Raw genomic sequence first — 57,671 nt, 5'->3', positions numbered from 1 at the left:
ACCGCGCGCTGGGCCTCAACGCCGGGGCGATGCCGCCTCCCGCTCGGCCTTGATCCGCAGCATCGCGGCGTGACAGCTGGGTGAGGTCTGGTCGATCTTCTGGATCATGCAGGCCTCGACCTTCTTGCGGCTCATCGACTTCATTTCCATCGGGCAAAGCCGCCTCGCCTCTGCGACGCAGGCTTTCTTGCCCGGATCGGATTGGGCTTGGGCCGCGGCGCCGGTCAGGGGTGACAGGAGCGCGGCTATGGTAAGAATTGCGTAGTTCATCCTGATTGCACCTCATGGGGATCGTGCGAGAAACGCCGGTGCAGATACGCATGATGGGCCGAAAAAGTCCGCTGCAACCCATCTTTTGGTCCGTTGCGAGCGGGAAGATTGGTTGCGGCGGCAAGTGCGCATATCCTCTCGGAACGACTCGTGCGTAGCCACGGGACAGGAGAGCCGCACGATGCCCAAGATGATTTTCGTCAACCTGCCGGTCGCAGACGTCGCGGCCTCGACCGCCTTTTACGAAGCCATCGGCTTTCGGAAGAACGCGCAGTTCAGCAACGAGCAGGGCGCGGCGATGATCTGGTCGGACGCGATCTATGTCATGCTGCTCGCCAAGCCGTTCTTCGCGACCTTCACCGACAAGACGATCGTCGATGCCGCGACCAGCACCACCGGCCATTATGCGCTATCGTTCGACAGCCGCGAGGAGGTCGATGCGATCACGCAGGCGGCAGTCGAGGCGGGCGGAAGCGAATTGCACGAACCGCAGGATATGGGCTTCATGTACAGCCGCGCCTTTCAGGACCTCGACGGTCACGGCTTCGGGCCGTTCTGGATGGCCCCCGCCGCCGTCGATGGCGGGCCGCCCGACGGAGCCTGACACCGCATTATACCTGCAATCGATTTCGCATCGAAGTGTCACATACCGGTTCTAGAGGACCGCCAGCCGCAAGATAGCTGGCACCGAGGAACCCATGAGATCGTCAAAAATCGTCGCGTGGCATCGTGCCTCGCTGTGCATCGCCGCGTCCCTTTCCGCTTTCGCCTGGTCGTCGCAGGCCATGGCGCAGCAGGTCGCCACACCTCCGGATGACGGCACGACCGAGGCGGCGTCGAATGACGGGATCGTCGTAACCGGCAAGCGGACCACCCGGTCCGCCGTGGTGCTGGAGGCCGCCGAAATCCAGAAGGTCCTGCCGGGCGTCAATCCCGTGAAGGCCATTCAGACGCTGCCCGGCGTGCAGTTCGAAACCGCCGATCCCTGGGGCAATAACGAACAGAATATCGCGCTGTTCGTCCATGGCTTCAATCAGAACCAGCTGGGCTTCACGCTCGACGGCGTTCCGCTGGGCGACCAGTCCTATGGCAATTTCAACAGCTTGTCGCCGCAGCGCGCGGTCATCAGCGAGAATGTCTCGCGGGTGCGTCTGACGGCGGGCGCGGCCGACCTCGCCACCGCATCGGCCAGCAATCTGGGCGGCGGCCTGGAAACCTATACCAGCGATCCGGCTGCAACGGCGGGCGTCCGGTTCGGCCAGACATTCGGCAGCTATGACGCAAGCCGAAGCTATCTGCGGCTCGACAGCGGCACCTTCTCGGGTCTCGGTGGCGACAACAGCCTCTATGTCTCCGGCGTGCGCCAGAATGCCCGCGCTTGGGAGTTCGATGCCCGCCAAAAGGGGTGGCAGGCGAATGCGAAGTTCGTGCACGCCTCCCCCACCACGCGGTTGACCGCCTATTTCGCCTATAGCCAGAAGGACGAGCCGAACCAGGATTCGGTCGCGCGCAACGCGGGCGGGCTGGAGCCTTATTACCGGACGGTGCTGTTTCCCGACTGGAACGCGGCGTTGAACTATGTCGACGCGAACGGTGCTCCGCCGTCGAACAACCCGAACAATTACACGAACTATTATGGCGATGCGCAGCGCACCGACTATCTGGCCTATCTGAAGATCGAACAGAAGCTGGCGAGCAATGTCACCCTGTCGATTCAGCCCTATTACCATCATGACGATGGCCAGGGTCAGATCGTCGGACCGATCGCGGCGGCGGGGTTGCCCAACCTGTTCCGCACCTATTATCCGGGCCAGAACCTCAAGCAGGTCTTCGGCAATTCGGGCTATGCCCTGCGCACGACCGAATATGGCATTTCCCGCGCCGGTGCCCTCGCTTCGCTCGCGATCGAGGCGGGCGCGCATGAGATCGGCCTGGGCGGATGGTATGAGCATAATCGCAACACTATCTTCCGCCGCTGGTACGCCGTGCCGCGCGACCAGCCGCCCTCGCCCTATGAAAATGCCGACCCCAGTCTTTTGCGCCTGACGCAATATGCCGCGGTCACGACCTATGACCTGATCCAGTTCCATGTTCAGGATCGCTGGCACCTGACCGACACGCTGACCCTGGAGGGCGGCTTCAAGTCGAGCCTGCAATTCGCCGACGGCCGCATTCCCGTCCAGCCGCTGCCCGGTGCCCTGCCCGGCTCGTCCACCGGCTTCCCGGAAGGGCGGCTGAATACGCGCAAATGGTTCCTGCCGGCGATCGGCGCGGTCTGGGACGTGACGCCCAACGACCAGCTGTTCGGCCATATCCAGAAGAATGTGCGGCAGTTCCAGGCATCTGTCGCCGCTGGCCTCTCGCCCTACAATGTCGGCAGCCAGCAGGCCTTCGACCAGATCAAGGCGAACACGCAGCCCGAAAGCTCATGGACCTATGAGGCGGGCGTCCGCTCGCGTCATAATGTGAATGCCGGTCCGCTGACCGCGATCGAAGGCCAGATCAGCGCCTATCATGTCGATTTCAGCAACCGACTGCTTCAGATCAGCGCGACGCCGGTCATCGCATCGGTCATCGGCGGCGTCTCGATCCTGCAGAATGTCGGCGGGGTGAAGACCAACGGCGTCGACGGCGCGGTCACGTTCCGCTTCGGGAGCGGCCTGTCCGTCTATAACGCGCTGTCCTACAACCGCTCGCGCTATGACGACAATTATACCAGTGGGACGACCGTCATCGCGACGGCCGGGAAAGACGTGCCGAACGTCGCCCGCTGGCTGAACAAGACGGTCGTCACGGCGAACTCCGGACCGTTCGAGGTTCAGGCGATCGGCGACTATGTCGGGCGGCGGTTCGCCACCTATACCAACGACCAGTCGGTGCCGGGCCGCTTCCTGCTGGGCCTGCAGGCCAGCTATGCGCTGCCGGAGGGTCTGGGGCTTGGGCTGCGCAACACGCGGCTGTCGGTCAACATCACCAACCTAACCAATCGTCGCGGCATCTATGAGCTGGTCGTCGGGGCGGCCGCCCGCACCTATAACAGCTATGCGCAGCCTCCCCGCATGGCATTCTTCACCCTGTCGGGCGGGTTCTGATCCCAGGGTGCCGGGACGTCGAACGGCGTCCCGGCATTCCCGCCCTCAGTGCCGGGCCGCGCCGGGCGCCAGGACCGGGGTCTGGGGCGGGTTTTCGTCCAGCAGGTTGCGGGTGAAATAGTCGCGGAACTTGCGCCAGAAAAAGGGCTGATAGACCGAATGGCGCGTGTTGGGCAGGATCACCAGATCCACGTCACGGCCCGCATCGATGATCGCCTTGGCCAGCCTCAGGCTTTCGGTCACCGGCACATTGTCATCGATATCGCCGTGAACCAGCAGCAGCTTGCCCCGCAACTGCCCCGCCACCGCCATGTTGGAATTGCGTTCCCAGGTTGCCGCGTCGGCATTGCCCATCGACGCCTCCGGCCACCATGCCTTGTCCAGCCGCAGGTCGTGATTGCCCGACCAGGCCAGCCCGACCTTGAAGAATTCCGGCCGCCGCAACATGAAGCGCGCCGCGTCATAGCCACCCGCCGACCCGCCATAAACGCCGACCCGGCTGGCATCGATCGAGTGGTAGCGCGCCGCCATCTGGCGGATCATCGCGATATGATCGTCCAGGCCGACCTCGCCCAGATTCTGGTAGGATGGCGCACGAAACGCCTTGCCCCGGCGGGAGGTGCCGCGCCCGTCGATCATGACGACCACCGCCCCGATCTGCGCCACGCTGGACGAACTGGCGGAGATCGTGTCGCGCCAGCCGACCGGGACCTGGGTCGTCGTCGGGCCGGTATAGACATTGTCGATCACCGGATAGCGCCGGGTTGGGTCGAAGCCGATCGGGCGGTAGATCATGGCGCGTAGCGGCGTGACGCCATCGGCCGCGACGCCGTAGAAAGGTTCGGGGGCCTGATAGCCGATCGCCCGCAGCGCGCCGTCGTCCGCCTTGCCCAGTTCCGCGACGATCCGGCCATCGGCGGCATCGCGCAGGACGGTGCGGGTCGGTTGGGTCGGGCTGGACATCGCATCGACGAACCAGCGGCCATCGTCGGACACCGTGACCTCATGATCGAGAGGCTCGGGCGTCAGCAGCCGGGGGGCCGCGCCGTCCATCGTCACGCGGTAGAGCGCACGGTAATAACGGTCCCGGTCCGCCTCTCGCCCGACACCGGTCAGCAGGATCGTCCGCGAGGGAGCATCGACATGCTCGACGCTCGTCACTTCCCACGCGCCACGGGTGAGCGGATAGCCCTGATCCGGCGCGTCGGGGCGGACGAGGTAAAGCTGCGCCCAGCCGCTGCGCTCGGACACGTCCAGTTCGCCGCCGAGCGCGGGCGCCGCCCGGAAGAAGCTGGAGGTCACGAAGACCAGCGGATCGCCCTTCTCCCGCGCGACCACTTTCGCCGCACCCGTGACCGGATCGGCATTGTAGACGCGCAGTTCGCCATAGCCGCGCTGGGTCCAGACCGACCGGACATGATCCCCCTCCCAATAGAAATCGGGGTCCTGCGGATAGAGGATCGCCTCTGACGGGATATCGAGCATCACCGGCTTGGCACGGCGATGGCGCACCGCCTGCTCGACATCGATCACCAGTTGCTGCGCCTGGGGCAGCTTCGCCCCGCCCGCCAGCGGATAGATATATTGGAAGGAACGCGGATAGAGGCTGCCCGGCGGATTGGCCTGGGTGATCGACAGGCGCGGCACGTCACGCGTGTCCAGCCGCCATGTTGCGATCCGGCGGCTGTCGGGCGACCATTTGACGGAGACGGGCATGGGCGGCTCCTCGGTGCCCGCCTTCAATATATCAGGCAGCAGCGCGATACCGCGTCCATAGGGCTGGTCGCGGGTGCCGTCGCTGGTCAACCGCACCTCGCGCCCCGACTTTCGCTCCCGCGCATAAAGGTCATAGCCATGGGCGACGACCTCGAACCGGCCATCGGGCGAGACGACGCCCTCCCCGTCCGGCGGCCCCTTGGCGGCTTCGGTCAGCGTTCCATCCGCCGCCAGCGTCCAGCGGCGATCCATTTCGGTGAAGCTGAAGACGCCCGTAGCCGGATCGAAGGCGGGTTGCTCGACCGCCAGCGATAGCGGGTCGACGGGCTTGCCGATCTTCGCGGCCAGCAACGTCGCCAGCCGCGCCTCGTCCACGATCTCGCGCCCGGCCTGGCTTCCCAGGTCGAGATAGCGCAGCATCCGGTGGCCCTGGATACCGGTCCGGTAGAGCAGCCCCTTGTCCCACTCCGTGAACACGGCGCGCAGCGAGGCATTGGCGAGCAGGGTCGACAATTGCGGCCAGAGCAGCCGGTCCGCACGGGCATAGCGCTCGGCTATGGGGACGGCCGGAGAGGTCGCGGCGGCACCGCCCGTTGGCCTGCCGTGCGACCATGCAGGCCCGACCGGCAAGGTGAGCGACAGCGCCAGGGAGAGGCGGAGCGCGTACGAACCCAGTCCGGCTTTCCACTGTGGCATAAACGTAACACAGCCCCTTTTTGAACAGTACGTCACTTGACACCCCGTCGACGACTATATTCTGTATACGAAATACATCAGCAGGGGGCAAGCGACATGATCGATCGGAAAAAGGCGATTCGCACGGCGTTGATGCTGGGTTGCGCGTGTTTCGCACAGCAATTGTGCGCACAGACGACGACGCGTTCGACGGACGATGCACAGACGCAGAGCGATAATGGCGATGGCAGTGGCGACGTGCTGGTCACGGGTTCGCGCATTCGTCGCGACGCCAAGGACAGCCCCGCTCCCGTCGCGGTGGTCACGGCCGCCGAAATCCGGTCGGTGGGATCGCAGCAGATCACCGATGTCGTGAACCAGCTCCCGGCGCTGGCCATCACCCAGACCAACCAGACCAGCAATCTGGCGGGCAATGCCGGCATCAACGCGCTCGATCTGCGGGGCATGGGAACGCAGCGGACGCTGGTGCTGGTCGACGGCCATCGCCAGGTGCCCGCCATCCCCGGCACCTCGGCGGTCGATCTCAGCAACATCCCCTCCAGCCTGGTCGAGCGGGTCGAGGTCGTGACCGGCGGCGCCTCGGCGCTGTACGGCGCGGATGCGGTGGCGGGCGTCGCCAACTTCATCCTGAAGAAGAATTATCAGGGGCTGGAATCGAACGTCCGCTACAATGCGTCGACCCGCAACGATATGAACCAGTACGGGTTCGATCTGCTGGCGGGCACCAATTTCGCCGACAATCGTGGTAACGTCACCTTCTACACCTTCTACGACAATCAGCCCGAGGGGATCAGCGGCGCGGACCGACCCTGGACGGCACAGGGCTATCCCTATTACGGCAAGACCAAGACCGCGTCGAAGAACACCATCTATGACGGCAACTTCAACATCTACTCTTCCAACTCGGCGCAGCTGATCCTGAACAAGCAGCTCTATGCCGTCGCCGCAAACGGTACGTTGCGCGCGCCAAATCTGGGACCACAAGGGTTCCTCAATCCGCAACCGGTCAACATGGCCAATACCAGCGAAGCGCTGGGCACGTTGCTGGCCGGGGACGGCAGCGAATATCATGGCCGCTATGACGGCTGGCTGCTCTCGGTCCCGTCCGAGCGTTTCTCCACCCGCCTCGCCAGCCATTACGACTTCAGCGAGGCGTTCAAGCTGTTCGGCAATGTCAGCTTCTCGCGCAACTTCTCGACCGCCGCCTATGCCCCGCTGACCGCCTTCGGTTATGACGCGGTTCCCGCCGACAGCCCCTATATCACCTCGCAGATGGTCGCGGCGGCCGGCGGCACGATCCCCGCGGGCGGCGTCAACTTCGCGCGCCGCGTCATGGAGGTCGGCACGCCCGAAACCCAGTATCGCCGCAAGATGGTGCAGGCCGTCGCCGGAGCCGAGGGCGATTTCCGCCTGCTGGCGCACAACTGGAACTACACCGCCTATTACTCTTACGGCCGGTCCGAACAGCAGGTGCGCGACTTCAACGCGACCTCCTATGCCCGCTGGTATCAGGGGCTCGACTCGACGACCGACGCGGCCGGCAACCCGGTCTGCCGCAGCACGCTGACCAGCCCCGGCGACGGCTGCGTGCCGATCAATCCGTTCGTCACGCTGACCCAGCCGATGATCAACTATATCCAGTACACGTCGAGCTGGGCGAAGTCGGTCATGACCCAGCAGGTCGCCTCCGGCTATATCTCGGGCGGGTTGTTCGACCTGCCGGGTGGCCCGGTGCAGGCGGTGATCGGCGCCGAATATCGCAAGGAGCGCAACGATATCGGCGTCGCGGCGGAGTATAACGCCGACAGCCCGCGCTACGACCCGACGCTGGGCGTGACGCAGATGCCGCTGGTCGGCAATTACAGCGTCAAGGAAGCCTATGGCGAACTCCATGCGCCGATCCTGCGCGCCACCCCGTTCTTCGACAGCCTGTCGGTCGACGGCGCGGTACGCCTGTCGGACTATAGCACGGCGGGCCGCACCACGACCTGGAAGCTGGGCGGCGAATGGGCGCCGATCCGCGACATCCGCTTCCGCGCCACCTATGGCCAGGCGGTGCGCGCCCCCAATATAGGCGAGCTGTTCACCGCGAGCAGCGTCGGCGGCATGTGGGTCACGGACCCTTGCAACGCCTATAACCTGGCCAACCGCATCACCCGGACGCAATATACCGCGGCCAATTGCGCAGCGATCAAGCCGACCGACCTGAGCAACTACTGGATCTACCGCGACATCATCTCGAAGGGCAATCTGGCGCTGAAGCCGGAAACCGCGCGGACGCTGACGGTGGGTGCGGTGCTCCAGCCGCGCTTCATCCACGGCCTGTCGCTGACGGTCGATTATTACGATATCGATCTGCGCAACGCGATCGACGCCTTCGGTGCGCAGACCCTCATCGACAAATGCGTCGACCAGCCGAGCCTGAGCAACGTCTTCTGCTCGCTGGTCACGCGCGATGCGGGCAACAACATCAAGTCGGTCGTCACCCAGAAGCTGAATCTGGCGCAGTATCTGACGCGCGGCCTGGACTTCGGGCTGAACTACGCCACCGATCTGGAACGGCTGGGCTTCGGCGCGGGGGCTGGCAACCTGTCGATCAACGCCAACTACACCCGGTTGCTCAACCGCCGCTATACGCTGGACCCGAGCGACCCGAACACCGTCACCGAATATCGCGGCGTGTTCGGTAGCCCGACCTGGAAGGGCGTGATCCGCACCACCTATACGCAGGAGAACTGGGGCACGACCTGGACGCTGCGCCACTTCTCGCCGATGAAGGCCGCGAGCACGATCACCTCGGCCAAATATGATCCGGTCTTCACGCCGAACGTCTTCTACAACGACTTCTTCGGCTGGGTGCGCCTGAACAAGAATATCGAGCTGTCGGGCGGCCTCAACAACGCCTTCGACCGCAAGCCTCCGCGCATTCCAGGTGCCGAAGCGGGCGGTGCCAATTTCGAGCTGAGCTATCAGGCGGGCGTCTACGACGTGATCGGCCGGACCTTCTTCGTCGGGCTGCGCTTCACGCGCTGAGTTTGTCCGACTGACGGGGGCGTCGATGATCGATGCCCCCGTCCCTATCGTCCTCAACCCGCAAGCGGCGTCGCGCTGGCCTCCGGATCGAAGAATGCCGCGCGCAGGGGCAAGGTCGCCGCGCCGATGGCGGCGGCATCGCCCTCCATCGAGGACGACACGATCGCGGCGGCGGGGCGATGATGGCCGCGACGTTCGGGATTGGTGATTACGATCCGCTCGGCGATCCGCTGCGCCAGTGACGCGGGCAGGCGCCCGCCCAGCACGATCATCCCCGGATCGACCGTGGCCGAGATGGCGGACGCGACCAGATTGAGCGACGGCAGGCTGCGCTCCAGCCAGGCGTTCACGGCGGGATGGTTCACGTCGAACGCGCCGAGCATCGTATGCAGGTCGGGGAAGGCGGTGCCCATGTCCTGAAAGGTCAACCGCAGCACTTCCAGATTGGGCTGGGGCCAGTCCAGCGGCAGGATGGATGCGAACTCCCCCGCATTGCCATGCCGCCCGCGCAAGGGCAGCCCGCGCGAGATGACGCCGCCGCCGAAACCGGCGGAGAAATAGAGATAGGCGAAGTCGCGCATGGTCCGGCCATGGCCCAGCATCGCCTCGCCGATCGCGGCGACATTGCCGTCATTGTCGATCCACACCTTTTGCCCCAGCGCGTCGGCCAGAATGGTGTCGAGCGGCACCAGCGCCCATGGGTCGAGCAGGCGCGGCGGGTTCAACCGCGCGCCGTCGCCGATGAAATAGCCGGTCACGCCGATCCCGATCCCGACCAGCCTGGACCGGTCCAGCCCGGCTTGGCGGATCGTCCGGTCGATCATGCCGCGTATCTGACGGCAGGCACCACGAATTTCGATGTCAGCCAGCTTTTCGCTCGATGCCGCGCGCACCTCACCGGCGAGGTCGAGCAGTATCAGCGAGACCGCGTCGGTCATCACCGATAGCCCGACCGCAAAGGCCGATGCACCATCGAGCGTCAGCTTGGCGGCAGGCTTGCCGACGCCAACGGCGACCGGCTGCGCTTCGTTCAGCAGGCCGCGCGCGATCAGCGGCTCGACCAGCCGGGTGATCGAATGCGGCGCCAGCCCCGTCAACCGGGCCAGATCGGCCCGGCTGGCCGAACCCTGGCGCGACAACAGCTCCATCACGACCCGCTCGTTCGCGGTCGCGGTGCGCCGTCCATCCTCACGCAGGAACTGGGGCGGAAACCCGCCAGCGGTGATCGCGCTCATGATGGGGAAAGACCGTGTGGCCGCGCCGATGTCAACCGACCAGCGGCGCGGCCCCGTGCCGTTTCACGGAAGCCAGCGGACCTTGTAGAGCTTCAACCCCGGCGTCTCGAACCGGCGCGGTGCGCTGGCATCCCGGTCGGCGACGGTGAAGCCATGCGCCCACCAGCTTTCCTCCGCCTGCACCCATGCCATGGCATCCCGCGCGACGCTGACCGCCTTGACCCGCAGCTTGGGGTTGAGGGCGGGGATCGGCGTGAAGCGACTGCTGCCCGGATCGAACGTCCAGGCACCGTCATCGGTGGTCACGACATAATCGCCCTCCGGCGTCGGCGACAGGTCGTGGCCGTCCCGCCGCCCCGGCAACGTCCAGCGTGCGGTCTCGGTCAGGCGCGGCCCGGCAGCGCCCGTATGGAAGGAAAATGCCTGGATCAGGTCGTGAGACATGGCGAACAAGCGATGCCGCTTCGCATCCCACACCGCGCCATGCCCCGAGGGGAGTGGCAGGCTGAACAGCGGCTGTTCGCTGCGGGACAGCTTGTAGAGTTGCAGGCGATCGCCGTCCTTGTTGATCGACAGCGCAACCGCGACATAGCCGCCGGGCAGCAGATCGGCCGAATGCGCCATGGGCGCGGTCGCCCGGAACCGGACCCTGCCGCTCGCCCGATCGATCAGCACGACCCCGCCGGTCGAGGCCGTCACCAGTATCGCCCTGCCCCCCTCCACCGGCTTGCAGTCGTCGATATGGGCAAGCATCGTCGTGCGATAGGCGGTGGGCAGGTCGACTGCGTCCGATGCGGTCCACTGCCATATCTGGCGAGCCTGATCTCCTGACGGCGCATATTCGCGAATCCGGTCGTCACCACAGGCATAAAGCCGGTCGGCAGCGGCCACGCCGGTACTCGCCGCCAGTCCGACCACCGCGATCAACATACGGAATTTCAGCATCTTTCCCGACCTCATGGATGACGATGGCACGTCTTCATACCCCTCGTCATAGATATGTCACTCATAGTGCTTAATAGGCCTTCGACCTGTTCGGGGAAAGAGGGGAAAGATGATGAAAGCGGTATTTGCGGTAAGGACCCTGGCGTTGCTGTCGTCGGCGCTCGCCGTGCCTGGTTACGCGCAGATGGTGCAGGCGACCGCGTCGTCGGACAAGGGGACGGACGCCGACATCGTCGTCACCGGCGCCCGGCTTCAGGCGATCAAGGACATTGCCGCCAAGCGCAGCATCGACGTCATTTCCGACAGCATCAGCGCGGACGAGATCGGCACATTGCCCGACTTTGGGCTGGGCGAGGCGCTGACCCGCGTACCCGGCATTTCGACGATCCAGAATAACGGGCGGGGCGAAGCGCAATTCCTGTCGATCCGTGGCCTCAACGCGGATTACAATCTGGTCGAGATCGACGGCGTGCCGCTGCCCGCCAACGAGATCAGCCGCCGCAACGTCTCGCTCGACGTCATACCCTCCTCGCTCGCCGCTCGGGTCGAGGTCTATAAGTCGATGACCGCCGCGATGAACGGCAATGCGATCGGCGGCATCGCCAATCTGCGCACCCGCAGCGCCTTCGACAATGGCGGCAAGCCGTTCCTGGGCGGCCGCTTCGACATCGGCCGCTGGGATTTCCAGCGGGTGCGCGGCGGCAACCTGCCCTCGGGCCAGGCGGAGCTGGTCGGCGCGACGACCTTCGGCCCGGACAAAAAATTCGGCATCGTCGTCGCGGGCAGCTATTTCCGCCGGGTCAGCGCATCGCTGGACCCGGCCAGCACGAACCCGCTCTATGTCGATCCCACGACGGGCCAGAAGCTCAACCCAGCGACCACCGATGCGGCCGATGCCTTTGTCGTGCCCTCGGTCCGCCGCTGGCTGCAATATGACAATCTGCGCCAGCGCTATGGCGGCTTCGCCAAGCTGGAGTTCGACGATCATGCGATGTTCAAGGGCGCGCTGACCGTCGCCAAATTCTATCACACAAATGACGAGGACCGGCAGGCGAACAGCGTCACGCCGCAGACCTCGGTAACGGCCGCGACCGGCAAGTTCGCCAACATCACCGGCGTCACCGCGACCAGCGGCACGGTGGCGAGCGGCAATTACGCACAGGTCGACGACGCCCGCTTCTTCCAGAAGCGCGGCATCCAATATGCCGATTTCCACGGCGAACTGACTCCGGCCAGCCATATGCTGGCCGATTTCGGGGTTAACTATGCCATCGCCACCTATCATCAGGATGCGACGACGTCGGTCTTCCGCGCGCCATCGGGTGCGAACCTGGCCTATGGCTATACGCTGACGCCAGGCGGCTTTCCGCAGTTCAACTTCGCCAAGCCGGACTATGTCTTCAATCCGGCCAATTACGCTATCTACGACTATCAGGTCGCACCCGACGATCAGAAGGAAAAGGCGTTGACCGGACGCGCCAATCTTCAGGTCAACACCGGTGCCGACGATCGCGGTTTCGGATTTGCAACGGGCCTGTATGCGCGCTTCCTCGACCGCCGCTACGATCGCGACGTGATGGGCTATACGCCCGCTTCGGGCGCCACCAGCCTGACGCCGTTCGTCGTACCGCAAAGCTACACGCCCTATAACGGCAACGGCCAGCGCATGATCTTCCTCGATCCCGCCGCGGTCACCCGCTTCGTCAACGCCAATCCGGGCAAGTTCACCGCCGATCCGACCGACAGCCAGACCGGGCTGCAATCCGACTTCACCCTGACCGAGGATATCAAGGCCGCCTATGTGATGGGCCGCTATGCACTCGACACGCTACGACTGACCGGCGGCGTGCGTTACGAGGCCACCGACCTGTCGACCGGCTCCTACGCTCTCACCACGAGAGGCAAGGCGACCCAGCTGACCTATGGACAGCAGGGCCAGCATTATCATGACTGGCTACCCTCGGCACAGCTCGACTGGAATGCGACCGATGCCCTGCGCGTCCGCGCCGCCTATAGCCGCACCCTGGCGCGTCCCAATTACAGCGATCTGGCCGGGCGGCAGACCATCTCGATCAATTCGACGACCAGCTTCGTGACGATCAGGACCGGCAATGCCCAACTCCGCCCGCGCCGCAGCGACAATTACGACGTCAGCCTGGAATATTACGTCAATCGCGACGTAATGTTCTCGGCGGCAGGCTTCATCAAGCGCGTCCAGGACGAGATCCTGACCGTCAGCAACACCGCGCTCCAGCCCTTCAACGGCGTCACCACCCAGGTGACGACGATCCAGCCGATCAATGCCAGCGGCACCGTCATCCGGGGCGTGGAACTGAACGCCGTCGTCACTCGCATGCGCTTCCTGCCCCACCCGCTCGACGGCCTGGGCTTTTCCGCCAACATCACACTGCTCGATCCCACCCCGCCATCGATCGTGATGGCCAACGGCACGCGCCGCCAGCTGTCCAGCCTGAGCGAGAGCGCCGATGTGGTCGGCAATGTCCGCGCATTCTACACGCTCGGCCCGATCACGGTGCAGGGCGCGTGGAACCACCTATCGCCGCTGCTCATCACGACTTCGACCACCGATCCGACGCAGGACGTGCGCTACAAGGCCAGCGACATCTTCGACGCCCAGATCCGGGTGAAGCTGTCCCGCGCGCTGACCATCGTCGCGCAGGGCAAGAACCTGTCCGACAACCGCCCGACCCGCGTCACCGGCCCCGCTTTCGGCCTGCTCAGCGAGGAGCTCGTCAACGGCCGCGCTTACTATATCGGGGCGCTGGTGCGGTTCTAACCCGATCGGGGGGAGCCGCAAACGGCGCAGGAAGAGGCAGTGCGTGATGCTGGCCACGCTTGGCTGACTCCGGCGCCGGGTGGCGTGAGCGGCCAGCATCCGCTATAAGGGTGGCGATAACGAAGGAGCCACGCCCGTGAATGACCGGAAGAACAGCGCCAACCGCCCTGCCCTCCGCGTCCGTCACGGTGTCCATGTCCAGCTTCCTCACACTTTCCGATCTCTCCGCCGCCACGCCTGACGGCCGACTGCTTTTCCAAGACCTGACCCTGTCGGTCGGTGCGGAGCGCATCGGCCTGGTCGGGCGCAATGGTTCGGGCAAGTCGACGCTGCTGCGTATCGCCGCTGGCGACGCCCCCTTGTCGGGCACCGTCCATCGGGCGGGTACGGTCGACCGGCTCGTCCAGCATTGGCGCGAGAGCGATAGCATCGCCGAAGCGCTCGGCGTTCAGGAACCGCTCGCGGTTCTGGCACGGATCGAGGCCGGTGACGGTGATGCGGCGGACTTCGATGCCGCCGACTGGTCCCTTCCGGCCACGATCGATGTCGCGCTTGCCGAGGTCGGCCTGGACGGCGTCGTTCTCGACCGCGCGATGGGCAGTATGTCCGGCGGCGAGCGCACGCGGATCGGGATGGCGCGGCTGGCGATCGCCAAGCCCGACCTGTTGCTGCTCGACGAGCCGACCAACAATCTCGATGCCGACGGGCGAGCCGCTATCGGGCGCTGGATCGCGGGTTGGCGTGGCGGCCTGCTGGTCGCCAGCCACGACCGCGCGCTGCTCGAAGCCATGGACCGTATCGTCGAGCTTAGCCCGATCGGGACCCGGATCGTCGGCGGCGGCTGGTCGGCCTTTGCCGCCGCGCGCGACGCGGAGCGCGCGCTTGCCGAGGCCGAACGCACCCGCACCGACGCCGCGCTTCGCACCACCCGCCTGGCGGCCCAGTCGGCGCGCGAGGCGAAGGACCGCCGCGACAAGGCCGGACGCGCCTTCGCCGCCAAGGGATCGGAACCGAAGATCCTGCTCGGCGCCCAGGCGGAGCGGGCGGAAAACAGCGGCGGTCAGGGCCGCCGCCTCGCCGAACGACAGATGGAGGAGGCGGTAAAGGCGCGCAACGATGCCCAGGCGCGGGTCGAGGTGTTGACGCCGCTGACCATCGACCTGCCCGCCACGGGCCTGCCGTCGCAGGCCGAGTTGCTCATGATCGAGCAAGTGACCGTCATGCGCGGCGAGCGACGCCTGGGTCCTTGGTCGCTGACGATCCGGGGTCCGGAGCGGATCGCGCTGACCGGACGTAACGGCGCGGGCAAATCGACGCTGCTGCGCCTGGCCTCGGGAGACCTCACGCCCGATACCGGCACTGTAAGGCGGCGCGGAGATCGGATCGCCATGCTCGACCAGCATGTCGGTCTGCTGGACGCCGGTGATACGATCGTCGGCAATATGCGTCGCCTTCATCCCGCATGGGACGAGGAAGCGGCCCATGCCGTCTGTGCGCGCTTCGCCTTTCGCAACCGCGATGCCCAGCGGATCGTCGGCACGCTATCGGGCGGCGAGCGGCTGCGGGCGGGGCTGGCAGCAGCGCTTTCGGGACCAAGGCCGCCCTGGCTGCTGATCCTCGACGAGCCGACCAACCATCTCGACATCGAATCGATCGAGGTTCTGGAGTGCGCGCTTCAGGGGTTCGATGGGGCCTTGCTGGTGGTCAGTCACGACACCCGCTTTCTCGACGCGATCGGCATCCACCGGTTCGTTTCTGTCAAAGATGATGCCGACGCGGCCAATCGCGGTTAGGCTGGCGTGATGCAGCGTCTTCACATCGCCATTGCGGGCTGTGGTCCGGCGGGTCTCGCCACAGCGTTGCTGCTGCATCGCGACGGCCACCATGTCACGCTGTTCGAGCGGTTCGATGCGCCCCGCCCGGTCGGATCGGGGCTGATGATCCAACCGACCGGCTTTGCCGTTCTGCGCGAACTGGGGCTGGCCGAGGCACTGCTCGACCATGGCGCGCGGGTCGACCGTCTTCACGGCGAGGCGGGAAGCAGCGGCCGGGTCGTCCTCGACGTGCGCTATGCCGCACTCGGCAAACGGGCGGGCTTCGGGGTCGGCGTCCATCGCGCAGCCCTGTTCACCCTGCTGCATCGGGCGATCGCGGCCGAGGGGATCGCGATCGAAACGAGCTGCGCCATCGAGGCCAGCGAACTGGCGGCAGGCGGACGCCGGCTCCTGCGGCTGGCGGGAGGACGCCGCATCGGGCCGTTCGACCTGATCGTCGACGCGCTCGGCACGCGGACGCCGCTCGCGCCGCCCTTTGGTCGCAAGCTGGCCTATGGAGCGCTTTGGGGGACGTTCGACTGGCCCGCCGATGCCGGGTTCGATCCCGGCGTACTGGAACAGCGGTATCGGCGGGCGAGCGTAATGGTCGGCGTGCTGCCAGTCGGGCGATTTCCCGGCGAGCAGCAGCGACAAGCGGCGCTCTTCTGGTCATTGCGCGCGGACCGTCTCGCCGCATGGCGGGAGGCCGGGCTGGAGGCCTGGAAGGCCGAGGTGTCCGCGCTATGGCCGGCAACGCAGGGATTGCTCGATCAGATCGGATCGGCGGATCAACTGACTTTCGCCCATTATGCGCATCGCACGCTCTCGGCGCCTGCCGAGACGGGGATAATCCATATCGGCGACGCCTGGCATTCGGCCAGCCCGCAACTGGGACAGGGCGCGAACATGGCATTGCTCGATGCCTATGCGCTGGCGCTGGCGTTGCGGAGGTCGCCGGACCTCGCATCGGCGCTCGACCGGGCGATCGCGATGCGACGGCGGCATGTCCGCCTCTATCAGGCGCTGACCGCGCTGTTCACCCCCGTCTACCAGTCCGACAGCCGGGTCATCCCCTTCGTGCGCGACCGTATCGTTGGGCCGTTGTCGAAGCTCTGGCCCGCGACGCGCATCCAGGCGGCGATGGTCAGCGGACTGATCGGCGACCCGCTGACGCCCTTGTTCGGCCAGCGGACCGCACCCGAAGCTGCAATCGGTCGATAATCATGCGGCCCGGTTGGCGAGGACCGCGTCGAGCAGACCGGGAAAGCGCCGGTCGAATTCGGCGCGTCGCAGCGTGTTGATCATCTCGCGCCCGGCCTGCGTCGTCTCGATCAAGCCCGCCGCGCGCAGCAATTTCAAGTGGTTGGACAGCGTGCTTTTCGGGATGGACTCGCACGGGGCGGCGTCGGTGCAGCTCAACCGCTCGGTCGCGGCGAGACGCGCCACCATGGCCAGCCGATTGGGATCGGCCAGCGCATGCAGCGCCAGATCGAGCGGAACGTCCTCCAGCCGGGGATGGGTGAAGCGGGGCATGACGTCGATATAGGGTATCCCCGCAAATTTAATAGTTCGGCATTATTGAACTGTTGAACCATCACCCCATCTCCCATCCTGCCGACAGCGCACGATGCCGTGATCGCGGGCCAGAATTTTGGAGAATTCACATGTCAGTTCAGGGCAAAACAGCGCTCGTCACCGGCGGATCGCGCGGCATCGGCTCGGCCATCGCCAAGCGGTTGGCGGCCGAAGGCGCGGCGGTTGCGATCACCTATGCTGGTAACAAGGCGGCAGCCGACGCCACGGTGGCGGCGATCGAGAGCGCGGGCAGCACCGCCTTCGCCTTTCAGGCCGACGCCGCCGATCCGGCCTCGCAGCGTGCGGGCGTCGAACAGGCCGCCGCGGCATTGGGGGGGATCGACATCCTCGTCCACAATGCCGGGGTGGCCGAATTCTCCTCCATCGCCGAGGACACCGACGAAACCTATGACCGCCAGTTCGGGGTCAATGTGAAGGGCCTGCACGTCGGCACCCGCGCGGCCCTGCCACATCTGCGCGACGGCGGCCGGATCATCCTGATCGGCAGCATCTCGGGCGAGATGGCCTTCCCCGCGACCACGGTCTACAGCGCGACCAAGGCGGCGGTCGCGGCACTGGCGCGCGGCTGGGCGAAGGACCTCGCGTCGCGCAACATCCTGGTCAACACCGTGCAGCCGGGACCGATCGACACCGACATGAACCCCGCCGACAGCGATTTCGCCGGGCAGGTGCTGGGGGCCATCCCGCTCGGCCGCTACGGCAAGGTCGAGGAGATTGCGGGTGCCGTCGCGTTCCTTGCCGGGCCGGATGCAAGCTATATCACCGGCACGACCCTAAACATCGATGGCGGCGCGACCGCATAAATTGGATGGCTGCCCTTCCCCATCATGGGAGAGGCAAATGCGCTACGATCCGACACGGGAAGCAGAAACAAAAAAGGGGCGTGGCGGCCGGACCTGTGTCCGGGCACGCCACGCCCCCTGATTGCACCGACCGGCTTAACTGGCTTGGTTGGCCGATACCGGCTTCGAGGTCACGTCGAAGCGATCGGCGTTCATCACCTTCACCCATGCCCGCACGAAGTCGCGCACGAACTTTTCCTCATGCCCGTTCTCGGCATAGACTTCGGCGGTCGCGCGCAGCTGCGAGTTCGAGCCGAAGATCAGGTCGGTGCGGGTCGCGCGCCACTTTTCCTGACGGCCGCCACGGTCATAGCCGATGAACTTCTCGTCGCTCGACGCATCGACCAGATCCCAGAAGGTATCATTGTCGAGCAGGTTGACGAAGAAGTCGTTGGTCAGCTGCCCCGGACGATCGGTCAGGACGCCTTCGGGAGCGTCGCCGACATTCGCGCCCAGCACGCGCAGGCCGCCGATCAGCACGGTCATTTCCGGCGCGGACAATCCCAGCAGCGCCGCCCGGTCGAGCAGCAGTTCCTCGGTCTTCACCGGGTTGCGAGTCTTCAGATAGTTGCGGAAACCATCGGCCTGCGGCTCCATCCACTTGAAGCTTTCGACATCGGTCCATTCCTGAGTCGCGTCACCGCGACCGCCCAGGAACGGGACCGACACGTCGAACCCGGCATCGCGCGCCGCCTTCTCGACCGCCGCCGAACCGGCCAGCACGATCGCATCGGCCAGCGACAGGTCGCCGCGCAGCTCGTTCAGCTTGGCGAGCACCTTCTGAAGCTGTTCCGGCTCGTTGACCGCCCAGTCCTTTTGCGGCGCCAGCGCGATGCGGGCGCCGTTCGCGCCGCCGCGATGGTCCGACCGGCGATAGGTCGATGCCGAAGCCCAGGCGGTCTTGACCAGTTGCGCAACCGTCAGTCCGCTCGCGAGCACCGCGTCCTTGAACGCGGCCACGGCGGCGTCGGACGGCGCGGTGCCTTCCGGTACCGGATCCTGCCAGAGCAGCGTCTCTTCGGGCGCCTCCGGTCCGAGATAGCGGATCTTCGGCCCCATATCGCGATGGGTCAGCTTGAACCAGGCGCGGGCGAAGGCATCGTCCAGCGCCGCCTGATCGTCACGGAAGCGCAGTGCGATCTCGCGGAACTCGGGGTCCATCTTCAGCGCCATGTCGGCGGTGGTCATCATGGTCGGCACGCGCTTGTTCGGATCGCGCGCGTCGGGTGCCATGTCCTCGGGGTCCGGGTTGACCGGGGTCCACTGCTTGGCGCCCGCCGGGCTCTGCGTCAGCTCATAGTCATACTTGAACAACAGCCGCAGATAGTCGCCAGTCCACTTGGTCGGGTTGTTCGACCAGGCACCCTCGATGCCCGACGTCGTGATATGCCCCTGGCCGATCTCATCACTGTCGGTCAGCCAGCCCAGACCCTGCTGGTGGATCGCTTCCGCGGCAGGGTTCTTGAAGCCCGTGGGGGGCTTGGCGCCATGCGCCTTGCCGAAGGCGTGGCCACCGGCGGTCAGCGCGACTGTCTCTTCCGAGTTCATCGCCATCCGCTGGAACGTCGCCTTCATGTCGCGCGCCGAGGTCAGCGGGTCGGGATTGCCGCCGGGACCTTCGGGGTTGACGTAGATGAGGCCCATCTGGATCGCGGCGAGCGGCCCCTCCAGCTCGGGCAGTTCCTCGGTGATGCGGGTCTGCGCGCCTTCATCGACCCACAGCTCCTCGGCTCCCCAGAAGGTGTCACCCTCCGACGCATAGACATCCTTGCGGCCGCCCGCGAAGCCGAAGGTCGGCCCGCCCATGCTCTCGATGGCGACGTTGCCCGCCAGGATGAACAGATCGGCCCAGCTGATATGCTTGCCGTATTTCTGCTTGATCGGCCACAACAGGCGACGCGCCTTGTCGAGGTTGCCGTTGTCCGGCCACGAGTTGAGCGGCTCGAAACGCTGCTGGCCCGACGAAGACCCGCCGCGCCCATCGGTCACGCGATACGTACCGGCGGCATGCCAGGCCATGCGGATCATGAACGGACCATAATGACCATAGTCAGCCGGCCACCACGCCTTGCTGTCGGTCATCAGCGCAAGCAGGTCGGCCTTGAGCGCGGCATAGTCGAGCGTGTTGAACGCCTCGGCATAGTCGAAATCCTCGCCCATCGGATCGGGCGAGATGCCGTGCTGGTGCAGCATGTCGATCGGCAGCGCATCGGGCCACCAGTCCTTGTTGGTCCGCCCCAGCAGCGACCGCGCCTTCACCTCGCCGCCGCCCTTGCCGCCCATCGGGCAGCCGCCGCTCTTGGGCTGTTCATAATCGGCCATCTCGGTGTCCTCTTTCCACCATGTTACGTTGGATACGAAGGTGCCGCATTCGACTAAAATCTGTCCAATCGATTATTCATGCCGGTAAGATCATATTAATCGATCAGCATAGGCTCAGACTTATCGACTGAACTCCGGTTGTCGAGAGCAGTTGCGACACGGCACGCAGGGGCATTTGCAAAGCGCTCGGCCGTGCAGCTCGCGTGGCAAATGGACGGTTCCCGATACCAGCGGCGTCGGCGAAATCGTGCGGTCCGCCCCCTATTGAACTCCGGGCTTTGCTGCGTTAGCCAGTTAATACACTCAAACATATGGGCAGGCAGGCTTGGAATATCAGCGGATGGGGACATCGCGGTCGAAACCGGAGACGACAGCGCTCGCCGCTGCGGCCCTGGTTGCGATTTTCCATCTTGCGCTGGGTGGACGATACGACCTGTTCCGCGACGAGCTGTACTTCATCGTCTGCGGCCAGCATCCCGCCTTCGGTTATGTCGATCAGCCTCCGGGCGTGCCGATCATGGCCGCCTTGCTTTACAAGCTCGGTCTTGGGGCCTGGGGCCTGCGCATTCCAGCGGCGCTTGCGGCAGGCGCACTGGTCTGGCTCGCGATGCGCTTTGCCCGACAGCTGGGGGGCGGGCGATCCGGCGAAGCGCTGACCGGTCTCGCCTGCGCCATCGCGCCCATGTTCATGGGGATGGCGGCGACACTGAATACATCCGCGTTCGAGCCGCTGGCCTGGAGCGCCATCGCCTGTCTGTTCGTGCGCGCCGATCGGCAGGGAAACGACCGCGCCCTGATCGTGGCCGGAATTGTCGCGGGGCTCGCCCTGCAGATCAAATATGCGATGGTCTTCTGGATCGTGGGACTGGGCGTCGGCCTGCTCTGCACGCCGCAGCGGCGTCTCTTCCTCCGGCCCGCCTTATGGATGGGCGTGGCCCTGGCGGCGGCGATCGCGCTGCCGTCGTTTCTCTGGCAATATGTCCATGGCTTTCCGTTTCTGGAACTGGGCGCCGCCGCGAAGGGAAAGAATGCGGACATTCCGGCGCTGCCCTTCCTGATCAACCAGCTCATGGTCATGAACCCCGTCCTCGCGCCCTTGTGGATCACGGGGCTGATCGCGCCGTTTTTCGTTCGCCGCCTGCACGACCTGCGCTTTCTGGTCATCGCCGCGATCGTGGTCGTCGTCATCGTACGGCTGGGTCACGGCAAGGATTATTACCTCGCTCCGCTCTACCCGACATTCTTCACGATCGGCGCGATCACGATAGCATCGGGCCTGAACGGCGCGATCGGCAGAATCGCCATCGGGATCGCAGGCACGGCGGCTTTGGCCTTTTCCGCCTTGGTCGCCCCGCTGGCCTTGCCGATCCTGTCGCCACCCGCCCTCATCGACTATATGCGTCATCTGGGCGTCGCGCCGCAGCAGCAGGAACGCAGCTTCAAGGGCACCGCCCTGCCCCAGGTCATGGCGGACCAGCTGGGCTGGCGCGATTTCGTGCGACAGGTGGAGGCCGCATGGAACCGCATCCCGGCCGCGCAACGTGCCTCAACCGTCATCAAGGTCGAGAATTACGGGGAAGCCGCGGCGCTCGATCTGTATGGCCAAGGCCGTCTTCCCGTGGTTAGCGGCCACAATCAATATTATCTCTGGGGCCTGCGGGGACACCGGCCGACTAACATCCTGTCGGTGCAGGGCGACATGGCCGGACTGCGCCCCTATTGCCGCTCGGCGACGCTGCTCGACACCACCTGGTCGCGCTATGCGATGGCGAATGAGAACGGCAAGGTGATCGCGTTTTGCGAAGGGCTGACGCCCAGGCTGGAAATGCTGTGGCCCGAGTTGAAGAACTTTTCGTGATCGAGGCCGAACCCCAACGGTACGTCAGGAAATCGACAGGAGCATGAGCATGATGACCGCCATCGCCCTCACCGCATCGCTTGTCGCGTCATCGGTAGCAACGCCGACCGACGGCTTGGCCCAGGAGATCGGTGCGCTCGATGCAAAGGTGTTCGACGCCTATAATCGCTGCGATCTGCCGACCTTCTCCGACTATTTCGACCCAGGGCTTTCCTTCTATCACGACACCGGCGGAGCGACGTTCGGGCGGGATGCCATGGTGGACGGCGTTCGCAAATATATCTGCGGCAAGGTCAGGCGAGAACTGATCCCGGCCACGCTCCGCGTCTATCCGATCAAGGACTATGGAGCGATAGAGGAAGGCGAGCACCGGTTCTGCGAGCTGGCGACCGGACGTTGCGAGGGTATCGCGAAATTCGTGATGGTCTGGGCGAAGCGGAACGGTGCGTGGCGGATCACCAGCGTACTCAGCTACGGCCATCGCAGCGCAACCCCCGAAGAACAGGAAGCCAGCGACAGATAGCTGGCACGGCGAGGGCAAAGTCCAGCGCGACCGGTCCAGGGGGGAACGCAACATTGCGCTCCGATCCGCAACCATGGCATGGCCGCGCCGTGGAAAACCGGCCCTATATCCTCGTCGACGCCGACGCCTGTCCGGTGAAGGACGAAATCTATCGCGTCGCCTACCGCCTGGACGTTCCGGTGACGGTGGTCAGCAACGCGCCGCTCCGCGTTCCACAGCATCCGTTGATTACGCGCATGGTAGTCGGCGACGGCTTCGATGCGGCGGATGACTGGATCGTCGAGCGCACCGACGCCATGGCGATCATCATCACCGCCGACATCCTGTTGGCCGATCGCTGCCTCAAGCTGGGCGCGGCCGTGATCGCCCCTAATGGCAAGCCGTTCACCACCAGCTCGATCGGAAACGCCGTCGCGGTGCGGGCCATCATGGCCGACCTGCGCGCGGGGGGCGATCGCGTCGGCGGACCACCTCCGTTCGGAAAGGAGGATCGCTCGCGTTTCCTCTCCGCACTGGACGCGTCGCTGATGCGGGCACTCCGTCAAGTGAGGCCCTAGGCCGCTCCCGCACCGGCGCGGCTTGATCTACCGGGCCGAGGCCGATTACGAGTGCGGCCATGATGTCCATTCCCCCCGCCCTTCATCGGCTGTCCATCGCCCTTCTGCTTTCCGCGACGGTGGCAGGCGCCTCAGCCCCGCTGGCGGCGCAGATCGGAAAGGTGGCAAAAGCCCCCGCCCCGAAGGCAGCGCCGGATGCCGGCATCATTCCCATGCCACTGACGCCCATCGTGCCCGCATCGCAGCGGTCTTGCGCCATGCAGACCCCGTCCGGCCTGGGCTATACGGTGCTGCGTGCGGCGAGCGGACCCAAGCCCCCTGCGGACGCGATGGTGCTCGTCAACTATATCGGCTATCTGAAGACGACAGGCGCAGTCATCGACCAGGCCATGCAGACGCCGATGCCGGTGAACGGCGTCGTCCCCGGATTTTCGGAAGGGCTGCAGATGGTCGGCCGGGGCGGCATCATGCGGCTCTGCATCCCCCCGGCGCTCGGCTATGGGGCGCAAGCCTCCGGACCGATCCCCGCCAATGCGGACCTCGTATTCCAGATCGAGCTTCTCGACTTCAAGACCGCCGCCGAGATCGATGCGCTGCGCAAGGCGGGCGACGCGGCCCCGACCCCACCCACCTCGCCAAAGCCGTGACGCTGGCGCCGGAAATACACGGTTGTCAGCCGAAGGTCGGTGCCATCAGAGACGTAAGCGGCGGGGCGTGATCGAGCCTGCGATTCCCGCTTAGCGAACGACTGTCACGGCGCCCATGGCTTTTGAAGAAGTCACGCCTGCGCCACCTCCTCGATCTGGCGCAAAAGACGGTGAGGATCGAAAGGTTTGGGCAGAAACGTCGCTCGCGCAGGCAATTCGCTTTTCGGGATCGGAACGTTACCGGATACGACGAACAAGACCGCCGGGGGGAAGCGCTCGCGAACATAATGTGCGAGTTTCACGCCATCCATTGACCCCGGCATTTGTACATCGGTCAGGACGACGCGAATTTCGTCGTGCGCATCAAGAAGGCGGATGGCTTCGTCGGCATTCTCCGCGTCGAAGACCCGCCACCCGGCATGGGCGAAGAAGTCGATTAGGTCGAACCTGACCAAGGCTTCGTCCTCCACGATCAGGATTGTTTTGCTGCCGATCGGCATACTCTGACCCACGCTTAATTCCCGGTCACGATAGCAGCGTCGGCGAGCCGCGCTTCCAGTTCAAACACCAATCCCTCAGGCCGATAGTCCGTCGCGGCCTTGCCACTGAAATAGGAACGCATGGATCGCTCTATCAGGACCGAACCAAAGCCTTTGCGTTCGGGTGGCGTGACCGCTGGCCCTCCCAATTCCTGCCAACGCACGGCCAGCGATGCATCCTCCCCTTCTCCGTCTATCGACCAATCCAGCGTCACCGTGCCGACGTCGTTCGACAACGCACCATATTTCGCCGCGTTGGTCGCCAATTCATGGAGCGCCAGCGCGAAAGCGACCGTCAGCTCCGACTTCAGCGTCACGGAAGGGCCGGACAGCAAGATCCGCTCGTCGATCCGGCCATGCGGTGACAGAGCCTGGATCGCGATCTCGCGCAGATCGGCCGAACGCCAGGAACTTCCGGTCAGCAAATCGGTCGCAGCGCCAAGTGCCACCAGGCGTGCGGACAGCGTCTGGCTTGCCGCCGCCGCCTCGGGGATGCCGCGCAACGTCTGCGCGGTTATCGACTGGACGACGGCAAGCACGTTCTTGAGACGGTGCGCCAGTTCGCCATTCATCAGGCGCATATCGTCTTCAGCCCGACGGCGTTCGCGAAAGTCGCGTGTGACCGTGCCGTAGCCGATCAGGGCGCCGGTCGCGTCGGTTATCGGAAAGACGGTGTAGAGGACCGGGATGAGCTCCCCGGTGCGAAAATGCCGGAAGTCCAGTTCGCCTGCCCAATGCCCATCCCGCTCGACCGCTGGGAGCACCTTATCCGCAACCGTCTCGACCTGTTCGGCCGGGAAGAAGTCGGCAATGGCAAGGCGATCGATATTGGCCTCCTCCAGGCCGACGAGCCGCTTTGCCGCGTCGTTCAGATAGAAGACGCCGCCGTCCAGACGTGCCATGCTGATGAAGTCGGTGCTGTTTTCGGCCAACCGCACGAAACGGTCGCGCTCTTCCTCACTGGCGCGCAGGTCCGTGATGTCGCGGGATACGGAGAGGATACGATCAGGGCTGCCATCCGGCCCGGAAATAGGACTGACCGCGACGTGCCACCATTTTGGCGTCCCGCGATAGGTGTCCGCTTTTCCGATGAAACTGGATGCTTCACCCCTGCAAGCCGATACGATCGAAGCCTTGGCGTCCGCGTTGCCGGTATCCTGCCAAAAATCCGGCCAGGGGCACCCGGCAACGTCGTTGAAGTCGCTGATCTCCATCACTCGCTGACCACCGTCGCTCATGAAAGTCAGCTTGCCGTCGAGGTCGAGCACCTTGATGCAATCCGTCGAGCTTGAAAGAACGCTGGACAGAAAGGCCTGCCGCTCGACCGCTAGCCGTTCGCTCTCGACCAGTTCCTCATTCAGCCGCCGCGCTCGCCGTAACGACTCCCTGAGTTCGGCGGCCAGCATGACGAGGGCGACGATGACGAGAAAGAACAGGGACGCCGCCACCCATTGCTCTCGCGGTATCCAGGTGGGGTGGGCAAGCGAGCCCAACGACATGACGCCGGTCGCTATGGATAGCACCGCGGCGAACAAGCCTGGCCCCTTCCCCATCACCAAGGTGATGGCCATCGTCACTGGAATAAAGAGCAGCCAGGGCAGCGTCGCGGGGACGAAAAGGATGCGCGCCAACCCCACCACGAGGACCGCGGTCGCCGTCAGCAGATATTGCGTCGCTGGCGCGAGCTGAAGTTGAAGTGACCAGATGACGATCCGATCGAAGAAACTGGTAGGCTGCGAACGGTTCATTCGGATACCCGGATGCGGACAGCCCCCTGGCGCATCCTTGGCCATGACGTAGCAAAAATGACGGCTATCGCAAATCAAGCCGTCACGGACTAATTTCGATCAGTCTGATCGTGGCGTTCCGACAAAGCTCAGATCTTGCGGATCGAACCAGTGTTCCAGCGTCGCTTGCTGGTCGAGCTACGTTGGTCATGCAGGAACGGCCGGATATAGCGATCGCTCTATTCGCCAGCGGCAAGGAGACGCGCGGTCATCCGGCCCCGCACATCCCCTCAATCGCCGTTCCGAACATGCCGAGCCCATCACACTTCAGCGCAGCTGATGAACGCCGTCAGGCCGCTGACCGAATAGGGTTTGCGCAGCAAGGGAAAGCCATGGTTCTGATGCTCTGCCAGCGCATCGCTATACCCGGTAGTGAGGATGACGGGCATCGCTGGCCAGCGATCACGGATGCGGCGGGCAAGGTCCAGGCCGTTGATGCCGGGCATGATGACGTCGCTGAAGACGAGATCGATCTTTTCGTGCGCCCGCTCGAGCAGCGCCAGGGCGTCCTCTCCGCTCTGCACCCAGGTGACGATCTGCCCCAGTTCCTCGAACAGGCTCCGCGCGAACTGACCGACGGCCTCATTGTCCTCGACGAGCAGGATGCGCCGAGTGACCGCGGCGTGCTTCGGAATGTCGGACACGGGGTGCACCGGCTGCATGCCTGCCGCGAAGGGTAGGTAAAGCGTGAAGGCCGTCCCGATACCGACTTGGCTCTCGACGTCGACGTCGCCCCCGGACTGTTTGGCGAAACCGTGCACCTGACTAAGCCCCAGGCCGGTGCCCTTGTTCATGGGTTTGGTGGTGAAGAACGGCTCGAAGATATTCTTCATCGTGTCCGGTGCGATGCCGCTGCCATTGTCTGCGACACGTAACGCTACGAAGCGGCCGCTCGCCGGGCCGTGGCCGCGCAATGCGGGCAAGCCGTCGACGGTCGCACTGGCCAGCGTCAGCGTACCGCCCGCGGGCATCGCATCGCGGGCGTTGATGACGAGGTTCAGCAACGCGGTTTCGAACTGATTGCGATCCGCGTTGACGATCGCGGCCTCACTCCCCTCTATCGCGATGACGATCGAGGAGCCGACGCTCGTCTCGATCAGCGGACGCATCTCCAAAACGCACGCGCTGACGTCGAACACCTCAGGGCGCAGCGGCTGCCGACGTGAAAAGGCAAGCAGTTGCGAGGTCAGGGCCGCAGCACGATCGGCAGTCTCTGCGATCGCTTCGACATAGCGGTCGCGCTTTTCGGGCGACAGCGTCGGGACGCGCAGCAAGTCGGCGGACGAGCGGATGATCGTGAGCAGATTGTTGAAATCATGCGCGACACCGCCCGTCAGCCGACCGACCGCCTCCATCTTCTGCGCCTGCGCCATCGCCTCGCGCGCACGCTCGACATCCTGCTGCGCCTGCCAGCGCTCGGTCAGGTCGCGTGTGATCTTTGCAAAGCCGATCAGCGTACCTCGGCCGTCGACGATGGGCGCGATCAGCACACCGGCGCGAAACCGCGCGCCGCCCTTGCGTACCCGCCACGCCTCGACCTCATACTTGCCTCGCTCGATCGCTACCTGCAGGGCGCGCGTCGGCTCGCCGCTCTGCCGATCCTCCTCGGTGTAGAAGGTCGAGAAATGCGTGCCGATGATCTCGTCGGCCCGATATCCCTTGATCGCCTGCGCACCGCGATTCCAGTTGGTGACGAAGCCGACGGGGTCGAGCATGTAGATGGCATAGTCTTTTATGCCCTGCACCAGCAGGCTGAACCGCTGCTCGCTTTCCAGCAATGCCTGCTGGGCCTCACGCTTGTCCGTAATGTCGCGCGTGACCTTCGCGAAACCGATCAGCGTCCCCTGGTCGTCGCGCACCGGATCGATCACCACGCTTGTCCAGAAGCGCGTGCCGTCCTTGCGCAGCCGCCACCCCTCTGCCTCGAAAACGCCCTCCGCCGCCGCGATCCGCAGCGCACGCGTCGGCAGGCCGGCGGCGCGATCATCGTCGGTATAGAAGCGTGAAAAATGCTGTCCGATGATCTCTTGGGCGGTGTATCCCTTGAACCGCTCGGCTCCGGCATTCCAGCTCACGACATGACCTTCGCGATCCAGAAGATAGATGGCATAATCCCTGATCGAATTGACCAGCCGCTCGAATCGGTCCGCCCCTCGGAGCGCCGCCGGGATTTGCTGTTCGTTCACGTCAGACGTCTCGGTAGATCCAGATTTGCCCATCACCAATCGGGCGCTAACTGCCGACCGATCAACGAGAAATATCGAGGGTCAGTCTGGCTGTCATATGTCTGGATCAACCTTTGCGCCCCAGCCCGTCGAGCGGCCGCGTGGTCATGCGTTTTGTCGACAGAGCCGAATGTGGACCTCGATACCGCGCTACCTCACGCTTCGGAATAACGAGGGGAACGGGAAGGCCGATATGGCCTTCCCGTTCGGCACCTCACCCCGCAGAGGACGGACGTTAGCCGATGGCGGCTCGACGATAGCGGTGATCGTCCAGGCTGGAGACATTGCCGGCACTCCGCCCTCCCGTATGAGCGATCGCGAAGCGCGACATTTGACGGGAGAGTTCGTCGGCCTCCCCTGCCAGGCTCCGGGCAGCGGCCGTCGCTTCCTCGACCATGGCGGCGTTCTGTTGCGTGACCATGTCCATCTGGCTGACGGCGATATTGACCTGTTGAAGCCCGCTGCTCTGGTTCTCGGCCGAGACGGCGATATCGTTGATAAGCTGATTGATCTCGGTGATACGCGCCACGATGCGCGCCAGCGCCTTGCCGGTTTCGTTGACCAGGCCGACACCTGCATCGACTTGCTCGGCGGACATGGAAATCCGCTCCTTGACGTCCTTCGCCGCGTCGGCGGACCGCTGAGCCAAGGCGCGAACCTCGGAGGCGACGACGGCAAAGCCCTTCCCGGCATCGCCCGCACGGGCCGCCTCGACCCCGGCGTTCAAGGCGAGCAGATTGGTCTGGAAGGCGATGCCGTCGATGACTGAAATAATGTCGGAGATTTCGGTCGAAGCGCGCTCAATCCCGTTCATCGCGGCGACGGCATCCTCCATGATCCGGCCCGAATGCTGGACCTCCTCCTTGGCTTGCCCGACCATCTGCCGCGCCAGCCCTGCCTGTTCGGCCGTCTTGCGAACCGTGGTCGTGATCTCATCCATCGCCGCAGCCGTTTCCTCCAGGCTCGCCGCCTGCTGCTCGGTCCGCTGCGAAAGATCGTCGGAAGCCTGCCGGATATCCGCCGCGCCATTGATGATGCCGCCGGTCGATACCGATACCTGGGACATGGCGTTCTCAAGGGCGTCTGCCGCGCGATTGAAGTCGGTCTTGATCGCGGCGAAGGGACCATCGAGATCGCTGTCCAGGCGCGACGCCAGATCGCCCTCGGCCAATTTGGACAGGGCCGCGCCAACGCTGTTGACGATCAGGCCGGTCTGCGCCTTCTTGGCCTCGTCCGCCGCCAGCAATTGCCCGCGCAGATTATTGAGCGCGGACGCCAGCTGCCCGACTTCGTCACGACGATCATCGTCGATCGCCGTCACCGCCATATCGCCGCTTGCCAGTGCCGTCAGGCCGCTGGTGACCGCGTTCACCGGCCGGGCGATCTGCCGGACCAGCAGGATCAGAATGGCGACGGCCAGCACCAGGCTGAGCAGCATCCCGCCGAAGATGGCTTGGGAAATCGTCGCAAATGCTGCGACCTGCGATGCCTGTCGCCGGGCCAGGAGCTGGTTTTCCGTGGAGATCACGGCCCCCGCCTGCGCCCGGAGCCGATCCATCAGCGCCTTGCCGAGCCCCTTAGCGGCACTGGCCCGCGCATCCGCTTGCGTCGCGGGAGCGGCCATCAACGCGACATTGGGTTGCGCCACTTCATCGCGCCAGCGCTGGGCCAGTGCACCGACGTCGGTCAGGCGGCTCTGTTGTTCGGGATTGTCGCTGGTCAGTTGACGCGCTTCTTTCATGGCGCGGTCGAAGTCCGAGGCCCCCTGGACATAGGGGGCCAGGAAATCTCGGTTGGCGGTCAACAGATAGCCGCGCAGCCCCGTTTCCTGATTGACCATCGCTTCGACGAGTTTGTTCGAGGCCATGATGACCTTGTATGTATGCTCGTTGATATTGGTCGTCTCACGAACCTGATTTTTTTTGGTATATATGACGAAATTCGTCACCAGGGTCAGCGCCAGGATAATTCCCAGACACAGGGTAAGTTTTCTTACCATTGTAAGGTTATCAAAAAAGCGCATGAATTGCCTCCCGATAATAAATGCAAAATGCAACTACAGGCATTTTGCAATACGCCTATTATCCGTAACGACACATTTTTATCGTTTCACCGACATGACTTTATCGCAAAGCAAGTCACAGTCATGCCTGATGACCGCCCGCTCCATATACCGCGCTTTGTTAAGGAAAAGTATATCTGACCGAACAACTATGCGCGCCGATGAAACGTAGGTTTATACGCCTTATTTCAACTAGCGGAACAAAATTGAGCTTAGAGCATTCTGCTATGTTTTGCTCTATGTTTCAATTTTTTGCGGAGCTATGAAGCCGGATATCTTGCTTCAAAATGTAATCGACGCAAAAACTCTTGGCTACGATGCTCATGGGCGGACAGCCACCATGACCGGTCGCGATCAGTGAGCGTCATAGCGCCACGGCTCCGTCATCAACAGCGTCCCGGCTGATGGTGGTCGACCCGGTTAAAGCTGCGGGTAGAGCAAGTGTGCATAATCGATGATCAAGACATCGACGCCCTATTCAAGGACATCGGGATCAGTATTCGATACTGCCTGCCGACAAGGCCGTTTTATAAAAGCATTGGGTTTCTGTTTTGACGCGATCGCTCAATCGCGAAAGGATCGCATTCGCGGCATAAGAAAACCCCGGCATATCGTTGGAAATACGGCTTTCGGTCCAGTGGTCCACGAAACCACTCCAATCGACCTTCAGCTGCAGAAGAGCGGCCTCACCCTCGACCCAGGTCTCTCGCCATGTATCGGGTAATATCTCCAGGCGAGTGTGCTGGATGACATCGGACTCTTCACGCAGGTGCTTGCGGATGACGATGGCCAGGGCATCGAGCTGGACGGCGATGTCGTGGGGGGATGCGGCGTCCTCCTTCAGATCGTCCAGCAGGGCCGATATGCTCGACTCGATGTGAATATGGTCGTCGACCAGCCGAGCAAATCCCACGCGCTGCAAATTGGAATATCGGTTAGAAAACATCGGGCATGTTTCCGTGTGTCATGTCGGTTTCCTTGCCTTACCAAAGGGAAAATCTGCTGGGACAAGGGCTTGCCGCCGACCTTCGTGGCAAGCCCAATGCCCTATTGGGTCACCCTGGAAAATGAATGCCGCAAAGCTTGTTGCCGTCCGGATCGCGAACATAGGCCAGTTCGATCGTTCCCATGGATGCCGTATGACGCGGACCGGGCGGCGCTTCGATCGACGTACCCCCGGCCGCCACGGCGACGTCGTGGAATTTTTTGACCTGCTCGGGCGAGTCGCACTGGAAGGCGACCGTGCCGCCGTTCGAAACGGTTGCCGGTTCGTCGTTGATCGGCTGCGTGACGATGAAGGCGGTTCCGCTCTCGCCCCGATAGATCAGTCGGATGTGGCCGCTATCGGCCACGTTCCGCATCGGCTCCCCGATGCCGAGCGTGCCCAGCACCGTATCGTAAAAGCGCTTCGATCGTTCAATGTCGTTCGAACCGATCATCGTGTGAAACAGCACTTATCGTCTCCTTCCGGGCGCCAGTGGCCTTCGGTTAAAATGTTGGCCCATGCGCGCGAGCTTGACCAGCACGTTAACCCGCGCCGTCGTTCGAGCCCATAAGCGACGAGAGCTTATTCGCGCCTCCGAGTTCGCGCGACAGAATGCCCCTCCGTCGCGTGGGTGGGACGACCACCTGCCGCCCCATCCCATGTCATGATCCGCCGTCGTTTATGGCATCATCACCGTATCGATAACATGCACGACGCCATTCGACTGCATGACATCGGCGGTGGTGATGCGGCCGGTATCGCCCTTGCCGTCCATGATGGCCCAACCGCCCATCGCCTTTTTGAACATGATCGGTTCGCCCTGAACGGTGGTGTAGGTCGCCGTCCCGCCATTCGCCTTTGCCTTGGCGGCAATATCCCTGGCGGTAATCCGGCCGGGTATGACATGATAGGTGAGGATCGACGTCAACTTATCCTTGTTCTCGGGCTGTACCAGGGTGTCGACGGTGCCAGCGGGCAGTTTTGCGAACGCCGCATTGGTCGGCGCGAACACGGTGAACGGGCCCGGGCCGGAAAGCGTGTCGACAAGCCCGGCCGCCTTCACCGCGGCGACCAGGGTGGTATGGTCCTTCGACTGCGAGGCGTTCTCCACGATCGTCTTCGTGGGGTACATCGCCGCCCCGCCCACCATCGGGTTGCGCGGGGCAGCACCGGCAGCAGCGCCGACGGTGAGCGCGACAGCCATCATCGCACCACGGATCATCAGGGTCATCAGATCTCTCCAGCCGCATGGAGCGCGGCTTTCGGATTACGTCGCCAACAGCCCGTTGGACGCAGCGACGCGGCGCGGCCCCTTAAATTTCGGCAAGCTTACCCGCAGCCACCACCGGCCCCGTCGGTGTCGACTTGGGCGATCCCCCTAGCGGCTCGATGGAAATCGCCAATGTGGTACCGGGTATGACCGCGACCTGCGGAGCGATCTTCAGGGGAGCCCCGCCGCCATGACGGAGCAGACCTGCGGCGTGAGGAACCCCGTCGCCCCCGATCGCCCATAGCTGTGCATCCTGCCCGCTCTTCACGGACGGCGCGTCGCGCAGCTTCAACGTGCGGGTGGCAGGATCGAAGAAGGCCGTGATCGGCGCGGCCCGCTCGGGCGTGAGGACGGCGAAGAGCAAGCGAGCGGGCTTGATGGCACGCGGTGCAACGGCTGGCGTGTCGGGACGGGTTACTACGACCGTCAGCAGGATCGCGGCCGCCAGACTGGCCATACCGGCAATCGCTCGCCAAGGAGCGGTACGGTGATTGTCGTTGTCGCCGACCGCCAGGATCCTGCGTTCCAGATCGGTGCTTGGCGCGACCGGCTCGACCTCGACATACAGGGCCGCCAGATGCCGTCTCCACCGGGCGACGTCGCGCGCAAAGGCCGGATCGTCCAGCATACGGCGCATCGCAGCGCTCCGCTCGTCGCCATCGAGGACGCCAAGCGCCAGTTCGGCGGCGGTCAGATCGGTCTCGTCAGATGTCATCGTCGAGACACTCCTTGAGCCGTTCGAGACCGCGCCGGATCCGGCTCTTCATGGTGCTCGTCGGGACCCCGCGGACATCGGCGAGCCCGGCATAGGTGATCCCTTCGAAAAACGCCGTTCGAATGGCGTCGCGCTGCGTTTCGCTGAGGCGATCCATGCAGCCGTGAAGTTTGCGCTCCTCCTCGTCCAACAACATGCTTTCCAGTGCCAGACGGTCCGGAGCGGCGGGCTCCGCGACATTGTCCAGTGGCGCAGTCGGGCGCCGACCCAGGGCCCGGTGATAATCGATGGCGCGGTTGCGGGCTATCGTGGCCAGCCAGGCGAACGGACTGGTCTGCCCCGGCTCATAGGCACCGGCCCGCCGCCAGATGATAGCGTAGACCTCTTGCAGAACGTCCTCCGCCGCGTGTCGCTCGCGACATATACGAAGGCAGATGCCGAAAAGCTTCGCGGACGTGAGGGCATAAAGTTGGCGGAATGCGGCACGATCCTCGCGCCCGGTCGCGACCAGTGCTTTGACAAGCTCCTGCCGAGCGTCAGGTTGGTTCATCGTCACCGCTGACGGGATACCGAAGCGCTCATCCGCAAGCAACCGCGTGGTTGGATCGAGGATATGTTTCGGTGTCCAATCATTCGCGACGCGGTAGTCGATCGGTCGCACCCTGCGCTTTCGTCACCATTTGGTCCTGAGGGTGACGCCATAGGTACGGGGATCACCCAGCGTGGCGGTAACGGCGCCCGTGTTGTTGGCGGCCAGGGACAGATAATAGGTCGAGTTCGCTATGTTCCGCCCCCAGAACTGGATGTCATAGCGGCCGTCATCGGCTCTGATCCCGAACCGCAGGTTGACCAGCGCATAGGCCGGAATATCCGAATAGCGGCTGAGGCTGGCGGTGCTGTTGGTCGCGGAGCGGTAGCTGTAATCCGAGCCTGCATAAACTTCGGCGTCGTGCCCGAAATTGACGCCGAGGGGGGCGCGGACCTCGCCCCCGGCCGAGGCGGCCCAGCGGGAGACGCCGGGCAGGCGCTGCCCGCTCAGATCGCATAAGGTGCGCCCCGTGATCTCGATCGGGCACGGTGCGTTGGCATAGGAGATGTAGCGGGCATCGTCATAGGTACCCGACCCATACAATGTCAGCCACCGTGTCGGGGCGGCGCGCAGGTCCGCCTCGATGCCGCGTGTCCGTACCTTGGCGGCGTTGGTGAAGAAGCTCACGCCGTTGCGCTCCACGTCGACGATCGTCGTCTGATAGTCTTTGACGTCGGTCCAGAAGGCCGCGACGTTCGCGGTGATCCGACCGTCCGCCCAGCTGGTCTTGGCACCGACTTCATAACTGTCGATCGTCTCGGGACGAATGACGGGATTGGCGGCGAACTGGCCCGTGGTGGTGATGTTGGCCAGGTTCAGCCCGCCGAACTTGTTGCCCCGCGCATAGGTTGCGTAAGCCAGCACAGGTGCGGCAACCTTCCAGGACAGCGTGGCCTGGCCTGACAGCCGCCCGACCTCGGTGCGCGCGGTATAGAAATTCCGCACGCCATAGCGCCCGCGGATGGCCTGAGCCGCCACCTGTTGCGCCGCCGTCAACCCGGCCAGCGATGCGCCGGTCGCATCCTGGTCGAAATAGCCGGACTTGGTTTCATAGGTATAGCGCAGGCCGGTCGTCAGATCGACGGCATCGGTAATGTGCCATATCGTCTGGGCGAAGGCGGCATAGCTGTCGGTGACGGGGCGCGAATGGCTGACGACGTTGTAGCCGTTCAGCGCGGCCGCGCCGACGGTCGGATTGGTGGTCGGGGGCAGAAACCAGTCGGCGGCGCTACTGCCATAGCGGTTGACCGCCTCCGCCTGGATCGACTGATAGAGATAATAGAGGCCTGCGACATAATCGACGCGCCGCGCGCCATTGGACGCGATGCGCAGTTCCTGGCTGACCTGACGCTGCTCGTTGCTCTGGTGGAAATCCGCGCCCGCATCGATGCTGGTACCGTCGCCGTCATTATGGGGATACCAGTTCCAGGCGCGATAGGCCGTGACCGAGGTCAGCGTGGCGGGGCCGATATCCCAGTCGGTGGTGACGTTCACCCCATGCTGGTTCATCCGGTAGCGCGGATTGGCATCGGTGTCGGTCGTCCGCAGCGCCGGGTTTGCCGCAACCGGCGTATAGCCCAGCCGCGCGGACCGGTCGTAATAGTTGTTCGGGAACAGCGCGCCATTGTCGTAATTCCGGATGGCCCCCAGCAGTAAGCTACCAGCCGTAAAGCTGCTCTGCCGTCCCCAATCGCCGATGATCCGCAGGGTCAATGTGTCGGTGGGCTTGTAGAGCAACTGACCGCGCAGGTTCAGATCGTGAAAGTCCTGGCCGTATCGTCCGTCGAAGCGGTTGAGGGTAAAGCCATCGCGATCGGTCTTCGACACGAACAGCCGCGCCGCCAGATGCTGCGACAAAGGCCCCGAGACATAGGCATGGAGCTGGCGGAAGTCGTAATTGCCCAGACTGGCATCACCACCCGCCTGCCAGTCGAAGGTCGGTTGCCTGGTCGTCACCACCACCGCGCCCGCCGAGGTGTTCTTGCCGAACAACGTACCCTGCGGCCCGCGCAACACCTCGATCCGCTCCAGATCGGCGAGATCGAACACGGTCTGGCCCGGTCGTGCCAGATAGACGCCGTCCAGATAGACGCCCACCGCCGGCTCCAGCCCGTCATTATAGACCGCCACATTATTGCCCAGCCCGCGAATGTTGATGCTGGTGTTGCGGGGATTGGTGTTGGTGACGACCAGGCTGGGCGTCAGCTGCTGAAGGTCGCGCAGATTGAAGGTGCGGGTCGACTCGATCTGGGCCGCGCCGAAGGCATTGATGGCAATCGGTACGTCCTGGCTTCGTTCCGTCCGGCGGCGGGCGGTGACGAGGACATCCTCGCTCGCGCCGCTATCCGGAACGGCAGCGGCAGCGCCCCGATCCTCCTCATCGGCGACCAGCATGTCCTGAGCTGCGGCGGGCGCGGCCAGCAGGAACGTACCCGCGAGCCATAGAGCGCGGCGACGAAGGGCTGTCGAAATCGGCATGGACATTCTCTCATGGCGGGGAAGGACGTGCGGCAGCGACCGCCCGCCTAGGGCTATGAAAGGACGTTCATGAAGCGAACGAAGTAATTCCTATCGATCTAGTAGGCAAATTATCATTGTCGCGACGGCGCCAACCTTTATCCCGAGCGTGCGACCCCGCGCATGGTCGTCAACAATGGGAGCAGACATGATCGGCGTGAGATTTCTGGCAGTGGCCGCTTCGGCCCTGATCGCGGCCACTCCGGCTCTTGCCGCTCCGGCAGCACCGGCCTCGGCATCAAGCGAAACGCAAAAAGCACCGACGGATGCCCCGAACTTCCTGATCATCGTCGCCGACGATCTCGGTTGGTCAGACCTGGGCGCGTTCGGGGGCGAGATCGCGACACCCAATCTCGATGCGCTGGCCCTGTCGGGGGTGCGCTTCACCGGTTTCCACACCGCACCGACCTGTTCGCCCACACGCTCGATGCTCATGAGTGGCGTGGACAATCACGAGGCGGGTCTGGGGACGATGGCGGAACTGCTCAGTCCTGCGACGCGGGGCCAGCCGGGCTATGAGGGGTATCTGAACGACCGGGTCGCCTCGATCGCCGAACTGCTGCGCGCCGGTGGCTATGCGACCCTGATGGCGGGCAAATGGCATCTGGGCCTGATACCCGATCGCGAGCCCGCCGCGCGCGGGTTCGAGCACAGCTTCGCCCTGCTCCAGGGCGGGTCCAACCATTTCGGCGCGGATCAGGACGAGGCCTGGACCAAGGCGGGGCTGGCGCCGAGTTACCGCGACGACGGCAAACCCGCCATTCTCCCCAAGGGGCAGTATTCGGCGGATTATTTCGCCGACCGCCTGATCGGCTATCTGAACGTATCGGCAAAGGCGGGGGATCGCCGTCCGTTCTTCGCCTATCTGCCCTTCACGACACCGCACTGGCCGCTTCAGGCACCGGCGGAGACGATCGCCAAGTACAAGGGACGCTATGATGCAGGCTATGAGGCGCTGCGCGCGGAGCGACTGGCCAAGCAAAAGGCGCTGGGCCTGGTGCAGGCCGATGCCGTGCCGCACAGCGTGGAGCTGGCAAAGCCCTGGGCCTCGCTCAGCGCGGACGAACGCGCTGTCGAAGCGCGCAAGATGGAGGTCTATGCCGCCATGGTCGATCGCATGGACCAGAATGTCGGCCGCGTCATCGCCGCGCTGAAGGCGCAAGGGCGCTACGACAACACGATCATCCTGTTCTTCGCCGATAATGGCCCGGAGGGGAATGTGATCGAAGCGCCCACCCCCCACTTCAAGGCCGACTCGCCCGATGCCGCCCTGCCCCCGGCGCAGGCGCTGGGCATCGACAACAGCCTGGACAATATCGGCAAGGCGACCAGCTATGTCGGCTATGGGCCGGGCTGGGCGCAGGCCAATTCGGTGCCGTCCTGGCTGGTCAAGGGCTACACGACCGAGGGCGGCATCCGGGTCAGCGCCTTTGCGGCGGGCCGGGGCGTGGCGGGCGGCGGACGGATTGCCAACGCCAATCTGGATGTCCGCGACGTCGCGCCGACCCTGCTCGACTATGCGGGCCTGCGTCAGCCGAGCCAGTTCGCGGGCCATGCCATCCTGCCCCATGAAGGGCACAGCCTGCGCCCCGTGCTGACCGCCCGCGCCGACGGCATCCGGTCCGCCGACGAAACGCTGGGCTATGAACTCTTCTTCCGCCGGGCGCTTCGCCAAGGGGATTGGAAGGTCGTCTTCCTGCCAAAGCCGACCAATCGCTATACGCGCGGCGGGGTCAGTACGGGGCGGTGGCAGTTGTTCAACGTCGCGCGCGATCCCGGTGAAACCCATGATCTGGCCGCCGCCGAACCGAAGCGACTTGCCGACCTGGTCAAGGCCTATGACCTGTATGCGAAAGCCAAGGGCGTGGTTCCGCTGCCGGCCGATGCAGAGGCGGCGCCTGCTCCCGCGGCCCGACCATGAGGATCGGGGCGGCGCTGCTCCTGGCGCTCGGCGCGTTCGGCGGGCTGGGCGCGCGAGCGCCGCAGCCTAGGAATCGCTGTCTGGCCAAGGATGCCGTCGTCACCATCGCCGAGGGCATCGTCCTGCTCGGCGAGGATGGCACGGATCGACCCGGGCGGCCGGTCCGCGTCGCGGCATTCCGGATCGATGCGCATGAGGTGACCAACCGTCAGTTTGCGGCCTTCGTGGCGGCGACCGGATATCGGACACAGGCCGAACGACAGGGGGCGTCCGCGCTGTTCGTGGCGCCGACCGAGCCGGTTTCCCTCGACAATGCCGCGCGCTGGTGGCGCTGGACGAAGGGCGCGGATTGGCGTCATCCCAAGGGGCCCGGCAGTGACTTGACCGGCCGTGCGGACGAGCCGGTCGTCCATGTCGATCGCGACGACGCCGCAGCCTATGCCCGCTGGGCCGGAGGGGCCCTGCCCACTGCCGAACAATGGGAGCGTGCCGCGCGCGGCCATCAGAATGCCACTCGAGACCCGGTTGATTGGGCGTACGATCACGGCAAGCCCCGCGCCAATGTCTGGGAAGGCGTCTTCCCCATGCGTGACACCGCGGAGGATGGCTATGCCGGGATTGCCCCGGTGGGATGCTTCGAGGCGAACGACCTGGGCATCTACGACATGGTCGGCAATGTCTGGGAATGGGTTGCAGGCGATCGGAATATCGGCTTGGTGAAGGGCGGCAGCTATCTCTGCGCAATGAATTACTGCGCCAATTTTCGGCCGGCCGCCTATCAGGCGCAGGAACACGACCTTCCGACGTCACACATTGGGTTCCGCGTCGCTTATCCGATCGCGGATCGGCAGAGTAAGTCGTCCTTGCGCTGATGAGAGAGACAATTCCAGCCTCAAGCGCAAAGGCGCGGGAAAACCACTCTCCATGCAGGCGACAGATGCGAAACAATGGTAGTACGCGCGCTCTTGGGCAAAGCCCCCTGAGCAGACAACCAGAACAGATAGCGCTCGAAAGCTGCCAGTCTGCACCTCTTAAAGACGCGCGTTTGGGTTCGCGTAATTAGGGTCAGGACTCATTGATCACAGCCAGAAGATGACGGTGGCGGCGAGTGCGATGGCGGAGAAGAATGCCGTAGGGCAGCGATCGTAGCGGGTTGCGACGCGTCGCCAGTCTTTGAGGCGACCGAACATGATCTCGATGCGGCTGCGGCGTCGGTAGCGGCGCTTGTCGTACCTGACGGGCTCGTTGCGGGATCGCCGGCCCGGGATGCACGGCTGAATGCCTTTTGCCTGGAGCGCGTCTCTGAACCAGTCGGCGTCGTAGCCGCGGTCGCCGAGCAGCCCTTGCGCCTCTGGCATATCGTCGAGCAGTGCTGCCGCACCGGTGTAGTCGCTGACTTGGCCCGCCGTCATGAAGAAGCTCAACGGGCGGCCGTTCGCATCGGCGATGGCATGGAGCTTGGTGTTCATGCCGCCTTTGGTGCGGCCGATCAGGCGGCCGAGGTCCCCTTTTTTACCCGCAGGCTCGATGCCGTGCGGTGCGCCTTGAGGTAGAGCCTGCCCCGGCGAAGGCCGGGGTCGCGTCGAGCATCACCGTACTCGGCTCAGCGTCCGCCGCTGCCAAGCCTTCCATCATTCGGGCGAATACGCCTGCCTCTCCCCAGCGCTTCCACCGGTTATAGAGCGTCTTGGGCAGGCCATAGGCGGCGGGCGCATCGTGCCTGCGCGACCCGTTGCGGTTGACGAACACGATACCGCTCAACGCGTTACGGTCATCAACACTTGGCTTGCCGTGTCTCTTGGGAAAGAACGGACGCAGCCGTTCCATCTACTCATCCGTCAGCCAAAACAGGTCGCTCATTCCGGTCTCCTCGCGGAGCCTGGATCAGATCATCGCCCTCACATAAATGGGTCCTGACCCTAGCCAACGCACCTCAGCGTGCCAGCCAGCCTCCATCGACCGCCAGGACATGCCCCTGGACATAGGCAGCCGCACCAGACGCCAAGAATACCGCCGCCCCGCCAAGATCGGACGGATCGCCCCACCGTCCCGCCGGGATGCGATCGAGGATCGCCGTGTTACGCGCCGTATCGGCCTGGAGTGCGGCGGTGTTGTTGGTGGCAATATAGCCCGGTGCGATCGCGTTGACCGTCACCCCGTGCTTCGCCCATTCGTTGGCCAGCAGCTTGGTCAGCCCGCCGATGCCCGATTTCGATGCCGTATAGCTCGGCACACGAATGCCGCCCTGAAAGGTCAGCATGGAGGCAATGTTGATGATCCGGCCGCCGCCCTGCGCGATCATATGCCGCCCGGCAGCCTGACACAGAAAGAACACCGATTTTAGATTGGTGTCGACCACCGCATCCCAGTCCTCTTCGGTGAAGTCCACCGCATCGGCGCGGCGGATGATGCCCGCATTGTTCACCAGAATGTCGAGGCGGCCGAGCCGGTCGAGCGTCTCCGTGACGATCCGCTCCACCGGCTCGATCGTCGACAGATCGGCGGTGACGATTTCCGCCCTTCGGCCGAGACTCCGGATGGTCTCGACCGTTTCCTCGGCAGGAGTGCGTCCGACACAGGCGACATCCGCCCCCGCCGCCGCCAGCGCGACCGCGATCGCCTGACCGATGCCGGTATTGGCGCCGGTGACGACCGCGACGCGGCCCGAAAGATCGAAGGGATTGGCCACCGCGCTCATGCCAGCTGACAGATGTCGAGCACGTTCATGTCGGTATAGTCCTGGTTCTCGCCCGCCATCGCCCAGATAAAGGCATAGGCCTTGGTCCCTGCCCCCATATGGATCGACCAGGGCGGCGAAATGACCGCTTCCTCGTTCTTAACGACCAGATGGCGGGTCGCCTCGCCCTCGCCCATGAAGTGCATGACGCGATCGCTCTCCAGATTGTCGAGCTCGAAATAGAAGTAGATCTCGCTGCGACGCTCATGGATGTGCGGGGGCATGGTGTTCCACACGCTGCCCGGCTTCAGGACGGTCAGACCCATGACCAGCTGCGCGCTGTCGCAAACGCCCGGAATGACCAGCTGATAGATGGTGCGTTCGTTGGACTCTTCCAGACTGCCACGCTCCAGCGCATTGGCGTCGGCGATGCCCAGCTTGCGGGTCTGGAACGCCTTATGCGCCGGGCACGAGGCGAGATAGAAGCGCGCGCCCTGCCCTTCGAACAGGACCTCCTTCGCGCCCATTGTCACATAGAGGCAATCCTTGTTGCCCAGCGTGAACACCTCGCCGTCCACCGTCACCCGGCCCTCGACGGTTCCGACATTGACGATGGCCAGTTCGCGACGTTCGAGGAAGGGATGCCCCGCCGCCGACTTGGGCTCGGTCTGGTCCGGCAACTTCACGGGAGCATCCCCCACGGCCACGCCGCCAATGACGAAACGCTCGGCATGGGTGTAGTTCAGCACGCACTCGCCGGTGCGGAACAGGTCTGGGATCAGATAGCGGTCGCGCAGCTCGTCATTGGAGACGCAGTCCATCATGTCCGGGTGGGTGGCGTAGTAAGTGCGATCATACATGCGGTTCACTCCCAAATCCTGTGTCTTCCGGCTGGCGCGGTCAGCAGCCCAGCCCCAATCGATAGATGCGGTCGGCATTACGACCAAATAAGGCGCGGCGATCCTCTTCGGCGAAATCCGCGACGGCGGCGTGACAGGCCTCCATCTGGGCGTCGATACTGCCGAACAGACGGTCGGTCGGCAGATCGCTGGCGAACATCGCGCGGTCAGTCCCGAACAGGTCGATGACCGTGCGCACCGTGTCGCGCACAAAGCTGGCGTTCCAGTCGCGCCGGGCGAAACCGAAGCCCGACAGCTTGACCGAAACATGTGGACAGGCCGCCAGCGCGGTCAGGCCCCAGCGCCATCCGGCGACACCATCGGGATCGCCAGGAACCGCCATGCCGGCGTGATTCAGGATCACCGGAATGCCCGGATGCCGCGCAATAAGCTCGGCCAGTCCGGCCATCTGCCCTGGATAGCATTGAAGGTCGAAGGACAGGCCATGGTCCGCCAGCCTGGCGAAACCGCGCTGCCATGCCACGTCCCGCGTCACATCGCGCGGGGTATAACTGCGCTGCGGATCGGGATGCCAGTTGACGATGTGCCGGATGCCCCGCACGCGGGGATGCCGGGCATGGGCCGCCAGTATCGCATCGAGATCGGGGTCGTCCAGTGCGGCAAAGGCGACGATGGCATCGGGCAACCCGTGTGCGTCGGCCAGCCCCTCCAGCCACTCGGTTTCGGCCAGTGCATCCGCCGGATGCGCGCCCGCATCGACATGCACCGCGCCGACGACATTCCACCGCGCCATCTCCGCCCGGTAGTCGGCGGGGAGATAGGTCCGCGCGATCGCCTCGACCGATCCGTTCGGCCCGTCATCGGCGAAGGGCGGGGTCAACCACGGGTAACGCAGCCGCCCCAGATCCCAGAGATGAATATGCGCGTCGACGAACGGGATCATCAATAGGTCGTCCGGCCACCCGATGTGTCGAAGGTCGACGCGGTGGTGAAGCTGCACTCCTCCGACGCCATGAAGCACACCATCGCCGCCGTCTCGCTCACCTCGCCCAGCCGTCCCATCGGGATCTTTCCGCGCATGTAATCGACTTGGCTCTTCGGCAGTTGCGCGAGGATCGGGCTCTCGAACGTCGCGGGCGTGATCGCGTTGGCGATGACACCCTTGCCCGCCAGTTCCTTGCCGAGGCTCTTGGTGAAGCCGATCACCCCCGCCTTGGTTGCCGAATAGGCCGAGGCATTGGGATTACCCTCCTTGCCCGCGACCGAGGCGACGTTGACGATCCGACCATAGCCATTCGCCAGCAGATGCGGCACCACCGAACGACAGCAATAAAATACGCCGTTCAGGTTGATCTCGACCACACGCTGCCAGCTGTCGAGCGGATAGTCCTGAACGCTGGCCGTCGCGCCGGTGATGCCCGCCGAGCAGATCAGCACGTCGATCTTGCCCAGCGCCGCGACACTGGCGGCGGTGGCGCGTTCGACGGCACCGGCATCCGCGACGTCGAACGCTTCCCAATGGGTTGCCCCGACATCGATCGCCGACGCCGCCAGCTTGTCGCTATCGACATCCCAGAGCGCGACCGAGCCGCCCTCTGCGACGATGCGCCGCGCCACCTCGCAGCCCAGGCCCGAGGCCGCCCCGGTCACGATCGCGGATCGCCCCGCGAAGCGCCCCCCAAAGACGGTCACTGGGGCAGTTCCAGGGCGAAGGGAATGCAGGTCTGGCGCTGTTCGCCCAGCTTGGCGATGCCCAGATGCATGGTATCGCCCGCCTTGAGGAAGATCTTTTCGGGCTTCTGCCCCTCGCCCACGCCCGGTGGTGTGCCGGTGATCAGCAGGTCGCCGGGGTGCAGGGTGATGAAGCGGCTGACATAGGCGATACACTCGGCGACCGGGAAGATCATCGTCCGGGTGTTGCCGGTCTGCATCCGCCGACCATTGACGTCGAGGAACATGTCCAGTTCCTGGCAGTCGCCAACCTCGTCCGCCGTCACCAGCCAAGGGCCGACCGGACCGAAGGTGTCGCAGCCCTTGCCCTTGTCCCACTGGCTACCCAGCTCCTTCTGGAAAGCGCGCTCGGACACGTCGTTGGCCAGCACATAGCCTGCGACATGATCCAGCGCGTCGGCCTGTTCGACATAGCGGCAGGTCTTGCCGATCACGACGCCCAGTTCGACCTCCCAGTCGGTCTTTTCGGCGTCTTTGGGGATCATCACCGGATCATTGGGGCCAGTCAGGCACGAAATCGCCTTGGTGAAGAAGATGGGCTCGGGCGGCACCGGCAGCCCGGACTCCGCCGCATGATCGGCATAGTTGAGCCCGATGGCGATGAACTTGCCGATGCCAGCGACGGGCACGCCGTAGCGTGGGCTCCCCTCGACCAGCGGCAGCGTGTCGAGATCGACGGCGCGGAGGCGGTCCAGGGCCTCGGGGCTGAGGGTGGCGGAGGTGACGTCGTCGATTACGTCCGACAGGTCGCGGATGCGGCCATCGGCATCGACCAGACCGGGCTTTTCCGCGCCCTTTTGTCCATAGCGACAGAGTTTCATGGGAAAATCCTCAATGGGTATACGGGCGATGAAGCGGCACGTCGGCGTTCAGCTCGACGCCGAAGCCGGGCTTGTCGAGCGCGCTGACGCGGATGCGGCCGTTCTGCGGCACCGGTTCGCCCAGCAATTGCGGCGCGAACATCGGCACGACCTCGGTGGGTCCGGGGTGCATCATCAGGAATTCGGCAAAGGGCGAATTGTGCCGGGTGATGACGAAGTGATAGCTATAGACCGACGATCCGTGCGGGATCATCATCACCCCCCGGCTGTCGGCATAGTTGGCGATCTTGATCAGTTCGGTCACGCCGCCGCACCAGCCCACATCGGGCTGGATGATGTCGCAGCAGCCCATGTCGATCAGCATGCGGAAGCCCCAGCGGGTTGCCTCATGCTCGCCGGTGGTGACGAGCAGCCCCGGCGGCGCCTTCTTGCGAAGCTCAGCATAGGACCAGTAATCATCGGGGCTCAGCGCCTCCTCGATCCATTTCAGCCCGCATTCGTTCCACGCGCGATGCGCGAGGCGCGTCGCGTAGTCGAGGTCGAGCGCCATCCAGCAGTCGTACATCAGCCAGAAATCGTCACCGCATTTGCTGCGCATGTCGGCGAGCAGCGCGATGTTCTTCTCCATCCCCTCCAGCCCTTCGGCCGGGCCGTGGTGCAGCGGCAGCTTGCCTCCGATGAAGCCCAGTTCCTTGGCGATATCGGGCCGCGCGCCGGTGGCGTAGAATTGCAGTTCGTCGCGCACCGCGCCGCCCAGCATGTGATAGACCGGCTCGCCGCGCAGCTTGCCCAGCAGATCCCATAGCGCCAGATCGACGCCGGAGATCGCGTTCACCACCAGCCCCTTGCGGCCATAATATTGGGTCGAGAAATACATCTGGTCCCAGATCTTCTCGACCTCGACCGGCGAGCGTCCTTCGAGGAACCGGGCGAGATGCTTCTCGACGATATAGGCGGCGGGCTCGCCCCCGGTCGTCACCGCAAAGCCGATCGTGCCGTCCTCGGCCTCGATCTCCACGACCAGCGTGCCCAGCACGTTGATGCCGAAGCTTTGCCGCGACTGGCGATATTCGGGATAGCGGCTCATCGGCGTGGCGATGTGGTCGTCGATCCAGTGGCCCGCGCCCTGATCGTGATAATCGGCCCCTGCCCCGCGCGCGACGAAGGCGCGGACGTGCTTGATCCGCGACAGGCTCATCGCCCGCCCCCGCTGGCCCGCGTCTCTTGGCAACCGCCCCGCATCCGATCCTCCCGGCTTTACTTTCTCACTTTATGGAATAGTATGCTAATTGTTGAGACTCAGAAGGTCAATCGGTTGTTTTGTAAAATCCGGTCGGCCAAGTGAGCAGACGGACAGGATGAGGAGCAAGGTCGTGAAGCTGCTGGAAGGAAAAACCGTGGTCGTCACCGGCGCCTCGACGGGCATCGGTCGTGCGATCGCCATCGGGGCGGCCGAACACGGTGCGGACGTCGCGATCAACTATGCCCGCGATTCGGACGGCGCCGCCCAGTGCGTGGCGGGGATCGAGGCGCATGGCCGCCGCGCGGTCGCCATCCAGGGCGATGTGGCCGACCCCGCCACCGCGACCGACTTCATCGCGCGCGCGGCCGATGCGTTCGGCAAGGTCGATGTGATGGTGTCGAATGCGGGCATCTGCCCCTTCCACAGCTTCCTCGACATGCCGGTCGAGACGTTCGAGCGGACGATGCGGGTCAATCTGCATGGCGGCTATTATATGTGCCAGGCGGCGGCGCGGCAGATGGTTCAACAGGGCCATGGCGGGTCAATCATCGCCATCTCCTCGATCTCCGCGCTCGTCGGCGGCGAGTATCAGACGCATTATACCCCGACCAAGGCAGGCCTGCATTCGTTGATGCAGTCGGCCGCGATCGCGCTGGGACGCCACGGCATCCGCTGCAACTCGCTGCTGCCCGGCACTATCCTCACCGAGATCAACAAGGACGATCTGGCCGACGAGGCCAAGCGCAAATATATGGAGGGCCGCGTGCCGCTGGGGCGGCTCGGCGTGCCCGAGGATATGGCGGGACCGGCCGTGTTCCTCGCCTCCGACATGGCGCGTTATGTGACCGGCGCGGCGCTGCTGGTCGATGGCGGCGCCTATGTGAACCTGCAATGAGGATGGGGGCTGCCCTGCTGCTGGCGCTGGCCGGACCGTCCGTCGCGCTGGCGGCGGACACCACGCCACCGCGCGAATGGGTCGATCCCGATACCGGCCACCGCATCGTCCGGCTGTCGGACGAGCCGGGCAGCGCCAGCCTCTATTTCAACTTCAACGGCTATACGCCGCAGGGCGACAAGCTGCTGATCTCGACGCCCAAGGGCATCGCCTCCGTCGACCTGAAGACCCGCGCGCTGAAGACGGTGGTGCCGATCACGGGGCCGTTCCGCCTGCTCTTCACCGGCCACCGGACGCCAACCGTCTATTACCAGACACAAAGCGCGGACGGACAGGGTGCCAAGATCATCTGGGCCGCCGATATCGACAGCGGCAAGGTCCGCAAGGTCGTCGCCATCGACCATGGCGACATCCAGACGATCAACGCCGACGAAACGCTGTTGGGCGGTGTCGAGACCGATCCCCATGCCTCGTCCGACACGCTCGCGCTCTTCGCCAAGAAGGACGCCCGCTACGACCAGGCCAATTACCGGGCGACTGGCCCGGACGGCAAGCCGCTGACCTATGCCGAGGCGAAGGAAGTGCGGATGAACGAGCGGCTCGAGGCGCGCGTGCCGATGGCGATGTTCGTCATCGACACCCGGACCGGAGCAAAGCGCATCGTCCACCGCGCGACCGACTGGCTCAACCATCTGCAATTCTCGCCGACCGACCCGGCGCTGCTGATGTTCTGTCACGAAGGACCCTGGCACAAGGTCGACCGGCTCTGGCTGATGCGGATCAACCGGCCGGGCGATGCCCCGCGCAAGATCCATACCCGCACGATGAACATGGAGATCGCCGGGCATGAGTGGTTCTCCCATGACGGACGAACCATCTGGTATGATCTGCAAACGCCGCGCGGCGAGGATTTCTGGGTGGCGGGTTATGACGTCGCGACCGGCAAGCGCACCCAATATCATCTCGACCGCAACGAATGGTCGGTGCATTTCAACAGTTCGCCCGACGGCAAGCTCTTCTCCGGCGATGGCGGCGACCGCGAGATGGTCGCGCATGCGCCCGACGGCAAATGGCTCTATCTGTTCCGCCCGCGCGCCGTCCCCGATGTGGCGGGTATCCGCGCGCCCGATGCCGATACGCTGATCCAGCCGGGCGTTTTCGAGGCGGAAAAGCTCGTCAATATGAAAGCCCAGGATTACCGGCTGGAGCCCAATGCCAACTTCACGCCGGACGGCAAATGGCTGGTTTTCCGCTCCAACATGCAGGGCGGGCAGCAGGTCTATGCGGTCGAGGTTGCCAAGGCACGGCCCTGACCATGCGCTTCGCCGCGCCGGTCCATGCCCGGCAATGGCTGAACGCGCGCGAGGCGGGCGCGCGAGGCGATGGGCAGACGCTGGACCACGCCGCGATCAACCGCGCCATCGCCCATGTCGCGGGCCGGGGCGGCGGGACGGTGATGCTGCCCGCCGGGCGTTACCTTTGCTTCTCGATCCGACTGGCGAGCGAGGTCGCGCTATGGCTGGCCGAAGGCGCGGTGATCGAGGCGGCCGATCCGGCGCGCCATGCCGGACGTTATGACGATCCCGAACCGCGCGGAGACCAACTTTATCAGGATTTCGGGCACAGCCATTGGCATAACAGCCTGATCTGGGGCGACGGGCTGCACGACATCGCCATTGCCGGGCGGGGGCGGATCGAGGGATGCGGCCTGACCCGCAACGGCCCGGGATCGCGCTGGCGTGCGCAACGGGGCGAAAGGCCGCTATCGATGCGCGACATGAGCGCCGCCGCCCTCGCCGCGCTGGAACCGGACGTCGAGGCCATGCGCGGGCTGGGCAACAAGGCGATCGCCCTGCGCGATTGTCACGGCGTGACGCTGCACGACCTGACTATCGATCGCGGCGGGCATATCGCGGTCCTGCTGACCGGCTGTACCCGCGTCGCCATCGACCGGCTGACCATCGACAGCGAGCGCGACGGCATCGACCTGGACGGCGTATCCCATGCCATGGTCACGCGCTGCAGGGTCAATACGCCCAATGACGACGCCATCGTCGTCAAGAGCAGCCTCGCCATGGGCCACCCCATCGATGTCGAGAATATTGTCATCCGCGACTGCGCCGTATCGGGCTATGACCGCGGCACGATGCTGGACGGACGGTTCGGCACGACGCAACGGTTCGCGCCCGACCGGGACGGTCCCACCGGCCGGATCAAGATCGGAACCGAGAGCAATGGCGGCTTTCGCGACATATTGATCGAGGATTGCCGATTTGACCGCAGCCGGGGGCTGGCGCTGGAGGTGGTCGATGGCGGCATCATGGAGGGAGTGACCGCGCGGCGGCTGGCCATGAACGACGTCACCAGCGCCCCGGCTTTCCTGCGGCTGGGCGATCGCGGGCGCGGACCGGCGGGTCTGGGCGTCGGGGCGCTGCGCGGCATCACCCTGACCGACATCCACGCGACCGGCATAGATCATCGCTATCCGTTCATCATCGCTGGACTGCAACGCCATCCGATTCGTGACGTGACGCTCGCGCGGGTGAGCCTCCATTATCGTGGTGGTGGCACGATGGAGGACTCGGCACGGATGCCGGAGGAATGTCCCCACGCCTATCCCGAACCGAGCATGTTCGGCACCCTGCCCGCCTGGGGGCTGTGGGCGCAGCACGTCCAGGGGCTGACGGTCGATGGGCTGTCACTGTCACATGACGGCCCGGACGCGCGTGCAGCGATCATCCTCGACCAGGTATCGCGGGCAAACGCACGGAATACCCCATTCTGGCCGTAACCGCGACCGATCACCGCGCTTTGCTCTCGACAGTAGCGCCCTGCCCGGGCAGACACTTCCACAATATGGTACGCGCACGCAGACACTGCGGCGCGATTGGAGAGCCTTTCCGATGCCCGCACCCGCCAAGACCCCCAAAACCGAATCCGGCGAGACCAAGGGTCCGACCGGCAGCCAGACGCTGCTGCGCGGTCTCGACCTGATCGACGAGGTTGCCGACCGCCCCATCGCGCTGGCCGAGCTGGCCGAGCGATTGGGCCTGACCCGCAGTACGACGCACCGGCTGGCCAGCGCGCTGATCGACCGGCGTTTCCTGATCTTCACGCCGCGCCAGGGCTATCGCCTGGGGCCGAAGCTGCTTGAACTTGGTTTCCTGGCGCAGCAGCAGGCGGACGTGGTCCAGATCGGCCGCGAACATATCGAGGCACTGGCCGCCGCGTCGGAAGATACCGTCCATCTGGGCGTGCGCGACGGCGACAAGGCGCTGTATCTCGACAAAATTCCCGGCCGCCGCCGGGTCGATATCTCAAGCCGGGTGGGCGACCGCCAGCCCATGACCTCGACGGGCCTCGGCAAGGCGCTGATGCTCGACGACGATGCGCGGGCCTGGGGTCAGCGGTTCGAGGAGGAGCGCGGCGGCGATCCGAAAGCCCCCGATTATGCAATCTGGCTCGAACGGATGCGCGGCTATGTCGGTCTCGGTTGCGCCTATGACCTGGAGGAGAATGAGGACCAGATACGCTGTGTCGCGGCCCCGATCCGTGACGCCAGCGGCCGGATCGTCGCGGCAATCAGCGTATCGAGTGCGGCACAATATATGTCGGACGACCGCATGACCGCGTTGACCGGTGAGGTGTTGGACACCGCACACGCCATCAGCCGAGACCTAGGCTGGCGGGAGAAAGACAGCCGTTAAATTCATTCCAGATACCAAACTTGTCTTGCACTATGTGGGATTGATGCGCATAGTTCGGGAAAGCGGACCAGACAGGTTCGCAAGGCATGACAAGGGAGCGGGTGCATGGCGAAACGTCATCGGGCGGCTGTCGGACTGTTGGTCGCCGCTCTGCCGCTGCTGCTCGCAGGGGCGCCCCCTCATGCGATGCCCCCCGCCCGCATCTTCATCGCCAGCGACTCGACCGCGCAGGATTATCGGCCCGATAAATATCCGCTGTCCGGCTGGGGCTCGATGCTCCGCTGCGCCGTCGGGCCGGAGGTCACGGTCGTCAATCGCGCGATCGGCGGGCGCAGTACTAAGAGTTTCATGGCGGAGGGACGTCTGGATGCGATCGCCCGCGACCTGAAGCCGGGCGACACGCTGCTGATCCAGTTCGGCCATAACGACGCGAACCAGGCCAAGCCCGAACGCTACACACCCGTCCCCGACTATGAAGCCAATCTCAAGCGCTTCATCGCCGTCGCCCGTGCCGCCAAGGCCAGGCCGGTGCTGCTGACCCCGGTCACGCGGCGGGCGTTCAAAGACGGACATGTCGTGCCGAGCTTCCCGACCTATTCGGAGGCCGCCAAGCGCGTGGCGAAGCAGGAACATGTGCCGCTGATCGACCTGGCGGCCCTGTCGGAGCGTTGGATCGACGGCATTGGCCTGGATGGCTCGCGCATCTACTACCTCCATTATGCCAAGGGCGAAGGGTTGCCCGGCTATACCGAGGCGGTCGATGACGACACGCATTTCAGCGAACTCGGCGCGCGCCGGATCGCCGACCTGATCGCGGGCGGCCTGGCGAAGACGCATCTGCCGATCGCAAGATACATCCTCAAGGACCGGCCAGCGCTCAGCCGTACGACGCCCGCGGGCGGGCCGTCATGCGTCGGCTGATCGCGGCGGCGGCGCTGGGCATGGCGAGCATCGCATCGGCCCAGTCGCCGTCCCCGGCGCGTCACTTCATACTCGCGGCGAACGTGCAGGAGCCCGGCGCAGTCGCCGTGGCCGCCGACCATCGCTTCGACCAGGATTTCGGCTATGAGGCCGACCCGCACCTGTTCTCGGTCGCGGCGGCGCCGGGCAATTATGCCGTGACGGTGACGCTGGGCGATACGGCCCGCGCGACAGACACCACGATCAAGGCGGAGAACCGCCGCCTGATGCTCGATGCGATCCGCACGCGCCCGGGTGAGATCGTGACGCGCCGCTTCATCGTGAATGTCCGAGACCCCCAACTGGCGGCCCCTCCCGCCAATGCGCCGGGGGGCAGCGCGGTACGGCTGAAGCCGCGCGAGGTCGGTTCGTTCAACTGGGACGACCGCCTGACGCTGGAAGTACTGGGTTCCGCGCCTGGCCTGCGCACTGTCTCGATCGCGCCCGTCGAGGTGCCGACGCTGTTCCTGCTCGGCGACTCCACCGTGACCGATCAGCCCGCCGAACCGGCGGCCAGCTGGGGCCAGATGCTGCCCGTCTTCCAGGCCCCGACCATCGCGGTCGCCAACCATGCGGAATCCGGCGAGACGCTGAAATCCTTCCTGACCGAGCTGCGGCTCGACAAGGTGCTGGCGAGCGCAAAGCCCGGCGATATCGCCATGATCCAGTTCGGCCATAACGACCAGAAGGCGCAGTGGCCGCAAACCTATGCCGAGGCCGCGACAACCTATCGCGCGTACCTGCGCACCTACATCGCCGAGTTGCGGCGGCGCGGCGTGACGCCGATCCTGGTCACCTCGCCCGAGCGGCGGCAATGGACGGCGGACGGGCATATCCGGCCCACGCTGGGCGACTATCCCGCCGCCGTCCGCGCGGTGGGCGCCGAAGAGCATGTGCCGGTGATCGACCTGAACGCGGATTCGATCCGCTTCTACGAGGCGCTGGGGCAGGCTCGCGCGCCTCTCGCCTTCAACGACGGCGGGCGCGACGCAACGCATCACGACAATTACGGTGCCTGGGTGATGGCCCGCGACATCGCCGAGCGGATGCGGGGGCTGCCGTCGCTCGCGCGCTTCGTGCGGAGCGACCTGCCTCGCTTCGACCCCGGCCAGCCGCCCGCGCCGGAACGCTTTCGATTGGCGGCAAGCACGATGCAAAGCACCGAACGACCGGCGGGGAACTGATCATGACGCTCGACCGACGCACCCTGATCGCCGCCGGCCTGTCGCTCGCCGCGACGCCGCGCGTTGCCAGGGCAGCCCCCGCCGCCAGTCGCTTTCCCATCTGGCCCGCCACGCCACCGGGGATGCCGAGCCCGCCCGTGGTGGACAATTTCGTGCTGCGCTCGCCCGACGGGCCGGCTGATAACATCGCCTGGCCGCATATCGCGACGCCGATGCTGACCGTCTGCCCGGCCGCGAAACCGACCGGCGCGGCCGTGCTGCTGATCCCCGGCGGCGGCTATGCCAGGGTCGCGGTCGGGCGCGAGCCGTCGCCGGTCGCACGCTGGTTTGCCGCACAGGGCGTAACCGCCTTCGACCTGCTCTACCGCCTGCCGCATGACGGGTGGGCGGCGGGGCCGGATGCGCCGTTGCAGGATGCGCAGCGCGCGCTGCGGGTGATCCGGGCACGGGCCGGGGAATGGAGCATCGACCCGACCAACGTGGCGGCAATGGGCTTTTCGGCGGGCGGGCATCTGGCGGCACGGCTGGCGTCCCGGTCGGCGCTGAAGACCTATGATCCGGTCGACATGGCGGACAGCCAGCCGACGACACTCAAGACGGTCGGCCTGCTCTTCCCGGTCATCACGATGACCCAAGCCTTTGCCCATAGCCAGTCGAAGCGCGAACTTCTGGGGCGCAATGCCGATGCCGAAATGGCCGCCCGCTATTCCGCCGAGCTGAACCTGCCCGCCGATATGCCGCCGACCTTTCTCGGCCATGCCGCCGACGATCCGGTGGTGCCGGTCGCCAATAGCATCGCGATGTTCCAGGCGGTCCATGCGCTGCCCCGCCCCGCCGAACTTCACATCGTCGAGACCGGCGGCCACGGCCCGCGCCTGATCGGCCCGGACGGCAGGCCGCATCCGTGGCTCGCCCGCTTCGCGACCTTCGCCCACCGCCACGGCCTCAATATTCCCGGAGATGACGCATGAGCCAGCCGATCGCATTCCGCATGATGCTGAAGCCCGGTATGGCGGACGAATATCGCCGCCGTCACGACGAAATCTGGCCCGACCTCGCCGACGCGCTGCGCGAGGCGGGCATCTATGATTATTCGATCTTCCTCGACGAAGAGACCAACGCGCTGTTCGCCGTCCTGCGCCTCCACCCCGACGACAAGCGCGATGCGTTGCCCGGCAAGCCGGTCATGCAGCGCTGGTGGGATTATATGGCCGACCTGATGGAGGTGCAGCCGGGCAATCGTCCGGTCGAAGCGCCGCTGATGCCGATGTTTCACTTCGCATGAGCCTTGCCGCCGCCCTGCTGCTGGCCGGTGCCGCCGCATCGCAGGCCACTCCTGCAACGGCGTCCTCGCGCGTCACCTTCGACAGCCGGTCGCTCCTGATCGACGGCAAGCCGACCCTGATCTGGTCGAGCGAATTCCACCCCTTCCGCCTGCCCTCACCCGATCTGTGGCGCGACATCCTGCAGAAGATAAAGGCGAGCGGCTTCAACACCGTCGCCATCTATATCGACTGGGGCTTCCACAGCCCGAAGAAGGGCGTGTACGACTTCAGCGGCATCCGCGACATCGACCGGCTGTTGACCATGGCGCAGGAAGAAGGGCTCTACGTCATCACCCGTGCCGGGCCCTATGTGAATGCCGAGCTGTCGCGCGGCGGTTTTCCGGGCTGGCTGGTCAATCAGCCGAGCAAGGCGCGCACCGACGATCCCGAATATCTCGCGGCGGTCGACGAATGGCTCGACCGGATCAACCCGATCATCGCGCGTCATCAGCTAGGCCGCGGCGGCAGCGTCATTCTCCACCAGATCGAAAACGAACTTGCGCTGACCACGCCCGCGCAGTCGCGCTACATGCAGCACCTGTACGACAAGGCCCGTGCGGACGGCATCACCGTGCCGATGTTCCACAACGACCAGGGCCGTAATGGCTATTGGGTGCCCAAGAGCTCCAACGTGCCGCTCACCGTACCGGGACCACAGGAACTGTATGCGTTCGACGGCTATCCCGGCGGCGTGTGCGGCGTCGACAACAAGCCCACGAAAGGCGCCCCCGCCCCCGACTGGGGCCTGTACGGCCCAGGCGGCGCGAGAGGCGGCGCCAGCGCCTCGCCCAAAACCCCCGGTTTCATCGCCGAGTTCGGCGGCGGCTGGTTCGATTATTGGGGGTCGAACGGCATGTATCCGTGCAACGCGATCCAGCGCGGCAGCGGCTATCAGCGCGTGTTCTACGGCACCAACATCGCCAACGGCATCGCCATCCAGAGCATCTATATGGGCTATGGCGGCACCAGCTGGGGCTGGCTGCCCGCGCCGGTGGTCTATACCTCCTACGACTATGGCTCGGCGATCGACGAGGCGCGCAATTTGCGGCCCAAGGCGCTGGAGCTGAAGCAGATCGGCCAGTTCCTCGCCGCCGTGCCTGACCTCGCTCGGCTGGAGAAAGCGCCGCCGATCGCGATCACCGGTAGCGACGCGGTGCAGGTCTATCACGACCGCAATCCCGATACTGACGCCCGCCTGCTGTTCGTCGCGCCCAAACCGTCCAATGCCACCGGCGACGCGCACTTCACCATTACCGCCGAACTGCCCGATGGCCGCTACAGCTTCGCCAGCGAACTTCATGGCCGCGACGCCAAGCTGCTGGTCGCGGGGGCGAACCTCGAACGCCAGCGGTTGGTCTATTCGACCTCCGAACTCCAGACAACGATCCGCCACGGCGCGGAGGATGTCGCGCTGTTCTACGGCCGCGCAGGCGAGCCCGGCGAGACGGTGCTGCGCTACGCGAGCGCGCCCAAGGTGACGGTGATCGAGGGTCAGGTCGCGAGCGCGTTCGACGCCGCCAAGGGCGACCTGCGCCTGACCTACACCCACAACGACCTCGCCCGCGTGCGGATCGAGGGCGGCGGACGTGCACCGCTGCTGCTGCTGATCGGCGACGTGGCAGCAGGACAGAGCTTCTTCCGGCAGGACGGCCTACTGGAACGCGGCCCTGCACTCGTCCGCCGTGCGACGGTACGCGGCGAGACACTCGACCTCACCGGCGATACCGAAACGGTAGCGCCACTCGAAGTCTGGGGGCCGGTGCGCTCGGTGCACTGGAACGGACAAACGATCCCAGTCGCGCGCTCGGCGAGCGGCAGCCTGACGGCCAAACGCGCCCTGCCCGCGCCGCAAGCCCTGACCTTGCCCGACCTGACCGCCGCGACGTGGCGCTATGCCGAGGGCTCACCCGAAGCCCGGCTAGGCTTCGACGACAGCGGCTGGACCGTCGTAGGCGGCGCCCGCAACGTCGCGACCATCCGCCCGCCGACCGGCCAGCCCAATCTCGGCGCGGATTCCTACGGCTTCCACGACGGCGACGTCTGGTATCGCGGTCGTTTCACCGGCTCTGCGGATGCGCAGACCGTGACCGTCCATTACGGCGCGGGCGGTGCCGGCATGCTGCAACTCTTCCTCGACGGGAAGCTGATCGGTCAGCACGAACTGGCAGGCGGCCTGCCGCGTCCGATCACCACCGGCGTCGCCGAGTTCACCCTACCCCCCGAAGCTATATCGGGCGATCACGTCCTCGCCGCGATGGTGCGGGTCAACGGGCATAATTGGGACCTCGACGTCGACGACGCGCACAAGGAGCCGCGCGGGCTGATCTCGGTCTCCCTGGCGCGCCCGGGCGGCGACAGCTTCGCGGTGCCGATCGCATGGAAGATTCAGGGGCGTGCAGGCGGCGAAGACCTGAAGGATGTCGCGCGCGGCCCCAGCAACAATGGCGGCCTGTACGGCGAGCGCATGGGCTGGACGCTGCCCGGTTTCCCGGACAGCGCATGGACGTCGCTGAAGCTGGCAGAGGTGAAGCCCTATGCCGGCACCAGCTGGTATCGCACCGCTTTCGACCTGTCCGTCCCCAAGGGCGAGGACGCCACGATCGGCCTTCAGATCGGCGATCCCAAGACACCGCGCTCGCCGGGCCGCTACCGCGTGCTGATCTTCGTCAACGGCTGGAACATGGGCCAGTTCGTCGCCAATGTCGGGCCGCAGCGCGTCTTCCCGATCCCCAACGGCATCCTGCACCATCGCGGCCGCAACACGCTCGCCCTTGCCGTCACCAGCGACGGCGCGGCCGGCAACGTGATCGAGCCGGTTCGGCTCGTCACCCTCCATCACGCGCGCGGCGGCGGCGCGGTCACCGACGTGGCCGCCCCCGCTTACCGCGACCTCTATCCCACCCCTTGATCCTTCGGAGACGTTTCCCGTGGCAGCCCTCAATCACGACATTCCTCGCGCCGAGGTGACGGCGCAAATCGCCAAGCTGATCGACAACCTCGTCAACATCAAGGACGAGACCGGCGAGTTCCTGCTCCGCCTGGAGGATGGCCGCGTCATCGACACCAAGGGGTGGAACGACTGGGAATGGACCCACGGCATCGGCCTGTTCGGCCTGTACCGCTATTGGGAACAGACCGGCGACGAGGCCGCGTGGGACGTGATGCTGAAATGGTTCGAGGACCGCTTCGTCGCGGGCACGCCGACCAAGAACATCAACACCATGTCGCCCTTCCTGACGCTCGCCAACCTCTATGAACATACCGGCGACCAGACCTATCTGCCCTATCTCGACATCTGGGCCGAATGGCTGATGGCCGATGACGGCCTGCCCAAGACCGAGGAAGGCGGCTTCCAGCACATCGTCTTCAACGACGAGAACCCGCAGGAGATGTGGGACGACACGCTGATGATGAGCGTCCTGCCGCTGGCGCGCATCGGCCAGATCCTGGATCGCCCGCATTATATCGAGGAAGCCAAGCGCCAGTTCCTGATCCACATCAAATATCTGTTCGATCGCCGGACCGGCCTCTGGTACCATGGCTGGACCTTTGACGGGCGGCACAATTTTGCGGGTGCGCTATGGGCGCGCGGCAATTGCTGGGTCACGATCGCCATCCCCGAGATCATCGAGATGCTCGATCTGCCGCCAGGCGATGCGTTCCGCACCTTCCTGATCGATACGCTCGCGGCGCAGGTGAAGACGCTGGCCGAGCA

Annotated in this window: 45 protein-coding genes and 1 pseudogene (2 of these 46 only partly in view); 24 read left to right on the top strand and 22 right to left on the bottom strand. The window is 64.9% G+C overall.

The features are described from left to right. The 3 genes from KV697_RS00985 to KV697_RS00970 form a co-directional block, all read left to right on the top strand. On the top strand, nt 1-53 hold the 3' end of the coding sequence (locus tag KV697_RS00985) for an isoprenylcysteine carboxyl methyltransferase family protein (RefSeq protein ID WP_219019733.1). 466 nt of this gene lie to the left of the window's left edge; the window shows 53 of its 519 coding nt (coding positions 467-519); the start codon falls outside the window, past its left edge; its stop codon occupies nt 51-53. A gap of 398 nt (nt 54-451) precedes the next feature. Further along, nucleotides 452-874 carry a VOC family protein gene (locus KV697_RS00975; RefSeq protein WP_219019731.1) on the top strand — a complete coding sequence of 141 codons (423 nt, stop codon included), beginning with the start codon at nt 452-454 and terminating at the stop codon, nt 872-874. Nucleotides 875-968: 94 nt separating this feature from the next. After that, entirely contained in the window at nt 969-3,362 is a 2,394-nt protein-coding gene (locus KV697_RS00970; RefSeq protein WP_219019730.1) for a TonB-dependent receptor, read from the top strand. A gap of 45 nt (nt 3,363-3,407) precedes the next feature. Here KV697_RS00970 and KV697_RS00965 read toward each other — a convergent pair whose 3' ends face one another. Further along, nucleotides 3,408-5,774: a S9 family peptidase gene (locus tag KV697_RS00965; RefSeq protein ID WP_219019729.1), complete on the bottom strand. Its 2,367-nt coding sequence runs from the start codon at nt 5,772-5,774 to the stop codon at nt 3,408-3,410. Between the two features lie 96 nt (nt 5,775-5,870). On the opposite strand from KV697_RS00965, the gene KV697_RS00960 reads away from it, so the two are divergent. Next, the gene (locus tag KV697_RS00960; protein WP_219019728.1) at nt 5,871-8,807 is read left to right on the top strand and encodes a TonB-dependent receptor plug domain-containing protein; all 2,937 of its coding nucleotides are present in this window, start codon (nt 5,871-5,873) and stop codon (nt 8,805-8,807) included. Nucleotides 8,808-8,860: 53 nt separating this feature from the next. Here KV697_RS00960 and KV697_RS00955 read toward each other — a convergent pair whose 3' ends face one another. Both KV697_RS00955 and KV697_RS00950 read right to left on the bottom strand, forming a co-directional pair. Next, complete coding sequence (locus KV697_RS00955; protein WP_219019727.1) at nt 8,861-10,042, bottom strand: ROK family transcriptional regulator; 1,182 nt, start codon at nt 10,040-10,042, stop codon at nt 8,861-8,863. Between the two features lie 63 nt (nt 10,043-10,105). Further along, nucleotides 10,106-10,987, bottom strand: coding sequence for a DUF6528 family protein (locus tag KV697_RS00950; protein ID WP_257575499.1), 882 nt, complete (start codon nt 10,985-10,987; stop codon nt 10,106-10,108). Between the two features lie 112 nt (nt 10,988-11,099). Here KV697_RS00950 and KV697_RS00945 point away from each other — a divergent pair, with 112 nt between their 5' ends. The 3 genes from KV697_RS00945 to KV697_RS00935 all read left to right on the top strand — a co-directional run bounded on the left by KV697_RS00945 (nt 11,100) and on the right by KV697_RS00935 (nt 16,819). Then, the gene (locus tag KV697_RS00945) at nt 11,100-13,784 is read left to right on the top strand and encodes a TonB-dependent receptor (protein WP_219019726.1); all 2,685 of its coding nucleotides are present in this window, start codon (nt 11,100-11,102) and stop codon (nt 13,782-13,784) included. A gap of 194 nt (nt 13,785-13,978) precedes the next feature. Then, nucleotides 13,979-15,577 (top strand): ABC-F family ATP-binding cassette domain-containing protein, encoded by a 1,599-nt coding sequence (locus tag KV697_RS00940; protein WP_219021153.1) that lies wholly within the window; start codon nt 13,979-13,981, stop codon nt 15,575-15,577. A 9-nt stretch (nt 15,578-15,586) separates the two neighbouring features. Continuing rightward, nucleotides 15,587-16,819 carry an FAD-dependent oxidoreductase gene (locus tag KV697_RS00935; RefSeq protein WP_219019725.1) on the top strand — a complete coding sequence of 411 codons (1,233 nt, stop codon included), beginning with the start codon at nt 15,587-15,589 and terminating at the stop codon, nt 16,817-16,819. On the opposite strand, the gene KV697_RS00930 is transcribed toward KV697_RS00935, so the two are convergent. Further along, on the bottom strand, nt 16,820-17,131 hold the full coding sequence (locus KV697_RS00930; protein WP_219019724.1) for an ArsR/SmtB family transcription factor: 312 nt from the start codon (nt 17,129-17,131) through the stop codon (nt 16,820-16,822). A 131-nt stretch (nt 17,132-17,262) separates the two neighbouring features. Between KV697_RS00930 and KV697_RS00925 the strand changes: the two genes are divergently transcribed. Next, complete coding sequence (locus tag KV697_RS00925) at nt 17,263-17,997, top strand: SDR family oxidoreductase (protein WP_219019723.1); 735 nt, start codon at nt 17,263-17,265, stop codon at nt 17,995-17,997. A gap of 135 nt (nt 17,998-18,132) precedes the next feature. Here the strand turns inward: KV697_RS00925 and katG are convergent, their stop codons facing one another. Then, the gene (gene katG, locus KV697_RS00920; RefSeq protein WP_219019722.1) at nt 18,133-20,358 is read right to left on the bottom strand and encodes a catalase/peroxidase HPI; all 2,226 of its coding nucleotides are present in this window, start codon (nt 20,356-20,358) and stop codon (nt 18,133-18,135) included. 340 nt (nt 20,359-20,698) lie between these two features. Here katG and KV697_RS00915 point away from each other — a divergent pair, with 340 nt between their 5' ends. The 4 genes from KV697_RS00915 (at nt 20,699) to KV697_RS00900 (ending at nt 23,943) form a co-directional block, all read left to right on the top strand. Beyond that, nucleotides 20,699-22,216: an ArnT family glycosyltransferase gene (locus tag KV697_RS00915; RefSeq protein ID WP_219019721.1), complete on the top strand. Its 1,518-nt coding sequence runs from the start codon at nt 20,699-20,701 to the stop codon at nt 22,214-22,216. Nucleotides 22,217-22,265: 49 nt separating this feature from the next. Beyond that, entirely contained in the window at nt 22,266-22,739 is a 474-nt protein-coding gene (locus KV697_RS00910) for a nuclear transport factor 2 family protein (protein ID WP_219019720.1), read from the top strand. Nucleotides 22,740-22,828: 89 nt separating this feature from the next. Next, nucleotides 22,829-23,296 carry a YaiI/YqxD family protein gene (locus KV697_RS00905; protein ID WP_219019719.1) on the top strand — a complete coding sequence of 156 codons (468 nt, stop codon included), beginning with the start codon at nt 22,829-22,831 and terminating at the stop codon, nt 23,294-23,296. Nucleotides 23,297-23,355: 59 nt separating this feature from the next. Beyond that, nucleotides 23,356-23,943: an FKBP-type peptidyl-prolyl cis-trans isomerase gene (locus KV697_RS00900; RefSeq protein ID WP_257575498.1), complete on the top strand. Its 588-nt coding sequence runs from the start codon at nt 23,356-23,358 to the stop codon at nt 23,941-23,943. A 131-nt stretch (nt 23,944-24,074) separates the two neighbouring features. Here KV697_RS00900 and KV697_RS00895 read toward each other — a convergent pair whose 3' ends face one another. The 10 genes from KV697_RS00895 to KV697_RS00850 all read right to left on the bottom strand — a co-directional run bounded on the left by KV697_RS00895 (nt 24,075) and on the right by KV697_RS00850 (nt 36,593). Then, entirely contained in the window at nt 24,075-24,443 is a 369-nt protein-coding gene (locus KV697_RS00895; protein ID WP_257575497.1) for a response regulator, read from the bottom strand. Nucleotides 24,444-24,457: 14 nt separating this feature from the next. Next, complete coding sequence (locus tag KV697_RS00890; protein ID WP_257575496.1) at nt 24,458-26,230, bottom strand: HWE histidine kinase domain-containing protein; 1,773 nt, start codon at nt 26,228-26,230, stop codon at nt 24,458-24,460. A gap of 299 nt (nt 26,231-26,529) precedes the next feature. Continuing rightward, nucleotides 26,530-28,455, bottom strand: a complete 1,926-nt coding sequence (locus KV697_RS00885; RefSeq protein ID WP_257575495.1) for a hybrid sensor histidine kinase/response regulator — start codon at nt 28,453-28,455, stop codon at nt 26,530-26,532. A 274-nt stretch (nt 28,456-28,729) separates the two neighbouring features. Then, nucleotides 28,730-30,517, bottom strand: coding sequence for a methyl-accepting chemotaxis protein (locus KV697_RS00880; RefSeq protein WP_219019716.1), 1,788 nt, complete (start codon nt 30,515-30,517; stop codon nt 28,730-28,732). Nucleotides 30,518-31,049: 532 nt separating this feature from the next. Further along, entirely contained in the window at nt 31,050-31,502 is a 453-nt protein-coding gene (locus KV697_RS00875; RefSeq protein ID WP_219019715.1) for a hypothetical protein, read from the bottom strand. A gap of 109 nt (nt 31,503-31,611) precedes the next feature. Then, a complete protein-coding gene (locus tag KV697_RS00870; RefSeq protein ID WP_219021150.1) occupies nt 31,612-31,995 on the bottom strand; it encodes a VOC family protein in 384 nt (127 codons plus the stop codon). 225 nt (nt 31,996-32,220) lie between these two features. Beyond that, nucleotides 32,221-32,772: a fasciclin domain-containing protein gene (locus KV697_RS00865; RefSeq protein ID WP_219019648.1), complete on the bottom strand. Its 552-nt coding sequence runs from the start codon at nt 32,770-32,772 to the stop codon at nt 32,221-32,223. 82 nt (nt 32,773-32,854) lie between these two features. Then, nucleotides 32,855-33,526, bottom strand: a complete 672-nt coding sequence (locus tag KV697_RS00860) for an anti-sigma factor (RefSeq protein WP_219019714.1) — start codon at nt 33,524-33,526, stop codon at nt 32,855-32,857. Continuing rightward, entirely contained in the window at nt 33,516-34,187 is a 672-nt protein-coding gene (locus tag KV697_RS00855) for a sigma-70 family RNA polymerase sigma factor (protein ID WP_257575494.1), read from the bottom strand. Before KV697_RS00855 ends, KV697_RS00860 begins: the two co-directional genes overlap by 11 nt. A 12-nt stretch (nt 34,188-34,199) precedes the next feature. Continuing rightward, nucleotides 34,200-36,593 (bottom strand): TonB-dependent receptor, encoded by a 2,394-nt coding sequence (locus KV697_RS00850; protein WP_257575493.1) that lies wholly within the window; start codon nt 36,591-36,593, stop codon nt 34,200-34,202. A 187-nt stretch (nt 36,594-36,780) separates the two neighbouring features. On the opposite strand from KV697_RS00850, the gene KV697_RS00845 reads away from it, so the two are divergent. Both KV697_RS00845 and KV697_RS00840 read left to right on the top strand, forming a co-directional pair. After that, nucleotides 36,781-38,553 carry an arylsulfatase gene (locus KV697_RS00845; protein WP_219019713.1) on the top strand — a complete coding sequence of 591 codons (1,773 nt, stop codon included), beginning with the start codon at nt 36,781-36,783 and terminating at the stop codon, nt 38,551-38,553. Beyond that, nucleotides 38,550-39,425 (top strand): SUMF1/EgtB/PvdO family nonheme iron enzyme, encoded by an 876-nt coding sequence (locus KV697_RS00840; RefSeq protein WP_219019712.1) that lies wholly within the window; start codon nt 38,550-38,552, stop codon nt 39,423-39,425. Before KV697_RS00845 ends, KV697_RS00840 begins: the two co-directional genes overlap by 4 nt. 207 nt (nt 39,426-39,632) lie before the next feature. Here KV697_RS00840 and KV697_RS00835 read toward each other — a convergent pair. The 7 genes and pseudogenes from KV697_RS00835 to rhmD form a co-directional block, all read right to left on the bottom strand. Further along, nucleotides 39,633-40,380 (bottom strand): annotated as a pseudogene (locus KV697_RS00835) (IS5 family transposase). A gap of 106 nt (nt 40,381-40,486) precedes the next feature. Next, entirely contained in the window at nt 40,487-41,242 is a 756-nt protein-coding gene (kduD, locus tag KV697_RS00830; RefSeq protein WP_219021147.1) for a 2-dehydro-3-deoxy-D-gluconate 5-dehydrogenase KduD, read from the bottom strand. A 5-nt stretch (nt 41,243-41,247) separates the two neighbouring features. After that, nucleotides 41,248-42,090 carry a 5-dehydro-4-deoxy-D-glucuronate isomerase gene (gene kduI / locus KV697_RS00825; protein WP_219019711.1) on the bottom strand — a complete coding sequence of 281 codons (843 nt, stop codon included), beginning with the start codon at nt 42,088-42,090 and terminating at the stop codon, nt 41,248-41,250. Between the two features lie 40 nt (nt 42,091-42,130). Further along, nucleotides 42,131-43,033, bottom strand: coding sequence for an amidohydrolase family protein (locus KV697_RS00820; RefSeq protein WP_219019710.1), 903 nt, complete (start codon nt 43,031-43,033; stop codon nt 42,131-42,133). After that, the gene (locus tag KV697_RS00815; RefSeq protein WP_219019709.1) at nt 43,033-43,782 is read right to left on the bottom strand and encodes an SDR family NAD(P)-dependent oxidoreductase; all 750 of its coding nucleotides are present in this window, start codon (nt 43,780-43,782) and stop codon (nt 43,033-43,035) included. The genes KV697_RS00820 and KV697_RS00815 overlap by 1 nt, the downstream gene beginning before the upstream one ends. Then, nucleotides 43,779-44,642, bottom strand: a complete 864-nt coding sequence (locus KV697_RS00810; RefSeq protein ID WP_219019708.1) for a fumarylacetoacetate hydrolase family protein — start codon at nt 44,640-44,642, stop codon at nt 43,779-43,781. The genes KV697_RS00815 and KV697_RS00810 overlap by 4 nt, the downstream gene beginning before the upstream one ends. Nucleotides 44,643-44,652: 10 nt before the next feature. Next, nucleotides 44,653-45,840 (bottom strand): L-rhamnonate dehydratase, encoded by a 1,188-nt coding sequence (gene rhmD, locus KV697_RS00805; RefSeq protein WP_219019707.1) that lies wholly within the window; start codon nt 45,838-45,840, stop codon nt 44,653-44,655. A 175-nt stretch (nt 45,841-46,015) separates the two neighbouring features. Here rhmD and KV697_RS00800 point away from each other — a divergent pair, with 175 nt between their 5' ends. From KV697_RS00800 to bglB, 10 genes are all read left to right on the top strand, one after another. Next, a complete protein-coding gene (locus KV697_RS00800; RefSeq protein WP_306822670.1) occupies nt 46,016-46,780 on the top strand; it encodes an SDR family NAD(P)-dependent oxidoreductase in 765 nt (254 codons plus the stop codon). A 2-nt stretch (nt 46,781-46,782) separates the two neighbouring features. Further along, nucleotides 46,783-48,093 (top strand): oligogalacturonate lyase family protein, encoded by a 1,311-nt coding sequence (locus KV697_RS00795; protein ID WP_306822669.1) that lies wholly within the window; start codon nt 46,783-46,785, stop codon nt 48,091-48,093. A gap of 2 nt (nt 48,094-48,095) precedes the next feature. Next, nucleotides 48,096-49,571 carry a rhamnogalacturonidase gene (locus KV697_RS00790; protein ID WP_219019704.1) on the top strand — a complete coding sequence of 492 codons (1,476 nt, stop codon included), beginning with the start codon at nt 48,096-48,098 and terminating at the stop codon, nt 49,569-49,571. A 112-nt stretch (nt 49,572-49,683) separates the two neighbouring features. Continuing rightward, entirely contained in the window at nt 49,684-50,487 is an 804-nt protein-coding gene (locus KV697_RS00785) for an IclR family transcriptional regulator (protein WP_219019703.1), read from the top strand. Between the two features lie 105 nt (nt 50,488-50,592). Further along, entirely contained in the window at nt 50,593-51,408 is an 816-nt protein-coding gene (locus KV697_RS00780; RefSeq protein WP_257575492.1) for a rhamnogalacturonan acetylesterase, read from the top strand. Beyond that, nucleotides 51,396-52,631, top strand: coding sequence for a rhamnogalacturonan acetylesterase (locus KV697_RS00775; RefSeq protein WP_257575491.1), 1,236 nt, complete (start codon nt 51,396-51,398; stop codon nt 52,629-52,631). The genes KV697_RS00780 and KV697_RS00775 overlap by 13 nt, the downstream gene beginning before the upstream one ends. Before the next feature lie 2 nt (nt 52,632-52,633). After that, the gene (locus KV697_RS00770) at nt 52,634-53,602 is read left to right on the top strand and encodes an alpha/beta hydrolase (RefSeq protein ID WP_219019702.1); all 969 of its coding nucleotides are present in this window, start codon (nt 52,634-52,636) and stop codon (nt 53,600-53,602) included. After that, a complete protein-coding gene (gene rhaM, locus KV697_RS00765; RefSeq protein WP_219019701.1) occupies nt 53,599-53,916 on the top strand; it encodes an L-rhamnose mutarotase in 318 nt (105 codons plus the stop codon). Before KV697_RS00770 ends, rhaM begins: the two co-directional genes overlap by 4 nt. Then, nucleotides 53,913-56,864 (top strand): beta-galactosidase, encoded by a 2,952-nt coding sequence (locus KV697_RS00760; protein WP_219019700.1) that lies wholly within the window; start codon nt 53,913-53,915, stop codon nt 56,862-56,864. Before rhaM ends, KV697_RS00760 begins: the two co-directional genes overlap by 4 nt. A 19-nt stretch (nt 56,865-56,883) precedes the next feature. Then, nucleotides 56,884-57,671, top strand: the 5' portion of a protein-coding gene (gene bglB / locus KV697_RS00755) for a beta-galactosidase BglB (RefSeq protein ID WP_219019699.1). 325 nt of this gene lie beyond the right edge of the window; 788 of the gene's 1,113 nt are visible here — the first part of the coding sequence; the start codon lies at nt 56,884-56,886; the stop codon falls past the right edge of the window.

Origin of the sequence: Sphingomonas sanguinis (assembly GCF_019297835.1) — a bacterium.
Taxonomy (GTDB): Bacteria; Pseudomonadota; Alphaproteobacteria; order Sphingomonadales; family Sphingomonadaceae; genus Sphingomonas; species Sphingomonas sanguinis_D.
This window is presented reverse-complemented; position numbering and strand designations above follow the sequence as displayed.

Coding starts and splice junctions, on each gene's coding strand:
- KV697_RS00910 (WP_219019720.1), top strand. CDS start 22,266: ATGATGACCGCCATCGCCCTCACCGCATCGCTTGTCGCGTCATCGGTA.
- KV697_RS00865 (WP_219019648.1), bottom strand. CDS start 32,772: ATGACCCTGATGATCCGTGGTGCGATGATGGCTGTCGCGCTCACCGTC.
- KV697_RS00965 (WP_219019729.1), bottom strand. CDS start 5,774: ATGCCACAGTGGAAAGCCGGACTGGGTTCGTACGCGCTCCGCCTCTCC.
- KV697_RS00955 (WP_219019727.1), bottom strand. CDS start 10,042: ATGAGCGCGATCACCGCTGGCGGGTTTCCGCCCCAGTTCCTGCGTGAG.
- KV697_RS00895 (WP_257575497.1), bottom strand. CDS start 24,443: ATGCCGATCGGCAGCAAAACAATCCTGATCGTGGAGGACGAAGCCTTG.
- rhmD (WP_219019707.1), bottom strand. CDS start 45,840: ATGAGCCTGTCGCGGATCAAGCACGTCCGCGCCTTCGTCGCGCGCGGG.
- KV697_RS00940 (WP_219021153.1), top strand. CDS start 13,979: ATGTCCAGCTTCCTCACACTTTCCGATCTCTCCGCCGCCACGCCTGAC.
- KV697_RS00810 (WP_219019708.1), bottom strand. CDS start 44,642: ATGAAACTCTGTCGCTATGGACAAAAGGGCGCGGAAAAGCCCGGTCTG.
- KV697_RS00845 (WP_219019713.1), top strand. CDS start 36,781: ATGATCGGCGTGAGATTTCTGGCAGTGGCCGCTTCGGCCCTGATCGCG.
- KV697_RS00840 (WP_219019712.1), top strand. CDS start 38,550: ATGAGGATCGGGGCGGCGCTGCTCCTGGCGCTCGGCGCGTTCGGCGGG.
- KV697_RS00950 (WP_257575499.1), bottom strand. CDS start 10,987: ATGCTGAAATTCCGTATGTTGATCGCGGTGGTCGGACTGGCGGCGAGT.
- KV697_RS00870 (WP_219021150.1), bottom strand. CDS start 31,995: ATGATCGGTTCGAACGACATTGAACGATCGAAGCGCTTTTACGATACG.
- KV697_RS00860 (WP_219019714.1), bottom strand. CDS start 33,526: ATGACATCTGACGAGACCGATCTGACCGCCGCCGAACTGGCGCTTGGC.
- KV697_RS00930 (WP_219019724.1), bottom strand. CDS start 17,131: ATGCCCCGCTTCACCCATCCCCGGCTGGAGGACGTTCCGCTCGATCTG.
- KV697_RS00760 (WP_219019700.1), top strand. CDS start 53,913: ATGAGCCTTGCCGCCGCCCTGCTGCTGGCCGGTGCCGCCGCATCGCAG.
- KV697_RS00890 (WP_257575496.1), bottom strand. CDS start 26,230: ATGAACCGTTCGCAGCCTACCAGTTTCTTCGATCGGATCGTCATCTGG.
- KV697_RS00880 (WP_219019716.1), bottom strand. CDS start 30,517: ATGCGCTTTTTTGATAACCTTACAATGGTAAGAAAACTTACCCTGTGT.
- KV697_RS00780 (WP_257575492.1), top strand. CDS start 50,593: ATGGCGAAACGTCATCGGGCGGCTGTCGGACTGTTGGTCGCCGCTCTG.
- KV697_RS00970 (WP_219019730.1), top strand. CDS start 969: ATGAGATCGTCAAAAATCGTCGCGTGGCATCGTGCCTCGCTGTGCATC.
- KV697_RS00900 (WP_257575498.1), top strand. CDS start 23,356: ATGATGTCCATTCCCCCCGCCCTTCATCGGCTGTCCATCGCCCTTCTG.
- KV697_RS00915 (WP_219019721.1), top strand. CDS start 20,699: ATGGGGACATCGCGGTCGAAACCGGAGACGACAGCGCTCGCCGCTGCG.
- KV697_RS00790 (WP_219019704.1), top strand. CDS start 48,096: ATGCGCTTCGCCGCGCCGGTCCATGCCCGGCAATGGCTGAACGCGCGC.
- KV697_RS00875 (WP_219019715.1), bottom strand. CDS start 31,502: ATGTTTTCTAACCGATATTCCAATTTGCAGCGCGTGGGATTTGCTCGG.
- KV697_RS00785 (WP_219019703.1), top strand. CDS start 49,684: ATGCCCGCACCCGCCAAGACCCCCAAAACCGAATCCGGCGAGACCAAG.
- katG (WP_219019722.1), bottom strand. CDS start 20,358: ATGGCCGATTATGAACAGCCCAAGAGCGGCGGCTGCCCGATGGGCGGC.
- KV697_RS00795 (WP_306822669.1), top strand. CDS start 46,783: ATGGGGGCTGCCCTGCTGCTGGCGCTGGCCGGACCGTCCGTCGCGCTG.
- KV697_RS00945 (WP_219019726.1), top strand. CDS start 11,100: ATGAAAGCGGTATTTGCGGTAAGGACCCTGGCGTTGCTGTCGTCGGCG.
- KV697_RS00925 (WP_219019723.1), top strand. CDS start 17,263: ATGTCAGTTCAGGGCAAAACAGCGCTCGTCACCGGCGGATCGCGCGGC.
- KV697_RS00820 (WP_219019710.1), bottom strand. CDS start 43,033: ATGATCCCGTTCGTCGACGCGCATATTCATCTCTGGGATCTGGGGCGG.
- KV697_RS00975 (WP_219019731.1), top strand. CDS start 452: ATGCCCAAGATGATTTTCGTCAACCTGCCGGTCGCAGACGTCGCGGCC.
- rhaM (WP_219019701.1), top strand. CDS start 53,599: ATGAGCCAGCCGATCGCATTCCGCATGATGCTGAAGCCCGGTATGGCG.
- KV697_RS00935 (WP_219019725.1), top strand. CDS start 15,587: ATGCAGCGTCTTCACATCGCCATTGCGGGCTGTGGTCCGGCGGGTCTC.
- KV697_RS00770 (WP_219019702.1), top strand. CDS start 52,634: ATGACGCTCGACCGACGCACCCTGATCGCCGCCGGCCTGTCGCTCGCC.
- kduI (WP_219019711.1), bottom strand. CDS start 42,090: ATGTATGATCGCACTTACTACGCCACCCACCCGGACATGATGGACTGC.
- KV697_RS00775 (WP_257575491.1), top strand. CDS start 51,396: ATGCGTCGGCTGATCGCGGCGGCGGCGCTGGGCATGGCGAGCATCGCA.
- KV697_RS00850 (WP_257575493.1), bottom strand. CDS start 36,593: ATGCCGATTTCGACAGCCCTTCGTCGCCGCGCTCTATGGCTCGCGGGT.
- KV697_RS00960 (WP_219019728.1), top strand. CDS start 5,871: ATGATCGATCGGAAAAAGGCGATTCGCACGGCGTTGATGCTGGGTTGC.